The following is a 43,419-nucleotide window of genomic DNA, read 5'->3' as shown; positions in this document are numbered from 1 at the left end:
GAACACGATCGTGCCGTAGAGGACGTAGTGGAAGTGCGCCACCACGAAGTAGCTGTCCGACACGTGGAAGTCGATCGCCGGGGCGGCCAGCATGATGCCGGTCAGACCGCCGAAGAGGAACGTGACGATGAAGCCCATCGAGAAGATCATCGGCGTCTCGAAGGACAGCTGGCCCTTCCACATCGTGCCGATCCAGTTGAAGAACTTCACGCCGGTCGGGACCGCGATGAGGAACGTCATGAAGGAGAAGAACGGCAGCAGGACCGCGCCGGTCGCGTACATGTGGTGCGCCCACACCGCCACCGACAGCGCCGCGATCGACAGCGTCGCGAAGACCAGGCCCTTGTAGCCGAACACCGGCTTGCGGCTGAAGACCGGGAAGATCTCCGACACGATCCCGAAGAACGGCAGCGCGACGATGTACACCTCGGGGTGGCCGAAGAACCAGAACAGGTGCTGCCACAGGATCACCCCGCCGTTGGCCGGGTCGAACACGTGGGCGCCGAGGTGCCGGTCCGCCATCAGGCCGAACAGGGCCGCGGTGAGGATCGGGAACGCGAGCAGGATCAGGATGCTCGTGATCAGGATGTTCCAGGTGAAGATCGGCATCCGGTACATCGTCATGCCCGGTGCGCGCAGGCAGACCACCGTGGTGATCATGTTGACCGCGCCGAGGATGGTGCCGAGACCGGAAACCGCCAGGCCGGCGATCCACAGGTCGGCACCGACGCCGGGCGAGTGGATGGCGTCCGAGAGCGGCGTGTAGGCGAACCAGCCGAAGTCGGCGGCGCCGCCGGGCGTCAGGAAGCCGGACAGCACGATCAGGCTGCCGAACAGGAACAGCCAGTAGGAGAACGCGTTCAGCCGCGGGAACGCCACGTCGGGCGAGCCGATCTGCAGCGGCAGGACGAAGTTCGCGAACCCGAACAGGCTCGGCGTCGCGTACAGCAGCAGCATCACCGTGCCGTGCATGGTGAACAGCTGGTTGTACTGCTCCTGGGACAGGAACTGCTGGCCCGGCTGGGCGAGCTCCGTCCGGATGAGCATGGCCATCGCGCCGCCGATCATGAAGAAGGCGAACGACGAGACCAGATACATGATCCCGATCTGCTTGTGGTCCGTCGTGCGGAACAACCGCAGCAGGTACGAACCCTTTGCCGTCTCGCGCGCGGGATACGGGCGCGTTGCGATCGGCTTGGGGGCTACGGCCGTCACTCCTGCCTCCAACACTGCAGCCTGGTGGTGGTCAACTTCGGGGCGCTCGGGCTCAGGCGGGCCTGATCCGGGCGGTCAAGGGGATCGTAGCCCTCGCTACCGACAGTCGCGCGCACCGGCTGGTTAGATCACGGAATGACCGACCCGTACCGCGCCGCGGCGGTCTCCGCCGCGCTGGCCGTCGGCCGGCGGTTCGGCCTCCCGGCCGATGCCGCCGAGGTGCTGCACGAACGCTCGAACGTGCTGGTGAGGATGGGTCCGGTCGTGGCGAGGGTCCCGGCCACCACCCGGCTGCTGCGGCCGGACGCGACCGCGTGGCTCGAACGGGACGTCGCCCTTTCGGCGTACCTCACCGAACGTGGTGTGCGCGTCGTCTCACCGGCCGCGGATCCCCCGGCCGGACCCCATTTCGCCGAGGGATTGCCGGTCACGCTCTGGCACTGGACCCCGCACGATCCGGACCATCGGCACGGGCCGGACGAGACCGCCCGGTCGCTCGCCCGGGTCCACGCCGCGCTGCGCGACTATCCGGGCGACCTGCCCTCCCGCGGCCCGGTCGGCGAACTCCTGGACACCGTCGCCCGCAGCGGCCCGTTGCTGGACGGTTTCGCCGACCGGATCCGCGCGGAGACCGAACGGCTCGCCGCGCTGCTGCCGTCCGGCCCGGTTCAGGTTCTGCATGGCGACGCCCACCCCGGCAATCTCATCGAGACCGCAGACGGCCCGTGCTGGCTCGATTTCGAGGACACCTGGCGCGGGCCGCTCGAATGGGACCTGGCGATCCTCGCGCGACAGGGCGGGCCGGAGTTCCTCGCCGCTTACCCGGGCGAAGCGGACGAAGCCGTCCTCGAGACGTGTACGCAGCTTCGCTCGCTCTTCGCGGTCGCGTGGCGGTTCCTGCTCGCGCAGCGTTTCCCGCACCGGCTAGGCGAAGCGCGCGCCGCGGCGGCCGAATATTTCAGCTGACCCAGCCGAAGATGGCTTCGACCACGCCAGCCGGGTCCTCCAGCGGCGTCAGGTGCCCGACGTCCGGGAGGACCGCGAGGGTCGCGTTAGGCAGCGCATCGACCATGGTGTTGGCCGCGTCGAGCGGAGTGAGCGCGTCGCGGTCCCCCACGATGACGAGCGCCGGGACGTCGATCTCGCGCAGCAGATCAACGGAATCAGGCCGGTTGCGGATCGCCCGCGCGGCCCAGGCGACCCCGGACGGCGGCTGCGCGTCGATCAGTACGCGCACGCGCGCGCGAACGTCGTCAGACGCGGTGTCGGCCAGCAGTTTCGGCAGGTTCGCGTCGGCGAGCCAGCCTTGGACGCCCTCGGCCTCGGCGCGGTTCGCGACGTCGAGCCGGGTCTGCGCGACTTCGGGGGTGTCCGCGGTGGCCTTGGTGTCGATGAGCACCAGTCCCCCGACGCGCTCGGGTGCCTGTCGCAGCAGCGCCATCGCGAGGTAGCCGCCCATCGAGCAGCCGCCGAGAACCACCTGATCGAGTTCGAGCTTGTCGAGGAGCGCGACGACGTCCCGCGCGGCGTCAGCCAGATCCGGCTCGGCTTCGGTCTCCGGCAGCGGGCTCCGGCCGAGACCCCGCTGGTCGGGCGTAATGACCCGGAAACGTTCCGCGAGCGGCGCGCGGACCAGGTCCCACATGCGGGCGTCGAGCGGGAAGGCGTGCAGGAGCACCAACGGCAGTTCGGTCATGGCGGAGATTGTCTCTGGTTTTTTGCCGCGATATTTGTCGGACCCCGTCGTTATGGTCGGGGGCGTGACAGAGATCGTGACGGAAAGGCTGGTGCTGCGGCGCTTCGTGGAGACCGACCGGCAGGCGGTGGTGGAGATCGAGACCGACCCGGAGACGAACCGGCACAACCCGTTTCCGTCGGACACCGCGACCGTCCAGGTGACGTTCGACAGCTGGCTCGAGCACTGGGCGGAGTTCGGCTACGGGTACCTGGCGGTCCGGGAGCGAGGCAGGCCGGAAGCCGCCGACGGTTCGGACGTGATCGGCATGACCGGAGTGCGCAACCGGGAGTTCCGGGGCGAGACGGTGCTGAACCTGGCGTACCGCTTCCGCCCGTCGGCGTGGGGAAAGGGCTACGCGGCGGAGGCGGCGCGGGCGGCGCTGGAGTGGGCGGAACGGGAGATCCCGGCGATTCCGGTGCTGATCACGGTGACGGCGACGAACACGCCTTCGTTGCGGGTGGTGGAGAAGCTGGGGTTCGCGGAGTACGTGGAGGAGGAGCGAGACGGGGTGGTGGCGCGGCATTTTCGGCGGTGAGGCGGGGGCGCGGGCATGCGTGAGGAAGGGGCCCAGGCTCCGCGTGCGAGAGGAGGGATGGGCCAGGGGGGTGATGACCGTAGTGGGGGAGTGATGTTGTGGTGGGTTGATTTGGATTGGTGAGGAGGGGCTCGCGGCGGAGGGTTGACTGGGCCTGCCCCGTAGCGGGCGGTCGGCCTGGACCGGCCTGGTGCGCGGGAATTGGCAGTGTCGCGAGCGGCTAGGTCTGCTGCGATGGCACAGGCTCGCGATGCCACGCGGGCGCCTGCGGCTGCTCTCCCCTGCCGCGCGGAAGCTGACGGCGTCGCGAACAGTTACGTCCGCTGCGCTGGCAGAGGCTCGTGATGCCACGGCGGGCACCTGCGGCCGCTCTCCCCTGGCACGGGAAAGCCGACCGCGCCGCGAACGGCTACGTCCGCCGCGCAGGCATGCCCGCGAAGCCACGGCGGGTGCCTGCGACTGCCCTACCCTGGCGCGGGAAAGCTGACGACGCCGCGAACAGCCGTATTCGCTGCTCTGCCAACGGATTGCCGCGACGATGTGGGCCAGTCCGTGTTCCCGGCGCGTTTCGCGGCCGTCGGGAGGCCGCTGCGCTGGTCCGTTCGACGAGCCGCCCAGGGTGCAGTCCTTGGTGTGGCGCGGGTCCGCCGGGAGTCCAAACCGGTCGGGTGAACTCCAGTTGCAGGCGACTCCGGCGAGACGAAGTTCCATTGTGGACAGATCCGTCGGCGAGGCCGAACAACAGCAGTCACCGCAATTCCAGCCCGGTCAGCCGGCGAAACCGCGGTCATTCCTGAACATTGCCCCCGGTCTTGTCCCGCAACAGCCAGCCGGCCGCAAGACCGCTCACCACAGCGAGCACGCCGCACAGCAGCAACACGAGCAACACCCCCTGCGTCGCTCCCTCGCTGCCCTCGCCGCGGGTCGCGTAGACCGCGCCGGTCACCGCGATTCCGAGCGCCAGGCCGAGTTGCCGCGAGCTGTTCGCGGCGGCGCCGGCTGTACCGCCGTATTCCGAGGGCACCGAGGCGATCGCGACCGCTGGGAAGACCGGCGACACGATGCCCGCGCCGATTCCGGTCAGGACCAGCGCCGGCAGCAGGGCGGGCCAGGTCGGGCTGGCCAGCACCGCGACCGCGGTCAGGCAGCCGAGGCCGAGCAGCATCGTCGCGCCGCCCAGTACCCGGCCCGGCGATCTCGCGTGCAGCCGGCCGCTGATCAGCGCCGACACCACCACTAACACCACCAGCTGCGACGCCAGCACCGCCGACGTCGCCGCCGAGCTGAGTCCGGTGGCGTTCTGCAGCCAGAGCGAAATCACTGGCAGCGCACCGAATCCGGCGAAGTAGTAGCTGAACGCGACGAGCAGCACGCCGAGGAACCGGCGCGTGCCGAACAAGCTGGGCGGCACCATCGGCGCGCTGCTGCGGCGTTCCACCACCACGAACGCCGCGACGGCGACCGCCGTGACGAGATAGCCGAGCACCGCGCCGGTCGAAGTCCATCCGCGATCGCCGCCGGTGATGACGGAATAGGTGAGTCCGGTCGCGGCCAGCGAGAACGTGCCGATGCCCGGGTAGTCGACACGGCGGCCGCGCGCTCGCGGGCTCTCCTTCAACGAAGTCGCCGCCATGACGATCGCGGCCACGCACATGGGCAGGGAGGCGAAGAAAATCCACCGCCAACCGAGCAACTGGGCGACCACCCCGCCGGAGAAGGTGCCGACCGCGCTGGCCACTCCGGCGACCGTCCCCCAAATCGCGAACGCCCGGGCCCGGTCGCGACCCTCGTAGGTCAGCCCGACCAGCGGCAGGATCGTCGCGAACATCGCCGCACCCGCGACCCCCTGCACAACCCGCGCGGCGATCAGCTCGCCGGGTGTCGCGGACAAGCCGCAGACGAGCGTGGCGAGGGAGAACAGGACCAAGCCGGCGAGGTAGACGCGCTTGCGGCCGAGCAGGTCGCTCAGCGAGCCGAAACCCAGCAGGAGCCCGGCGAGCGCCACGGTGAAGACGTCGACGATCCATTGCAGCTGGCCGTATCCCGCGCCGAGTCCGGCCCCGATCGCGGGCAGCGCGACGGTGACGATGCTGGTGTAGACCAGCAGCAGGAACGTGCCGACGCACGCGGCGACCAGCGGAACCCAGGACGGCGCGGCGACCGCGGGCTCGGCGCGGCTCGTCAAGTGAGGCATGCCTAAGATCGTGCTGTAATAGGCTTATGCCGCATAACTCTTACCATCGGAGTTTCCTCAAGTTTGTGACCGGCCTCACCAACGACCGGCCGAAGGACCTCGCTGACCTGCTCGGACGGTGGGACGAGCCGGAGATGGGCCCGGTCCCGCCGGTCGCCGACGAGGATTTCGCCGAGGTGTGCGAGTTCCTGGACCGCTGGGTCGAGGTCGTCGACACGACCGGCGAGGCGGACCGCGTCCGGCTGCTGAACGCTTTGCTGGCCGAGGCCGCCGCCTACCCGAGGATCACCCAGCACGACGGGTACAGCTGGCACCTGCACTACCGGGACGACGGAATTCGCCTCCCCGAGATGCTGCGCGCGGTCACCTCGGTGGCGGCGGCGCAGTACCTGACCTCGACCAGCCTGCACCGCCTCGGCCGCTGCGCCGCGACGGAATGCCGCCGCGCGTTCGTCGACTTCACCCGCAGCGGCACGCAGCGCTACTGCACCCACGCCTGCGTCAACCGCGACGCGGTCCGGCGGCACCGCGCCCGGAAGAAAGAACTCCAGGAGCGATAACGGCTTTCCGGCGCACAGTGGTCGGCGTGCCGGGAATTCCGCTGCGCCACAACGGTCCCGAGCCGGGCGACCGCAGCACCGTCGATCAACAGGTCCACCGGAGAAGGCATCCAGAGCAGCTCACAATCACCCGTGGCGGCACTGGCAATGCGAGCACCTAGACCAGGGCCGCGGGTTACGGACGGGCCAGCAGAGGCATTCATGCACGATCCGCGGCCGCCACTGCCGGAGGCGGTGGACACAGAACCCGCCGGACTGTTCGCTTTCCGGAACGAGCACGCGACCTTTCGGTGCGCCTACTAGGTCTCGGGCTCGCCGGGCCGCGCGAGCGCGACCAAAGCGACGGCCGCCACGAGTGCGAACCCCAGCACCGCTACGGCGGTGGACAGTGCCGTGGGGGCCGCCGGATCGACGGGCCCGCCCGCAGCCGACCGCACCGCTTCCACCTCGCGCTACACGACCTGCCGGAAAACCCGGACGACCAGATCAGCCTTGGCAGGGAAGTGCCGGTACACCGCGCCGACTGCGACCCCCGCCCGCTACGGCAACGGCGGCACCGGCCGCGCCGGGCAGCGGCTCCGAGCACGAACTGCGCCGCCGATCAGACCGGACGCCGCGCCCGGGGCGTCACCGATCGCGAGGATGATCGTCATCGAGGCAGGGGGCACGAGACCGAAGGGCTGAACAGGGCGAGCCTTACCTGCGGGCCGGTGTCGCTGCTCCGTTCACCGGCGCCGCTGCGGACGCCGCCGGGCCCGTGCCTCCCAGCAGGGCCGATGCCAGTGCCTGCGGTCGGCGACGCCGCCGGTCTCGTCGGCGGGCCAGACGACCACGTGCGGCACGCCGGGCCGGATCTCGTGGTCGCAGCCGGGACAGCGGTAGGTCTTGGCCGCGTGCGCGCCAGGCACGGTGCGCACCAGCCAGTCCCCGTCCGGGCCGGATTCGGCGCTCGCCCATCCGCTGACCGCGCCGGCGTCCGCGCGCACCGCCGGACCGGGACGGCCTTTGCCGGGTCGATTGCGTCGAGGCACGCAGCCACCGTAACCGGAGCCGGTTCGGGCGGCTCGACCGTGCCGCGAAGCCGACGGGGACCCGAGCCGCCAGCCTGAACCGGTCTCCGGCGATCAGGCAGCTCTCCCCAACCGGGTCGCAGCCCACGGCCAAGCGGCCTCAGGCCGGTCAAGCAGGCCAGCCCCAACAGCCGTTCCAGGACCCGGGCACCAACCCAGCTTCCGGATCAGCCTCGCGCGATCGCCAGCGGAACCAGCTGTTCGGCCGACGTCAGCGAACCGTGCTGGCCCACCAGGTTCGTCTCCACCGCCTCGGCGAGTTCGCGCACCATGCCGAACGTCCCGGTCGCCGCGGCGACCACGTCGCCGATGCGCGGCCGCACCCGGTCGCTGACCGAGGCACCGAACCAGCCCGCCTCGATGGCCTCCTCGCGCGGCAGCACCCAAGCCCGCGAACCGAGCACCGACCGCCACGCGGCCACCACGTCCTCCGTCGCGCCGGGCTCCGTGTAGACGTGCCGCGCGCGGACCTCGCCGCCGAACGCGCGCACGCCGGCCAGCAGCTCCGGCGAGTCCTCCAGGTTCAGCTTCTCCTCGACGGTCACCATCCCGTGGTCCGCCACCACCGCCAGCACCGCTCCCGCGGGCAATCCGTCCACAATGGACTCCACCAGCCGGTCGACGTGCCGCAGCTGCATCCGCCACGCGGTCGAGCCGGGGCCGTACACGTGGCCCAGCAGGTCCAGTTCGCTGTGGTAGGCGTAGCAAAACGCGCGCGAAGACAGGACTTCCAGCGTCCGCGCGGCGAGGTCGCCCAGCGCGTGCACCCCGGCGTAGCGGGCACCGCTTTGCGTCGCTTGGGTCAAGGCCGTGTTGGCGAAATGCGCCGAAGACACCACTGCCGCCTCGATGCCCGCGGCAGCGGCGCGTTCGAAGGTCGTCGGAAGGGGCTGGACTTCGCGGGGCGGCAGCGCACCCCGCAGGTCGCTGCCGTCGTCGTGGGAACGCCAGCGCAGCGCGTTGAGCACGCCGTTTCCCGGTACCTCGAAGGTGTAGCCGACCATGCCGTGCTCGCCGGACGCCAGACCGGTGCCGATCGCGGCGACGCCCGCCGCGGTGGTCGACGGGAAGCCGACTCGCAGGGGGCTGCTGGCGAGTTCGGTGAGGACCGGGGCGTCGGACGCGTGCTGAGCGAGCAATTCCCAGCCGAGACCGTCGATGAGGAGCACGCACGCGCTGCGGGCTTCGGGCAGGGCAAGGCCGCCGTCCTCGCCCGGCACGCCCAGCGCGCCGAGCAGGGCGGGAACGACCTGGCCGAGGTGCGGAACATCCGCGTACTGAGGCACATCCACCCGGACAGCTTCCCACTGCCGCGGCCCGCCAGCGATAATCACGGCATGCCCACCTACGCCTACCGCTGCCGCGACTGCACCGAGACGTTCGAACTCCAGCGCCCGATGGCCGAGTCCAGCGCGCCCGCCCCGTGCCCGGAGGGACACACGGACACGGTCAAGCTGCTCACGACGGTCGCGCTCACCGGTTCGGCCTCCGCGCCCGCGCCGTCCGGCGGCGGGTGCTGCGGCGGCGGTTGCTGCAGTTGACCGGCGGGCGGGGCCGGGCCCTTCGCCCAGCCCCGCCCGGCGCGCCCGATCAGCAGGACTTCAGTGCCTGATCCAGGTCGAGCCACAGGTCCTCGACGTCCTCCAGCCCGGCCGAGAGCCGCAGCAGGCCGTGCGTGATGCCGGAGCCGGTGCGGTCGTCCTCGGCGACGATCCGGTGCGTCAGCGACGCCGGGTGCTGGATCAGGGTGTCGACGCTGCCGAGGCTCACCGCGGGCGTGATCAGCCGGACCGCGCCGACCACCGCGTGCGGGTCACCGGTCACCTCGAAGGCCACCAGCGGGCCGCCCAGCTTCGGGTAGTGCACGGTGCGCACGGACGGGTGCGAAGCGAGCCGCTCAGCCAAGACTGCCGCGGTCTCCGACGCAGCCTTCACCCGCAGCGGGAGCGTCGACAGACCGCGCAGCAGCAGGTATCCGGCGAGCGGGTGCAGCACGCCGCCGGTCGCGAAGCGCAGGGAGCGCAGACGCGCGGCTTCTTCGGCGTCACAGGCCACGATGCCGCCCATGACGTCGCCATGCCCGCCGAGGAACTTCGTCGCGCTGTGCAGCACCATTCGGGCGCCGAGGCGGCCGGGACGCTGCAGCACGGGCGTCGCGAAGGTGTTGTCGACCAGCACCGGTACGTCGCCGCACGCGGCGGTCAGGGCGGCGATGTCCAGTTCGCTCAAGGTCGGGTTCGCGGGCGTCTCCACGAACACCAGGCCGGTGTCCGGACGCAGGGCGTCGGCGACGTTCTCCGGCGCGGTCCAGGTGACCTCGGTGCCCAGGAGGCCGGTGGTCAGCAGGTGGTCGGTGCAGCCGTACAGCGGCCGGACGCCGACGATGTGCCGTTTTCCTTGCGACACCGCGGAAAGCAGACAGGCCGAAACCGCCGCCATCCCGCTCGCGAAGGCCACGGCGTGGTCGAAGCCTTCGAGTTCCGCCAGTGCCTGCTCGAACCGTTCGACGGTCGGATTGCCGATCCGGCCGTAGATGCCAGTGACGTTCCCGCCCGCGGCGAACTCGTCGATCCGGCGGGCCTCCTCCGCGCTGTCGCGCGCGGGATAGGTCGTGGAGAAGTCGAGCGGGGCGGCGTGCAGGCCGAGGTCGGCGAGATCGTCGCGACCGGCGTGGACGGCTCGGGTGCGCAAGGCGGAAGTCATGTCTGTCACGTTCGGACACACCACGGACTCGATGCAACAATCTCGGATAAGATTCATCGATGAGCGGTCCAGTCGAATTGAGTCCGGTTGATCTTGAGATTCTGCGAGTGCTGCAGAACGATGCCCGGACGTCGAACAAGGAACTCGCGGCGGCGGTCGGGCTCGCGCCCTCGACCTGTCTGGACCGGGTGGCACGGCTCCGGGAAACCGGCGTGATCACCGGCCAGCACGCCAAGGTCGACGCGGCGAAGCTGGGCCGCCCGCTGGAAGCGTTCCTCTTCGTGCAGGTCCGGCCGCATCGGCGCCCGCTGGTCGAGCAGTTCGTGGAACACCTGCTGGCACTGCCGGAAATCCGCGCGGTCTACCACCTGACCGGCCCGGACGACTTCCTCGCGCACGTCGCCACCACCTCGGCCGCCGAGCTGCAGCGGCTGGTGCTGGACGAACTCACCTCCCGCGACGAGGTCGCCCGGGTGCACACCAACCTCGTGTTCCAGCAGTGGCAAGGCGGCCCGCTGCTGCCGCCGGACGGCGAACCCGCCGAGGGCGCGCGCATCCGGCGGCGCGGCCGGTGATCAGCGCAAGATGGACCGGTGGAGATCAGCGAGCTGGACGGATCCGCGGCATCGCCGCCCGAATCGACGGCACGATGGTCGGCATCGCGCATTACCTGTTCCACGCCAGCATCTGGTATTCCGGGAATTGCTGCCTCGCCGATCTGTACGTGGCCGAGAACGTCCGGCGAAAGGGCGTCGCGACGGCACTGATCGGCACCACGACGGCTTTATTCTCTACCCGTACAAGCGTCAGTAGTCCTTGAACCCCTTGCCGGTCTTGCGCCCCAGCCGTCCCGCTGTCACCAGGTGTTCCAGCAACGGCGCTGGGGCGAAGCCTTCTTCGCGGAACTCGTTGAACAGCGTCCGCTCGATCGCCAGCGACACGTCCAGCCCGACCACGTCCAGCAATTCGAACGGCCCCATCGGCAGACCGCAGCCGACCTTCATCGCGGTGTCGATGTCGTCCGCCGACGCGTAATGCGCCTCCAGCATTTTCACCGCGTCGTTGAGGTACGGGAACAGCAACGCGTTCACGATGAACCCGGCTCGGTCGCCGCACTGGACCGGATGTTTGCCGACCGCCGCGCACACTGCCGTCGCGGTCGCGGTAACGTCCGGCGCGGTCGCGATCGTCGACACCACTTCCACCAGTTTCATCACCGGCGCCGGGTTGAAGAAGTGCAGACCGACCACGTCGCCCGGCCGCGAGGTCGCCGCCGCGCATTCGATGACCGGCAGCGAGGACGTCGTGGTCGCTAGCACCGCGCCGGGCCGGACGACCTCGTCCAAAGCCGAAAACACCGCCTGCTTAACGGAAAGCTCTTCCGCCACGGCCTCGACCACCAGGTCGACGTCGGCCAGTTCCTCGAACTCCGTCACGGGCCGGATCCGGCCGAGCGCGGCCGCGGCGTCCTCTTCGGACAGTTTGCCCTTCACCACGGCCTTGTCGAGCGACTTCTTCACCTTCGCCACCGACGCTTCGGCCTTGTCCAGGCTGCGCGCCCGCAACACGACGTCGAACCCGCGTTTGGCGAACACTTCCGCGATGCCAGTCGCCATTGTTCCGGTGCCGATCACGCCCACGGAACGCACTTCGCGAGCCACCGACGAGTCCACAGCAGACGAGGCGACCGAATCCACCACCACCGGCGAATCCGGTGCGTCGTAAGCGTAAAAACCGCGTCCGCTCTTGCGTCCCAGCTGCCCGGCGGTGATCATCTGCTTCAGCAGCGGCGCGGGCGCGTGCAGCCGGTTGCGGGATTGGTGGTACATCGTGTCGAGGATTTCGTACGCGGTGTCCAGGCCGATCAGGTCGAGCAATGCGAGCGGACCCATCGGATAGCCGCAGCCGAATCGCATTGCCGCGTCGAGATCTTCGCGAGTGGCATAGCGCTGCTCATACATCCGCACCGCGTGGTTGAGGTAGCCGAACAGCAGCGCGTTCGCGATGAACCCGGCCCGGTCGCCGATCACCACCGGCGATTTGCCCAGCCGTTGCGCGAATTCCACGACGTCGGTCACCACGTCGGGCTCGGTGACCACTGTGCGCACGACCTCGACCAGCTTCAGCACCGGCGCCGGGTTGAAGAAATGCATCCCGACGACCTTGCCCGGCCGAGCGGTGTGCACACCGATCTCGGTAATGGACAACGACGACGTATTGGACGCGAACACCACGTCCGGCCGCGTCACCTTGTCCAACTGGGCGAACACCTCGGCCTTCGCCGCGAGGTTCTCCGGAATCGCCTCGATCACCAAGTCCACTTCGGACAGCTCGGCGAGCGAGGTCGTGGCGCGGATCCGCCCCAGCAGCGCTTCGCGGCCGGCCTCGTCGAGCTTCCCGCCGGCGAGCGCCCGTTCGGTGGAATGCCGCACGTGGCCGAGTCCGCGTTCGACCCCGGCCTCGTCGAGTTCCACCGCGACCACGTCGAGCCCGCTGCGGGCGAGCACCTCGGCGATGCCCGCGCCCATCGTGCCCAGTCCGACCACACCGACCGTCGAGATTTCCCGTGCCACAGGGCCTCCAGAGGTTACCCGCTGGTAATTGCCGCTCACTGTGCCACGCGGGCCTCTCGAAAGCACATCGGAATCGAGTCAGTCCCGGCGAAGTCACCCGGACGGAAAAGCCGGCGTCACTCCCCGAAGTTCGACTCCACCAGCTCGGCCACCTTCGCCACCGCCTCGGACGCCTGCGGCCCGCGAGCCCGCACCACGATCCGGTCGCCCTGCCGCGCGCCGAGCGACATCAGCGCCAGCACGCTGTGCGCGTCCGCCTCCTGCTCGCCCAGCCGGATCGACACCTCGGCCTCGAATTCCGCCAGGCTGCGCACCACGACCGCGGCCGGGCGCGCGTGCAGGCCGACGTCGTTGGTCAGCGTGAACTCCTTCTCCACCACGCCTTCCTCGCCCGCCGCCGGAGGCTCGACCGCGGCCAGGTCGGGGGCGACCCCGGCGCTCGCCGCCGCCTCGCCCACCGCCTTGGTGTTCGCGCCGCCCTGCGCCGCGACGGCCGCCGCCACCGCGCCCTCCACCAGCGGCGCGTCGACCACCACCGCGGCGGCCGGGTCCGCGAGCGATTCCACCGCCAGTTCGGCGGTCATCTGCGCGCTGCCGAGGTCGTACAGCAGCACCACGCCGTCGCCGGAGTCCGCGCGCTGGGTGGCGGCCACGACCTCGTCGTAGTCGGTGCCGATGCCGCCGCCGTCGGGCAGGCCGCCCGCCGGGACGATCCGGACGTCCGGGGCCATCTGGGCGGCCAGTTCGGCCAGCCCCTCGGCCAGCTTCGCGCTGTGCGAGACAAGAACGATTCCGACGGTCACCGGGCCGCCTCCGCGAACGCTCGCAGCAGCAGCGCCGTCGAACGGGCACCCGGGTCCAGGTGCCCGACCGCGCGTTCCCCGAGGTAGGAGGCGCGGCCCTTGCGCGGGATCAGGTCCACAGTGGACTCCGCGCCGCGGTCGGCCCCGTCGGCCGCCGCGGTGAGCACGTCCGCGATCGTCCCGTCCGCCGCGCCTTCGGCCGCGGAGACGGCCGGGAGCAGCGCGTCGACCATCGTCGCGTCGCCGCCCACCGCCTTGCCCCGCGCCTGCACGCCCTCCAGGGCCGCCCGCAGTGCGTCCAGCAGCAGCGGCACGTCGAGCTCCGCCGCGTCGCCGAGCTTCGCCGACGCCCGCAGGAAAGCCGTGCCGTACAGCGGGCCGGCCGCGCCGCCCACCTTGGAAATCAGCGTGGTGGCGGCGAGTTTCAGCACCCCGGCGGGGGTTTCCGGCACCGCGGTCTCCAATGCGGAGACGATCGCGGTGAAGCCCCGGCTCAGGTTCTCGCCGTGGTCGGCGTCGCCGATCGCGCGGTCCAGCTCCACCAGTTCGGTGCGGTGCTCGGCGATCACTTCGGCGGCGGCGCGCAACGCGGCCGCGACCCCTTCGGCAGTGCAGGCCATCAGATCCCCCACCGCAGCGCGGGCGTGCGCACCGGCGCGTCCCACAGCTGCGTAAGCTCGTCGTCCAATTTCAGCAGGGTCAGGCTGATGCCCTGCATTTCCAGGCTGGTGATGTACGGGCCGACCAGCCTGCGCTCGACCAGGATGCCGCGCTCGGCCAGCAGCCGCTCGGCGATGCCGTGCGCGAGGTACAGCTCGATCTGCGGCGTGCCGCCCATCGAGTTGGTGAACAGCAGCACCTTGTCGCCGGCGGAGAACGGCAGGTCGGACACCACCGCGTCGACCATGCGGGCGACCAGCGCGTCGGCCGGTTCGGCCGGGATCCGCTCGCGGCCGGGTTCGCCGTGGATGCCGATGCCGAACTCGATCTCGTCCGGGCCGAGGTCGAAACTCGGCTCGCCGGCGTGTGGCACGGTCGGCGCGGACAGCGCGACCCCGATCGAGCGGACCTGCCCGATCACCTTGCGCGCCAACGCTTCCACCGCGTCCAGCGAATCGCCGCGCTCGGCCGCCGCGCCGGCGATCTTCTCCAGCAGCACGGTGCCGCCGACGCCGCGCCGCCCGGCGGTGAACGTGGAGTCCTTGACCGCCACGTCGTCGTCGATGACCACGCTGCGCACGTCCAGGTCCTCGGCCGCGGCCAGTTCGGCGGCGGTCTCGAAGTTCAGCACGTCGCCGGTGTAGTTCTTCACGATCAGCAGCGCCCCGGCCGGACCGGTGGCGGCCGCGATCGCGCCCTGCACCGCGTCCGGGGTCGGCGAGGTGAACACCGGCCCGGGCACCGCGGCGTCGAGCATCCCGGGGCCGACGAACCCGCCGTGCAGCGGTTCGTGGCCGGACCCGCCGCCGGACACCACCGCGACCTTGCCCGCCACCGGCGCGTCCGCGCGCACGACCAGCGCCGGATCGTCGCGCACGCGCAGCAGGTCCGCGTGCGCGACCGCGAGCCCTCTCAGCGATTCGGCGACCACGGCCGCCGGATCGTTGATGATCTTCTTCATGGCGGACCTCCGGCACCTCGGCGTCGTGGACGGACCCAACCTATGAGGTCGCCGGGCGCGCCGCAAAGCGCCCCACGGGTCACGCCGCGGGCAGTTTCCCGGCCAGCTGTTTGGCGAGCCCGACGGTCTTGCCGCAGGGGTCGTCCTTGTCCGGCTGCGCGTCGGAGTTCGAGTACTCCAGCTGGACCACCTCGACGTGGTCTTCCTTCCACTGCCGGTGCTGCCATTTGACCTGGCAGCTCGATCCGGAGGTGCCCTGCTTCGCATACGCCTGGTTCGGCGTGCCGACGTCGGCCTTCAGCCAGCCGTCGCCCTCGGTCGGCGCGATGCTCGGGAACATCGTCACCCGGACACTCGGGATCAGGCCCCATTCGCAGGAGTGCAGTCCGGACACGCGCGGCTTCCCGCCCTTCACGACGCCGTCCACCGCGGCCTGGTCGAGGACCGTGCACGGGTCGACGGCGAGCAGCGAGCCCGGACCGGGGGTGTACTTCTGCGGGTTGTCGTGCAGCTTCTCGACCGCGGTCGCGACCAGCTTGCGGCCCGCGGCGCAGGCGTCGCCGCCGGTGTAGTCGACCCGGAAGGACACGCCGAGGTCCGGGTTCCGCGCGGTGAGCGCACTGACCACGCAGCCGGACCCGCCGCCGAGGTCGGGCACCTCGACCTGCGGCAGCCCGCCGACCGCGCCGGTCGTCTTGTCCGACGCGAACGTCACGAGCCCGCCCACCTCGACGCTCGCCCGGATCTCCTTGCCGCCCGGGTCGGTCGCCTTCGCGACGCAGGAGTCGAACTGCGTGCTCGACGCGGTCGCCTCGCCCTGCATCGTGCCGAGCGGGCTCATCGCGGTCTTGTCCACGAACTGGCACGGCAGCAGGTCGCGCAGGACGGCGGGCGCGACCGCGGGATCGGTGATCGGGCCGGACGTCGCGGCGCCGTCCCCGGCGGCGGGAACGGTCGTCCGGGCGAAGTTCTCCTTGCCCAGATCCGGGCCGCCGCACGCGGACAGCGCGATCGCGCCCGCGGCGACCAGTGCGGACAACGTGAGGAACCGGCCGGACCGGAGATCGTGCACCACGTCCGGCAACCTAGCGGGCCAGGCTGCCGGGCGTGGGGACATTGAATATTTCCGTGTGGCGAAGCCACTCCGTTAAGGGCGGCGGCGGGGCGGGGCCCGGGTTATTCGGAGGGTGACTCTTCCGCCAGTTCAGTGCTCGGCGGCACGACCAGCGGCCGCAGCACCGCCCACAGCACGAACAACGCGGCGACCACCAGCAGGCCGATGCCCGACCAGAGGTTGATGTTCACGTCGGCGGCCTTCTTGAGGTCGTCGTCGCTGGTGAACCCGGCGCCCATGATCGTGAGGATCACGCCGTAGACGCCGAGCAGCAACGCGATGATCCGCCGGATGTCGAAGGCGCCCGCCTTGTGCGGCCGCGAGGTTTTCTCGGTCATGCGGGCCTCCTCAGAAGATGATGTTGAGTGCGATCGTGAGCACGAGGACGATGCCGGCCAGCAGGCCCGGCTTGCGGTACCAGCCCGCGTTCTCGCCGGTGTTGTCGTGCTTGAGCGCGTCGCGCGGGGTGAGCGAGTAGACCAGGCCGACCAGCTGCGAGTCCGGCTTCGGCTGGGTGGCCAGCGAAACCCCGACGCTCACCACGATGTCGATGACGAACGCGGTGCCCGCGGCCACGAAGCTGGTGCCCTGCCCGGCGAGCGAGAGCACGCCCACCTTCGACAGCGCCCAGATGGTGATCGCGGACGCGGTGCCCGCCACCAGGCCGATCCACCCGGCCGCCGCGGTCATCCGCTTCCAGAACATGCCGAGGATGAACGTCGCGAACAGCGGCGCGTTGAAGAACGAGAACAGGTCCTGCAGATAGGTCAGGATGTTCGCGGACTGCGACGCGACGAACGCGGTGCCGATGGCCAGCACGGTCGCGGCGACCGTGGTCTTGCGGCCGAGGCTCAGGTAGTAGCCGTCCGGCTTGTCCTTCTTCACGTACGTCTGCCAGATGTCGTACGTGAACACGGTGTTGAACGAGCTGAGGTTGGCCGCCATGCCCGCCATGAACGACGCGAGCAGACCGGCGATCGCGATGCCGAGGATGCCGTTGGGCAGCAGGTCGCGCATCAGCAGCAGGAGCGCGTTGTTCGCGGTGACCCCGGTCGTGGCCGGCTTGTCCGCCAGCAGAAGTCCCTTGTCCTTCAAGTACTCCGGCACCACGACCCCCGCGATCATGCCGGGGATGATCACGATGAACGGCACCAGCATCTTCGGGAACGCGCCGATGATCGGCGTCCGCCGCGCGGCCGACATGCTCTTCGACGCCATCGCGCGCTGGACCTCGACGAAGTTCGTCGTCCAGTACCCGAAGGACAGCACGAAGCCGAGGCCGAACACGATGCCCAGCACGGACAGGAAGTTGTTGCCGAAGCCGGTCAGGTTGTCGCCGGGCCAGGAGTGCAGCTGCGCGGTGCCGCCGGGGCTGTGCGTGACCTTGTCGACCAGGCCCTGCCAGCCGCCGACCTTGACCAGGCCGACGATGGTGAGCGGCAGCAGCGCCACGACGATCACGAAGAACTGCAGCACCTCGTTGTAGATCGCGGCGGACAGGCCGCCCAGCGCGGTGTACGCGAGCACGATGGCGGCCGCGACGACGATCGACACCCACAGCGGCCAGCCCAGCAGCAGGTTCACGACGCTGGCCAGCAGGAACAGGTTCGCGCCGGCGATGAGGATCTGCGCCGCGGCGAAGCTGATGCCGTTGACCAGGTGCGCGGCCGGCCCGAACCGGCGGCGCATGAACTCGGGCACGCTGCGGACCTTGGAGCCGTAGTAGAACGGCATCATCACCAGGCCGAGGAACAGCATCGCCGGGATGGCGCCGATCCAGAAGTAGTGGACGGTCGGCAGGCCGTAGAGGACGCCGTTGGCGGACATGCCCATGACCTCGACCGCGCCGAGGTTCGCGGAAATGAACGCCAGACCGGTGACCCACGCGGGCAGCGACCGGCCCGACAGCAGGAAGTCGAGACTGCTCGACACCTGCCTTCGCGCGAGATAGCCGATGCCGAGCACCAGGACGAAATAGAACGCCAACTCGATGTAGTCGATCGGACTCGCGTCGAGCCGCAAGTTCGCGTCGGCGAGGAACGGCACCCCTGCCACCTCCGAATCAAACATTCTCGCACAGGAAACACCATCGTTCCTGTCAGACCGGCACAGTACTGCATGGATTCCGAAGAGGCACCCCGACACCTCGGTTTTTCACCAACCTGCCGCTGACCTGTGCATTCCGCGTGCCCGGAAGCCCCGTTGTTGAGTCCTGTCGCTTCCCCCGGCAACTTCTCGCCTTGGTCACAGATTCACCCGATTCGGGAAGGTTCCCCCGCGCCGCCCATAAGATCCCCGCACCTTTGCCGACCTTGAGAAAGGACTTCCCCGAGATGACCGCTCCCACGCCTGGCCTCCGCATGCCCGGACGGCTGCGTGCCGCGCTGGCGTTCGTGTTCGTGCAAGCGCTCCTGAACGGCGTATTCGGCATCTTCGCCCGGCTGGAGATCGCGAGATGGACGGACCACGGCCAAGATCCGGCCGGGGTCCTGTACGTGATCGAATTCCTGTCCTACCTCTTCGCCGTCGGGCTGCTGGCGTCCGGCATCGCGATCCTGCTCGGCTACGACTGGGGCCGGTGGCTGCTGCTGGCGTTCGAGGCGCTGTCCGCGATCGGCGGGCTGATCAACCTGGTGTCCGGCAGCCCGCAGGCGCTCGTGGGCCTGGTGCTGGCCGGCCTGGTGGTGACGACCCTGTTCCAGGAACAGGTGAAGGCGTGGTTCGAGGCGAAGGCGGCGCAGCGCCGGGGCGCGGCGGGACCGGCTGCGCCGCAACCGGGGACGACGCTCTGACGCGACGCTGGATGTGCTGAGGAGGGCGCGGGCCTACGACCTGGTCGTGGGCCCGTCTTTACGCAGTCGGCGTTACCGGCCGCAACGACCGACGCGAGTCTCTCGACGCCAAGTGACGCGATCTCGGGCAGGCGAACCTGGAACGATGAAGGCCCGGACGCCGTCCACGCCGCGGACGTCACCACAGGACGCCACCTCGGAGCACGAGGAGCCGCGTCGGTGAGCCCGGGTGAGTTGGTGGGCGCTCTCGGCTCGGCAACCACGCGCTGCTGCCAGCCCCTCGCTTTGTAACGCCAACGAAGATCGATGCGACCATCCGCCACCGCCATCGAGCCTTCTCGGTAACCCTGGTCAGTCCCGGGAACAAGAAAATCCAGGTCATCAAGGTCGTCCGCGAGATTGTGCCGGGACTGATGCTGAAAGAGGCCATGGACTTGGTAGAGCATTCACCGTTCGTGATCGAGGCTGCGACAAGCGCCGAGCGGGCCGAGCAGATCCGGGCGATGCTGGCTGCCGTTGGAGCCGGGGTTCACGTAGCTCCCTACGCAGCTTGAGCTGAACGCCCTTTCCCGGCGGGGACCGGGACGAGAGACGACATCAGTGGGGATTGGGCCCGGCCGCAAAAAGGATCTAGCTCGTCGTCGCCATCTTGAAGCCCCCTCACCGCGGCGACCCGGGGCACGCCCTGGCCAGCGGATACGCTCAGAACAGCCGGAACTCGTCCGAATCCGTGCCGCGCAACGCGTCGTAGTCCAGGACTACGCAGCGGATCCCTCGGTCCTCGGCCAGCACGCGCGCCTGCGGTTTGATCACCTGCGCCGCGAACACTCCCTGCACCGGGGCCAGCAGCGGGTCTCGGTTGAGGAGTTCGAGGTAGCGGGTCAGCTGCTCGACCCCGTCGATCTCGCCGCGGCGTTTGATTTCCACCGCGACCGAACCGCCGTCGGCGTCACGGGCCATGATGTCCACCGGGCCGATCGCGGTCGGGTATTCGCGGCGGACCAGGGTGTAGCCGTCGCCGAGGGTTTTGATGTGCTCGGCGAGCAGTTCCTGCAGGTGCGCTTCCACGCCGTCCTTCTGCAGGCCCGGGTCGACGCCGAGGTCGTGCTTCGAATCGTGCATGACCTCGTCGATCGTGATGACGAGTTTCTCGCCCGCCTTGTTCTGGACCGTCCAGATGTCCGGGTCCTCGATCAGCCAGCACGGCGGCGACATCCAGTTCAGCGGCTTGTACGAACCGCCGTCGGAGTGCACGAGCACCGAACCGTCGGCCTTCACCATCAGGACGCGGTTGGCCATCGGGAGGTGCGCGGTCAGCCTGCCGACGTAGTCGACCTGGCACCGGGCGACGACGAGCCTCATCGGACCCGCCCCGCACGGAGCGGGCTGGCGAAACCGGCTTGCTGGGAAGGGAGCACGAGACGCACCCGCCGAGGGTAGGACAGGCTCGGCGATACTGGCGAGGTGGACCCCATTCAGCGTGTCGCGACCCGCGAGGTGTATCGGAACAACTGGATGACGGTGCGCGAGGACGCCGTCCGCCGCGCCGACGGCAGCGACGGCATCTACGGCGTCGTCGACAAACCGACCTACGCCCTGGTCATCCCCCTCGACGGCGACCGGCTGCACCTGGTCGAGCAGTTCCGGTACCCGCTCGGGATGCGGCGCTGGGAATTCCCGCAGGGAACCGCGCGCGACCTCGCCGAGACCCCGCCCGCCGACCTCGCCCGGCGGGAGCTGCGCGAGGAAACCGGCTTGCGGGCGGCGGAGTTCACCGAACTCGGGATGCTCGACGTCGCGCCCGGGATGGCCAGCCAGCGCGGCCACGTGTACCTCGCGACCGGGCTCACCGAAGGCGAACCGGAGCGGGAGCTGGAGGAACAGGACATGCGCACGGCGTGGTTCAGCCGGGCGGAGGTGGAGAAGATGATCTCCACCGGAGAGATCTCGGACGCGCAATCGGTGGCGGCGTACACGTTGCTGCTGCTGCACGAACGCCGCTGAACGTCCTTACGTCACCGCGGAAAAGCCGCCGCCGCAGAAGGTCCGTGAAGGGCTCCTTGAGGGAATCTGATTCCCTCAAGGAGCCCTTCACGGACCACCGCACGAGGCCAGGTCGAGCGGTCAATCCGTCCACTCGGGCTTGCGCTTCTCCAAGAACGCCGCCATCCCCTCCCGCGCGCCGGGCAGCTGCGAAGCCGACGCCATCACCTCGACCGCGATCGCGTACGCGTCCGCTTCCGGACGGTCCAGCTGGGCGTACAGCGTCTGCTTCCCCATCGCCTTGCTCGCCCGGCTGCCCCGGGTCGCGCGGGCGAGCAGGTCGGCGACCGCCTCGTCCAGGGAATCGTCCGGGACGACCCGGTTGACCAGGCCCCAGTCCAGTGCGGTCGCCGCGTCGATCACGTCGCCGGTCAAGGCCAGTTCCATCAGGCGTTTCCGGCCGATCGCGCGCGCCACCGGCACCGCGGGCGTGTGGCAGAACCAGCCGCCCTTGCCGCCGGGCAGCGCAAAACCCGCCGACTCCGCCGCGACCGCCAGGTCGCACGACGCCACCAGCTGACATCCGGCCGCGGTCGCCAGGCCGTGCACCCGCGCGAGCACCACCTGCGGCACCGATTCCATGGTGCGCATCAGCGTCGTGCACAGGGTGAGCAGTTCGCGCACCCCCATCAGGTCCCGGGACGCGACGTCGCCGAAGTCGTGCCCGGCGGAGAACACCGGCCCCGCGCCGGCCAGCACGATGCCGGTCGCGTCGGACTCGCCTGCCTCGCGGAACGCGGCCAGCAGCTCGCCGAGGTGGTCGGCGGACAGCGAATTGCGCCGCGCCGCGCGGTTCATCGTGATGGTGACCGTGTCCCCGTCCCGCTTCACGAGGAGGTGCTCGTACTCGCCCATGCCCCGACCGTAACCCCGACCGGCGGCACGCGGAAAGTGCGCCGATACGAATCCGGGCCGACCCCGACCTCCGCCCGCAGCCGGCGCCGCAGGTTGGCGGCACTGCCGAGCCCCGCGCGTTCGGCCACCCGGGCGACCGGCAGGTCCGTGGTCTCCAGCAGCCGCCGCGCGTGCTGGACCCGCTGGACGAGCAGCCACCGCCCCGGCGTGCTGCCCGTCGCCGCGGCGAACTCCCGGTGGAAAGTCCGGGGGCTCATCCCGGCGTGCGCGACCAGGTCCGGCACGCCGATCTCGTCCGCGAGACGGGTCATCGCCCAGTCCATTGTGGACGCTATTCCGGGACGGGCGGCATTGGCGGGCAAGGGGGATTCCGCGTACTGCCGTTGCCCGCCTTCCCGCACCGGCGGCATGACCAGACGGCGGGCAAGACGCGCGGCGACCTCCGCCCCGTGCGCGCGCCGCACCAGATGCAGGCAGAGGTCAAGGCCCCCGACGACGCCCGCTGATGTCAGCACCCGGTCCTGCTCGGTGTACAACACGTCGCGCCGGAGGTCGGCGGCCGGCGCGGCCGTCGCGAGCGCGTCCAGGTCCCGCCAATGCGTGGTCGCGGGCCGCCCGTCCAGCAAGCCGGCAGCGGCGAGCGTGAAGGCTCCCGAGCACAGCCCGGCCACCGTCGCCCCGGCCCGATGCGCCCGCCGCAGCGCGGCCCGGGCCGCGGCAGGCACTTCCGCCAGCGGATCGTCCCGCCCCGGAGCAAGCACCAGGTCGCAGCCGTCCAATCCGGAAAGGCCATGCGTCGCAACGACTTCCCCGAACGGAGACACGCGCGTGCGGCCGCGGCCGGGCGCGCAGACCCGCACGGTGAACGGGCCGATTCCGCTGTCGGTGCGGTCTTGCGCCCACACCTCCGCGATCACCGCGAGGTCGAACATCCGGCTGCCGGGCAGGAGCAGCACCCCGATCGTGCGCATGGCAGGAAAGTACCGCATCGCGCCTCTTCTGCCACTCCCCGGCGGCCGCTCGACCGGACAGAATCGAGCCATGACCACCGCATTGCTGCTGATCGACGTTCAACGAGGCTTCGACGACGCCGCGTTCTGGGGCCCGCGCAACAACCCCGACGCGGAAGCGAACATCAAAGCCCTCGTGCAAGCTTGGCAGGACCGCCGGGACCCCGTCGTGCTCGTGCACCACGACTCCGGCAAACCCGATTCGCCGCTGCGCCCGGGCCAGCCAGGCAACGACTTCAAACCCGAGCTGGACGGCGTCCGCGCGGACCTGGTCTTCGGCAAGAAGGTCAACTCGGCCTTCCTCGGCGACATCGATCTGGACGCCTGGTTCAAGACCCGCGGCATCACCAGCTTCGTCCTGGCCGGAATCCAAACCAACTTCTGCTGCGAAACCACCGCACGCATGGGCGGAAACCTCGGCTACGACGTCACCTTCGCCCTGGACGCCACCTTCACCTTCGACCTGCAGGGCCCGGACGGCACCACCCTCACCGCCGAAGAACTCTCCCGAGCCACCGCCACGAACCTGCACGGCGGCGGGTTCGCGACAGTCAAGTCCACCCGGGAAATCCTCACTCCCGGTCGATGACCGCGCGCAGGAATTCCTTCGTGCGCTCGTGCTCCGGCGCGGTGAACAGCCGGTCCGGCGGCGCGTCCTCCAGCACCTGACCGCGGTCGAACATCATCACGCGATCCGACACCTCGCGCGCGAACTGCATCTCGTGCGTCACGCACAGGATCGTGATGTCCGTGGTGGTCGCGATCTCGCGGAGCACCCGCAGCACCTCGGCGACCAGCTCCGGGTCCAGTGCTGAGGTGATCTCGTCCAGCAGCAGCACCTCGGGCCGCATCGCCAGCGCGCGGGCGATCGCGACGCGCTGCTGCTGGCCGCCGGACAGTTCCGCCGGATGCGCGTCCGCCTTGTCCGCGAGGCCGACCAGTTCGAGCAGTTCGATCGCGCGCGCCTCGGCCTCGGAGGCGGACAGCCCGAGCACGCGGATCGGGGCCTCGGTGATGTTCTGCCGCACCCGCATGTTCGGGAAGAGGTTGAACTGCTGGAACACCATCCCGATCCGGCGGCGCATGCCGCGCAGGTATTTCTCGTCCGCTGGCACGAGCCTGCCGCGGCGCGGCATGTGGCTCAGCGGCCGGCCGCCGACCTCGATCATGCCGCCGTCGACTTTCTCCAGCGTCATGAGCAGGCGCAGGATGGTCGTCTTGCCGGAACCGCTCGGCCCGATCAGCGAGACGAATTCCCCTGGCGCGACGGTGAAATCCAGTTCGCGCAGGACGGTGTTGCCGCCGAATTTCTTCACGACCCGGTCGAACCGGATCATCGGTTCATCTGCTGAGGCCAAAACGACGCTCCAGGAATCGCACGAGCAGGGAAGCCGGATAGCTCAGCACCAAGAAAAGCACGCCCGCCAAGGTGAGCGGTTCGACGTAGCGGAAGTTCAGGGACCCGACCTCGAACGCGGCCCCGGCGAGATCGAGCACACCGATCGCCAGCAGCAGCGGGGTTTCCTTGAACATCGAGATCGTGTAGTTGCCGAGCGCGGGCAGCACCCGGGGAATCGCCTGCGGCAGGATCACCCGCAGCCAGGTGCGCGCCCGAGGCAGGCTGAGCGCCACCGCCGCCTCCCACTGTCCTTTCGGGACGGCTTCGATCCCGGCGCGGTACACCTCCGAGGTGTAGGTCGCGTAGTGCAGGCCAAGGCCGAGCACGCCGGCCGTCAGCGGCGAAAGCGTGATCCCGAACTGCGGCAGCACGAAGAACAGGAAGAACAGCTGCACCAGCAACGGAGTGCTGCGCACGAACTCCACGATCAGCCAGATCACCCAGCTGACCACGCGGATCGGCGAGCGGCGCAGGATCGCGAAAACCAAACCCAGCACGTACGCGAGAAGCGCGCCGAGGACAGTGGCCTCGAACGTCACCAGGAGCCCCTTCAGCACCGAAGGGAGCACCGTCCACAGATAAGCCCAGTCCCAGGTCATGTGCCCGCCCCGCTGAGCACTGCCCGCCGCCGCGCCGGGGCCCGGCCCACTCGCGCGGCCGCCCGCCGTTCCAGCACCTTCATCCCGCTGGTGATCACGATCGAGAGGACCAGGTAGAACACCAGCACGATGGTCCAGATCAACGCGGCCTGCCCGGTGTAGCGCGTCACCAGCACCTGGCTCGCCTGATAGGTCATCTCGAGCACCGTGATGAAGGTGAGCAGCGCGGTGCCCTTGAGCAGCTGGATGAACAGATTCGTGAACGGCGGCACCATGTCGACCAGCGCCTGCGGCAGGATGACCCGCCGCATCCGCTGTGCCGGCGTGAAGTTCAGCGCGATGCAGCCTTCCCGCTGTTCCCGCGGCACCGACTGCACCGCACCGCGCACGATCTCCGCGCCGTACGCGCCGAAGTTCAAGCCCAGCACCAGAATGCCCGACCACAGCGGCAGGATCTGGAAGCCGGTGAGCACCGGCAGCGCGAAGTAGATCCAGAAGAGCTGGACCACCTCCGAGGTCCCGCGCCACACCTCGACGTAGATCCGCGTGATCGCGCGCAGCCAGGCGAACCGCGACAGCATCGCCAGCCCGGCCAGGAACGACAGGACGCTGGCGACCAGGATGCCGCCGACCGTCGCCTCGACCGTCAGCAGCAGTCCGTTCGCGATCGTGGAGACGAACAGTCCGAAGTGGTCGAACATCAGCCGTCCACCGCCGTCAGGAAGCCGAACAGAGCTGTTCGGTCGTGACGTCGGCGGGCGGCAGGTTGTCCTTGGTGAAGCCGAACGGCTTGACGATCTCGAGCCATTGGCCGTTCTGGTGCAGCTTCGCCAGCTCGGTGTTGAACGCGGACACGAGATCGCTGTCGCTCTTGCGGAACACGAATCCGCCGGCCTGGATCTGCTTCTTGCCCTGCACCACCGGCACGAAGCCGTTGGTGACTTCCAGCGCGGCGCCCGGATTCTGCTTGAGCAGCGCCTTGAGCGAGATGTCGGTGAGCGCGCCCGCGTAGGCGCGGTTCGCCTGCAACGCCTGCAGCATCTGCGGTTGGCCGTCGTAGGTTTGCAGCTGGCTGTCCGGAATTCCGGTCGCCTTGGCCACCTGCTGCTCGACCGTCCCGGAGAGCACCGCGAGGTTCACGCCCTTCGCCTTGACGTCCTCGAAGCTCAGCACTTGCTTCGGATTGCCTTTGGGCACCAGGAAAGCCGTCGGGGTCACGTAGTCCACCGCGGAGAACGCGGCCTGTTTGCAGCGGCTGGGCAGGATCGCCATCCCGGCCGCGACCATGTCGTACTGCTCGGCGGCGAGAGCCGGGATCAGCTGCTTGAACTCGACCTGGGTCGCTTCGACCTTCGCGATGCCGATGTTCTTGAACACCGCCTTGGCGACTTCCGGCGATTCGCCGGTCACGTTGCCGCCCTCGGTGTAGCCGTAAGGAATCTCGCCGGCGATGCCGACCTTGATCGTGCCCGCCTTTTTCGCCCGCTCCAGCGCGCTGCCGCCGCCCTGCCCGCCCGACTGGGGCGCCTGGGTGCACGCGGCCGCGAACGCGGTCCCGCCCAGCACCATCGCTCCGGACGCCGCCAGCCGGAAGAAGTCCCGGCGCTTCCATTCGTCGTGAACCATGTCTGCGGCCCCTTTGCCCTGATCGGGTCACGCATCGGTGACCTGCGATTTCCGGTCACAACCGGCCAGGGACCCCACCCCGCGAAGCTGGCGGCAGTGACGCCGACAAGGATCGAACGTAGGTCGCGGCCGCGGCATGGTCAAAGAATCTCTTGTGCCCGGTCGGTTCTGTTATCGATTAGAAACGCTCAACCGTGCGCTTCTTCCCGCGAAACGCGCAAATGATCATTCGGGAAGACCCTCCAGACCAGGGAATCTTGCCGTGCGCTATGGTCCACAAAGGACAACGAAGCGGCATTCCGCGGACTTCACGGTCCGGTAACGATGACTGGCTCGCCGTGCGGAAACGAGCAATTCGGGATCGGCGGGAAATGCGGCATGGTTAGTCAATTTCCAGCGCCTTCGCCCGCCGAGCGCCCGTCGCCGACCACCGTGACCTGCGTCACAGTGGTCGGCGACCCCTGGCGATCGCGGCATCGCCGCCTCACCGCGAGGAGGTGGGTTACTCACCATCAATCAGGCAAAGTGAGTCAAGCTCCGACGGGGACCTATCCTTTGGCCAGCCCGTGCCGTTCGCGAATCAGTTCCACGATCCCGGCCATGATGTCGGTCAGCTCGTAGTCCTTGGGCGTGAACACGCGCGCGATGCCGCGTTCGGTCAGCAGCGCCGCGTCGTCCGGCGGGATGATCCCGCCCACGATCACCGGGATGTCCCCGGCCCCGGCCGCGCGCAGCCCGTCGACCACCAGCGGCACGACCTCCAGATGCGAGCCGGACAGCACCGACAGCCCGACCACGTGCACGCCTTCCTGCACCGCCGCCGCGACAATCTGGTCCGGGGTCAGCCGGATCCCCTGGTAGATCACTTCGAACCCGACGTCCCGGGCCCGCACCGCGACCTGCTCGGCCCCGTTGGAATGCCCGTCGAGCCCGGGCTTGCCGACGAGAATCCGCAGCCGCTCGCCCAGTTCGGACTCGGTCCGGCGGACCAGTTCGCGCACGCGCTCCAGTTCCGGATCGCCCTTCCCGGCCGCCGCCGCGGCGGAAACCCCGGTGGGCGCGCGGTATTCGCCGAACACCTCGCGCAGCGCGCCGGACCATTCGCCGGTCGTCACGCCCGCCCGCGCACAGTCCACAGTGGGCTCGAACAGATTGTCCGAAGTGGACGCTTTGGCCTTCAGCGCGGCGAGCGCCTCGGCCACCGCGGCGTTGTCCCGCTCTTCCCGCCATTTCTCCACCGCGGCGACCGCGGCCTTCTCCACCGCCGGGTCGATCGTCTCGATCGCCTTGGCGCCTTCGGCCTGCAACGGCGACGGCTCGGTGGTCTCGAACTTGTTGACCCCCACCAGAATCCGCTCGCCGCTCTCCATCGCCCGGCGGTACTCCGCGAGCGACGCGACCAGCTGCGACTTCATGTACCCGCTCTCGACCGCGGCCACCGCCCCGCCGAGTTCCTGCACCCGCGCGATCTCCTCGCGCGCCCCGCCGACGATTTCGTCGACCTTGGCCTGCACGACGTGCGACCCGTCGAAAATGTCCTCGTACTCCAGCAGATCCGTCTCGAACGCGAGCACCTGCTGCATCCGCAACGCCCACTGCTGGTCCCACGGCCGCGGCAGCCCGAGCGCCTCGTTCCACGCCGGCAGCTGGATCGCGCGCGCCCGCGAACCGCGAGACAGCGACACCGCCAGCATTTCCAGCACGATCCGCTGGACGTTGTTCTCCGGCTGCGCCTCGGTCAGGCCGAGCGAGTTCACCTGCACGCCGTACCGCAGCCGCCGCGCCTTCGGGTTCTCCACGCCGTAGCGCTCGCGCGTCAGCTCGTCCCACAACTGGGTGAACGCGCGCATCTTGCACATCTCTTCGACGAACCGGACGCCCGCGTTGACGAAGAACGAGATCCGCGCGACGACCTTCTCCATGTCGGCCTGGTCGACCTGGCCGGAGTCGCGCACCGCGTCCAGCACGGCGATCGCGGTGCACAGCGCGTAGGCGACCTCGTGCGTCGGCGTCGCGCCCGCTTCCTGCAGGTGGTAGCTGCAGATGTTGATCGGGTTCCACTTCGGCACGTGGTGCACGGTCCACGCGATCATGTCGGTGATCAGCCGGAGGCTCGGCCCGGGCGGGAAGATGTAGGTGCCGCGGGAGAGGTATTCCTTGATGATGTCGTTCTGCGTGGTGCCGGTGAGCTTGGCCAGCACCTCGTCGACGTCGCGGCCCTCGGCTTCGGCCTGCTCGCGGGCCACCGAGACGTAGAGCGCGAGCAGCCACATCGCGGGCGCGTTGATGGTCATCGAGGTGTTCGCCTCGGCGAGCGGGATGCCGTCGAACAGCCGCCGCATGTCGCCGATGTGCGAGACCGGCACGCCGACCTTCCCGACCTCGCCGCGCGCGAGCACGTGGTCCGGGTCGTAGCCGGTCTGCGTCGGAAGGTCGAAGGCGACCGACAGCCCGGTCTGCCCCTTGGCGAGATTCCGCCGGTACAGCTCGTTGGAAGCGGCGGCGGACGAATGCCCCGCGTAGGTGCGCATCACCCAGGGGCGGTCGCGCTCGTGGTCGGTGGGGTACGGCACGGTGCACCTCTCTTCGCCGAGACGACCGCCCGAGTGTACCCGCCGGTAACTTAATCGGCGGAGTGGATTCGGCCACGCCCGGGTGACGCGCCGGGCCGGACGACCACTACCCCGCGGTCCAGGTCGACGGTACCCAGCGGCGGCGCGCCCTGCGCGTCCTGTTCGAGGGTCATCTCGACCGAATCCCGGTGGTCCAGCTCGTTGCGCTTGGTGCCGTAGAGGAACGTGGTGACCTCGTCGAGGTAGGTCGAGGACAACCGCGCCTTGAGGCGGGACGGTTTCTTCTTCCGGCGCAGCTCCCAGCCGCCGACGATCAGCAGCACGATGGTGGCGACCGGCACCGAAAGACCCAGCAAGGTCAGCAGCATGTGCTACCCAACGACCCGGCAGCGCTCCGCGTTCCGCGCGATCAGCTCGGCGACCTGGGCGGCGTCCCGGACGGCCATCAGCTCCGGCAGGATCGGAAACCAGGCGGGCCGCGAGCGGAAGCCCTGGTCGCGCAGCCACTCGCGGACCGTGGGACGGAAGTCGATCGTCCCGGTGCCGTCGCCGTGGTCGCGCACCCGCGGCGGGCGGAGATCGGCGAGCTGGACCCAGCGGAATTCGGCCCCAGGCGGCCACTGCGAAACGAAAATCAGCCTGCGGTCGGTGACCAGGTACGTGGTCCCGGCGATGAAGCCGCGCCGCTCGCGGTTGCGCTCGAACCCGCTGGCGGCGAACAGGCTGAGCACGACGAGCCAGCCGAGCATGACCTCGTAACCCAGGTCCTGGCCCACGGACAGCGCCGCGACGACGACGAGCAGGATCCCTACCGCGAGGTAGTAGTGGTAGTCGCGGTAGCGCCGCACGTACCGCTGCGGCCGCCCCGACCAGAGCAGTTGTTCGTCTTCCGCCAGTGGATACATCGCGCCCTCCTCGCTCCCGAAGAGTGCACGCCGTCCGGTTCGCCCGGGTTGCCCGCTCGGCCGGAATTATTCGGCGCCGCAGGCGCTTCCCGCCGCCGAGGCGCGTTGAGCATTCCGGGCGATCAACTCGGCGACGTGCTGCGGATCCTCGATGGCGACCAGCTCCGGCACCATCGCCACGAGCGGCGACTCCGCCCGGAACTGCAGGTCGCGCATCCGAACGTGCAGCGGAGCCCCGAAACCGACGGTGCCGGTGCCGTCGCCGTGGTCGCGCACCCGCGGCTCGCCCAGCTCGGGAAGCCACACCCAGCGGAACTCGGCGCCGCCCGGACGGTCGGCGCCGAAGACGACGCGGCGGTCAGTCACCTGGTAAGTCAAGCCCCGCAGCAACGCCTTCCGCCGCCGGTTCCGTTCGGAAGCCAGCCCGATCACCAGGCCGAGGAAGCCTGGCCACGCCGCGAAGATGGCGACACCCACGTCGAACTGCACGACAGCGATGACGCCGTACCCGGCCATTGCTCCGAAGCCCACCGCCGCGAGTACGTAAAGGTAGTAGTCCGCGTATCGGCGCGGGTACCGCTGCGGCCGCCCGGACCAGAGCAGGTGTTCGTCTTCCGCCAGTGGATACACAGCGCCCTCCTCGCTCCCGAAGAGTGCACGCCGCCCGGTTCGCCCGGGTTGCCCAGCCAGAACTATTCGGTGCCGCAGGTGCTCCCCACGGCCGGACTGCGCGGCGCGTTCCGGGTGATCAACTCGGCCACGTGCTCCGGGCCTTCGATCGCGATCAGTTCAGGCACCATCGTCGTGAGCGACGACTGCGCCCAGAACTTCTGGTAGCGCAGCCGGCCCCACGAATGCCCCCGGAAGCCGACCGTGCCGGTGCCGTCGCCGTGGTCGCGCACCCGCGGCTCGCCCAGGTCGGGAAGCCACACCCAGCGGAACTCGACGCCGCCCGGACGGTCGGCGACGAAGACGAGCCTGCGGTCGGTCACCAGGTAGGTCAGCACCCCGAGCAGCAGCTTCCGCTGCCGGTTCCGTTCGGAGGTCTGCACGAGCGCCATGCTGAAGAAGCCCATCCATACCCCGACGACAGCGAGCTCCACGTCGAACTTGACGGCGGCGAGGGAGCTGAGCACGACGAGCGCGACGAAGACCAACGTCACTACGACGTAACCGTGATAGTCCGCGAACCGCCGCGGGAACCGCTGCGGTCGCCCCGACCAGAGCAATTGTTCGTCTTCCGCCAGTGGATACATCGCGCCCTCCTCGCTCCCGACGAGTGCACGCCGTCCGGTTCGCCCGGGTTGCCCCTCGGCCGGAACCGTTGTGACGGAAATCCGCGAGACGCCGGCCGCGCCAGGATCTACCGTGGTCAGACGTGACGTGGAGCGGGTACGGCAGTTATCTGGTGATCGTGGTCCTCATCGTGCTCGCGCCGGGGCCGGACACGATGGTGATGCTGAAGAACGCGCTGTCCGGCGGGGCGCGCGGCGGCTTGCTGGCCACGGCGGGCATCTTCGCCGGCAACGCGGTGCAGGGCACTGCCGCGGCGCTCGGGCTGGGTGTCGTCATCGCCCGTTCGCAGCCGGTGTTCCTCACGCTCAAGTGGCTGGGTGCGGCATACCTGCTGTACCTCGGTTTCCAGGCGCTGCGGGGCGCCTGGCGCGGCAACTACGACGCCGTCGCCGACACCCAGCGCAAGCGCGCCAGCGGCTTCCGGCGGTGGCGCGAAGGGTTCCTGTCGAACATCACGAATCCCAAGGTGCTGGTGCTCTACCTGTCGGTGCTCCCGCAGTTCCTCGACCCCGTGCGCACGACGACCTGGGACGCGCTGGTGCTCGCGTACACGGTCGCCGTGCTGGGCACGATCTGGCTGCTGGCGTTGCTGTTCTTCGTGCACCGGGTCCGCGAGTGGCTCAACCGCCGCAAGGTCCGCCGCGCGCTGGACGGGGTGACCGGCACCGCGCTGGTCGGGTTCGGCGCGGCGCTGGCCCTGGAATCCTGACCCCGGCTCAGAGAACGTCGTCCAGCCAGTCGTAGATGCGGCCGTTCGCGAGCCGCATCGCGCCGACGTGGCAGTGCGCGTCCGCGCCCTCCTCCGCGGTGAAGTTCAGGAGCTTCTTCGGGCCGCTGACCCGGTCGTACAGCTGCCGCGGCTGGCCGGTGAAGAACAGATCCTCCGGAGCGTCGCAGATCAGCGCCGGGCAGGTGATTCGCTCGGCCACGCCGTCGTACAGGTGGTACTCGAGGTATTTCGCCAGGAACTCGCGGTCGGTCGAGCCGCCCATCACGTAACGGCCGTGGGCCAGTGCCCAGCGGACGGTCGGGCTCTGCTCCTTCGCGGCGGCTAGAAGGGCGTCCAGCTCCGGGTCCTCCGGTGCGTTCGCCCGGCGGACGAGTTCGGCGCGGTCCCACGGCAGTTGCTGCACGAAGGCCTCGCCGGCGTCGAGGAGCCCGTCCACCGCGACGACGGCCGACAGCCGCGGCTCGAACGCGGCGGCGCGCGGCGCGAGCATCCCGCCGAGGCTCCAGCCGATCAGCGCGACCTTCTCCGAAAGCACCTCCGGGCGCGCGAGGGCGTAGTCGAGCACCTGGCTGACGACGTGCTCCCAGTCCGGGCGGAAGAGCAATCCGTCGCGGTGGACGGCGCTGGGCTGGCCGGGGCCGTCGAAGGTCAGCACGTGGTAGTCGCGTTCTTGACCCGCCGTCGCGCCCATGAAGTGCAGGTCCTCGGCGCTGCCGTCGAAACCGTTGTGCACCACCAGAAGCGGCTTCGGACCGTCGCCGGAAGCGCGATAGAAGTAGCCGCGCAGGACGTGGCCGTCGTAGGGGATTTCGATCCGGTCGACGTGGTCGATCGTCTCCACCGCGCGCTGGAAACACTCGACATTGCGCTCGTAGGCGTAGGTGATTCGCGGGTCGTCGGCGTTGCCGTGCAAGAAAAACTCGGCACGGCGGTAGTACGTCGAGGCGCGCAGGTACGCGTCGCGCGCGCTGACCGGGTGCATCGTGGCGGCTTCGGCGTAGAGCCGCTCGGCGGTGGCGAGCCAGGCGTCGTGCCAGCTGTCGTAGTCGCCGGACTTGATGGTCGACGCGATCGCGGCGATCTCCCCGAAATCCGCGCCCCCGTAGGCGATCTGGCCCAGCGCGACCAGGGTTTCGAACCAGAACTGCGGGTCGTCCTCGAACAGCAGCGGCTTCATCGGATCTCCTCTTTCGCGAAGGTGCGGAAGTCACGGGCGGGTCGTCCGGTGACCCGCTCGACGGTGTCGGTCACGCGGTCCTCGGCGCCGCCGCGAATCGCCTCGTCCAGCGAGGCGAGCATTCCGGCGTACGACTCGGGGAGGCCGTCGCGGACCAGGAACCGCTGGTACTCCTCAGGCGAAACCGGCACGTGCACGACCGGATGGCCGAGCTGTTCCCCGACGATCTCGGCTGCCTCCGCGTAGTTCAGCGCGCGCGGGCCGGTGATCAGGTGGTCGGTGTTGTGCGGTTCCGGGTCGAGCAGCGCGCGGACGGCCACCGCGGCGATGTCGCCGGCGTCGGCGAACGCCACCCGGGCGTCGCCGGTCGCGGTCACGATCCGGCCCCTGCGGGCGCTGTCGCCGACCAGGTGGCCGGGCAGAAAGTTCTGCATGAACCAGGACGGCCGCAGCACCGCCCAGCCCGGCGGACGGCGGACGAGGCCGGGCAGCCCGCCCACCACCGGGGTGTGTTCGTCTACCGCGGACGAGCTGAGCAAAACCACGCGGGCGTCCGGCGCGTGCTGGAGAAACTCCTCGACGAGCGGCTGCGGATCGGCCGCGACCGGGGCGATCAGATAGACCGCCGAGACCCCGTCGAGCGCCGGGCCGTACGTCGCGGGGTCGTCCCAGTCGAACCGGATCTGGCCCGGCTTGACCGGATTCCGGGTCGCCGCCTGAGCACGCACCCCGGCGTCGTGCAGGCCGCGCAGCACGCGGCTGCCGGTGGTGCCGGTCGAGCCGAGCACGAGGACGTCAGACACCGGGCACCCCGAGCACCTCGGTCACGGCGAGCGGGCTCCAGTAATCGCGGTAGCGGCGGATCAGGCCGTCGCGGACGGTCAGCACCACGACGTAGCGCAGGCGGTACGGCTTCTGGGTGGCGACCGCGACTCCGGCCAGCTCGAACTCCGCGATCGAGACCTCCGGGTCGGTCGTCTGGTGCACGGTCTTCGCGACGACCTCGCGGATGTCGAGCAGGTTCGGATAGTCGCGCAGGTACTCGGCGAGGGCGGCGCGGCCCTCGACGCGCTCGGTCTGCTCGGGCGCGGCGAACGGGAATTCGGCGACAGCGTCCTCGGCGAACAACTGCACGAAACCTGCCATGTCGTGCTGGACCAGCAGGTCGAGCGCGCGATCGAGGATTGTCATGGTCCCCTCCTCAGGAATGGACGAGACGGTACCGTCTCGTCGTCAACGTACACGGGACGGTACCGTCCCGTCCACACGCTATGCTGAGCGGCATGACGCCCCGCCGGACGCCGACCGGAGCTGCCGTGCTGCAGCCCGAGGTCACGCACGCCATCACCGAAGCCGTGCTCGACGAACTCGCCGAGGTCGGCTTCGGCAGGCTGTCGATGGAAGCGGTCGCGAAACGCGCGGGAGTCGGGAAGAGCGCGCTCTACCGGCGCTGGCCGTCGAAAGACGAAATGATCGGCGCGGTCATCGCGGAATTCAGCGTGGCGCGCGCGGTGGACCCGGACACCGGCAGCCTGCGCGGCGATATCCGGGCCACCCTCGAAGCGCTCTGCGAATGGATCACGCACCCGCGGTTTTCGCGGATCTTCCCCGGCCTGATCGCGGAAGCCCGCCGAAACCCGGCCATGGCCGAATTCGCCCGCGAAACCATCGGCGGCCCGCGCCGGGCGATCAACCGGGCAGTGTTCACCAGGGCGATCGAGCGCGGGGAAATCCCGGCGGACACCGATGTCGAACTGGCCTTAGACATGGGCGCGGGGATTGTCTACTGGCGGCTGATCGTGCGCGGGGTTCCGGCGGAGGACGGGTACCTGGATCAGGTGACGGATGTGGTGGTGCGGGCACTGAAAAGCTCGTGAGTGTCCATTCCGGTCAGAACCGGCGCAAACGCTCACGAGCCGCCGCTCAAGCCCGCTCCGGCTCCCCCGTCACGCGCTCGATCCGCGCGCCCAGCCGATTCAGGTTCTCCACGAAATGCGGATACCCGCGGTCGATGTGGAAGACGTCCCACACCTCGGTCACGCCGTCCGCGCACAACCCGGCCAGCACCAGCCCGGCGCCGGCGCGGATGTCCGACGCCCACACCGGCGCGCTCGACAGCTTCTCCACGCCTCGGACCACCGCGTGGTGGCCGTCCGTGCGGGCATCGCCGGACAGCCGGATCATCTCCTCGATGAACCGGAACCTCGCCTCGTACACGTTTTCGGTGATCATCGACGTGCCCTCGGACACCGCCGACAGCGCGACCGCGAACGGCTGCAGGTCGGTGGCGAAACCCGGATAGGGCAGCGTCACCCAGTCGACCGCCTTCGGGCGTTCCGGCTGGACGACGCGGAAACCCTTGTCGTCGTAGGTGGTCACGTCCGCGCCGGCCAGGCGCAGTTTGTCCAGGACCAGGTCGAGGTGGTGCGGGTTCACGCCGCGCACGGTCAGGTCGCCGCGGGTCATCGCGGCGGCGAAGGCCCAGGTCGCGCCGACGATGCGGTCGCCGATCACGCGGTGTTCGGTCGGGTTCAGCTGCTCGACGCCGTGCACGGTGAGCGTCGAGGTCCCCGCGCCCTCGATCTTCGCGCCCATCTCGGTCAGCATCGTGCAGATGTCGGCGATTTCCGGTTCGCGGGCGGCGTTGTCGATCACCGTCGTGCCCTCGGCCAGCACGGCCGCCATCAGGATGTTCTCGGTCGCGCCGACGCTCGGGAAGTCCAGCCAGATCTGGGTGCCGACCAGCGTTTCGGCCTTCGCGACGACACAGCCGTGCTCGATGGTGCTCGTCGCGCCGAGCTTGCGCAGGCCGTTCTGGTGCATGTCCAGCGGACGCTGGCCGATCGCGTCGCCGCCGGGCAGCGCCACGACCGCCTGCTTCAACCTGCCGACCAGCGGGCCCAGCACGCACACCGAGGCGCGCAGCTTGCCCATCGCCGGCGAATCGGCGCGGTGCGACAGCTCGGCAGGCGTGGTGATGCGCGCCGTGTCGCCCTCGATCTCCACCTCGCAGCCGACACTGCGCAGAACGTCGGCCATCAGCGGGACGTCCAGGATCTGCGGGCAGTTCGTGATGGTCGTGGTGCCTTCGGCCAGCAATGCCGCGGCCATCAGTTTCAGCACGCTGTTCTTGGCGCCGACCACGTCGACCTCGCCGACCAGCCGGGCTCCGCCATGCACGTCGAAGTGCTCGCTCATGGCCGCCAATCATGCCCTCTCGCCCAGTTTTGCCCGAACCCGGGCCGGTAGAGTCGAGCACATGGTGGTTCGCATCAACCGGGTCTACACGAAGGTCGGCGACAACGGCACGACCGCGCTCGGCGACGGCTCCCGGGTGCCCAAGACCTCGGCCCGGCTGTCCGCCTACGCCGACACCGACGAGGCCAATTCCGTGCTCGGCCTGGCGATCGCGCTCGGCGGGCTGCCCGACGAGCTCACCGCGGTGCTGCGCCGCGTCCAGAACGACCTGTTCGACGTCGGCGCGGACCTGTGCCTGCCGATCCAGGAAGACCCGCCGTACGAGCCGCTGCGCATCACCGAGGCGTACCTGGAACGGCTCGAGGGCTGGTGCGACGAGTTCAACGAGCGCCTGCCGAAGCTCACGTCGTTCATCCTCCCGGGCGGCACCCCGGGCGCGGCGTTCCTGCACCAGGCCCGCACAGTCTCCCGCCGCGCGGAGCGGTCCGCGTGGGCGCTGATGGAGGCCGAACCGGACACGACGAACCCGATCGCGGCCAAGTACCTGAACCGGCTCTCGGACCTGCTGTTCATCCTCGCCCGGCTGGCGAACCCGGAGGGCGACGTCCTGTGGCAGCCGGGTGCCTCGTGAGCGGCAATGCCGGTTCTAACCGGCGCGAACACTCACGACGCCGGAGTGCGAGAAGCACCAAGCCCGCCACCACGTTTCCACAGTGACGGGCTAGGCGAAACTCATGAGGCGCGCGGCAGCCTTCGCCCCGGCGGAGCCGACTCCAGCCACGACAGGAACCCGGTCAGCGCACCCGGCCCCATCGCGATCTCGATCGCTTCCTGATCAGAGGACTCGCAGCGCAGCACGGTCGAGCCCTCCGGCACCGCGTACGCCTCGGAACCGGACGGATCCCGCCGGTCCGCGATCTGCATGCTGTCCCGCTGGAAGACGCGATCCGGGCCGGTGCGCAGGCTCCACACGCGGTACCAGACGAACTTCTCGCCCTCGTACCTGCCGAGGCCGAGGTGCCAGCTCGAACGCGGGCTGTCCGGACGCCACCGCAGCGCCACGCTGACGCCGCCGCCGCGGCGCATCCGGATCCATCGCTGGGCGTACCAGCCGACCACGACGACGAGCACGATCAGGAGCACTAGCACCACGACAGCGATCTGCACGGCCCGGCTCCTGCCCGTCTAGTCCGCTCAGACCGACTGTCCAGCCGCGCGGAGCTGGGCCGTGGCCCTCGTCCGCTCGGCCTCGTCACCGGTGCTGAGGGCTGCCTTCGCGGCCGCCACGTCGATTTCGTCGGACAGTTCGGCGCTCTCCGCGAGCACGCTCACCCCGGTCGCGGTCACCGACAGGAAGCCGCCGTGCACCGCGGCGGTCAGCACGTCGCCGTCCGTCGTGTTCACCTTGACCACGCCACCCTCGACGAGCTGGCCCAGCACCGGCTCGTGTCCGGGCATGATGCCGATCTCGCCCTCGGTGGTCTGCGCCACCACGAAGGTGGCGGTACCCGACCAGAGCCGGCGCTCGACGGCAACCAGCTCCACGGACATCTCAGCCACGTAGCACTCCTTCGCTCGGGGTGTCACCACCGAGTGTAATAGGTCTTGCTTCGGTTACGAGAACGGCGGGGGCCGATGTCCATTGTGGACAGTGCCCCCGCCGGTCTCACGCACTCACTTGCCGGTGATCTCGTGGTACTTCTTCTCGAGGTCCTCGAGACCGCCGATGCCCAGGAACGCCTGCTCCGGGTAGTGGTCGAAGTCGCCCTTGGTGATCCGGTCGAACGACTCGATGGTCTCGGCCAGCGGCACCGTGGAGCCCGGGATCTGCGTGAAGGCCTCGGCCACCAGCATGTTCTGGGACAGGAACCGCTCGATCCGGCGCGCCCGCTGCACGGTCAGCTTGTCCTCTTCGGAAAGCTCGTCCATGCCGAGGATCGCGATGATGTCCTGCAGCTCCTTGTACTTCTGCAGGATCCGGATGACCTCGGAGGCCACGCGGTAGTGGTCCTCGCCGACGATCGCCGGGTCGAGGATCGTCGACGTCGACGCCAGCGGGTCCACCGCCGGGAAGATGCCCTTCTGGAACACCGACCGGGAAAGCTCGGTGGTGGCGTCCAGGTGGGCGAACGTCGTCGCCGGGGCCGGGTCGGTGTAGTCGTCCGCGGGCACGTAGATCGCCTGCATCGAGGTGATCGAACGGCCTCGGGTCGAGGTGATCCGCTCCTGCAGCTGACCCATCTCGTCGGCCAGCGTCGGCTGGTAGCCCACCGCCGAAGGCATGCGGCCCAGCAGGGTCGACACCTCGGAACCGGCCTGGGTGAACCGGAAGATGTTGTCGATGAACAGCAGCACGTCCTGGTTCTGGACGTCGCGGAAGTACTCCGCCATGGTCAGCGCGGACAGCGCGACGCGCATACGCGTGCCCGGCGGCTCGTCCATCTGGCCGAACACGAGGGCGGTGTCGTTGATGACGCCGTCCTCGGACATCTCCAGGAAGAGGTCGTTGCCCTCACGGGTGCGCTCGCCGACGCCGGCGAACACCGACGTACCGCCGAAGTTCCGGGCGACGCGGGTGATCATTTCCTTGATCAGCACCGTCTTGCCCACGCCGGCACCGCCGAACAGGCCGATCTTGCCGCCCTGCACGTACGGGGTCAGCAGGTCGACGACCTTGAGGCCGGTCTCCAGCATCTCCGTCTTGCCCTCGAGCTGGTCGAAGGCCGGCGGGTTGCGGTGGATGCCCCAGCGCTCGAGGTCCTCGCCGTAGCCGGGCTCGTCCAGGCACTCGCCGAGCGCGTTGTAGACGTGGCCCTTGACCTTGTCGCCCACCGGGACGGTGATCGGGCCGCCGGTGTCGGTGACCTCCGCGCCGCGGACGAGGCCGTCCTGCGGCTGCAGCGAAATCGTGCGCACGAGGTTGTCGCCGAGGTGCGCGGCGACCTCGAGGGTCACCGTCTTGCGCAGCTGCTCGAACTCGATGTCGACCTTGAGCGCGTTGAACTGGTCGGGAACGGAACCGCGCGGGAACTCGACGTCGACGACCGGCCCGGTCACCGAGACGATGCGCCCCTTGGCGCGCGGGGCTTCAGTACTGGTCATCAGTCATCACTTCCTGCTGCGGTGAGCGCGTTCGCGCCACCGACGATTTCGGAGATCTCCTGGGTGATCTGCGCCTGCCGGGCCTGGTTCGCCTCCCGCGTCAGCGTGTTCACCAGTTCGTTCGCGTTGTCCGACGCGGCCTTCATCGCCGTGCGGCGGGCGGCCAGCTCGGACGCCGCGGACTCGAGCAGCGCCGCGTACAGCCGGGTGTTGATGTACTTCGGCAGCAGCGCGGCGAGCAGCTTGTCGGCACTCGGCTCGAACTCGTAGCTCGGCAGCAGACCGGCCGGCTTCTCGTCCTCGCCCTCGGAGTACTCGACCTCGAGCGGCGCGACGCGCTTGGCGACCGGGCGCTGCGTCAGCATCGACACGAACTCGGTGTAGACGACGTGAATCTCGTCCACCCCGGTGATGCCGTCCGCGTTGCCCGCCGCGTCGTCGACACCCGCGTTGAAGGACTGCACCAGCGTCTCGGCCGCCGCGACCGCGTCCGGGTAGGCCGGCTGGTCGGAGAAGCCCGTCCAGCTGCCGGCCACCGGGCGGTTGCGGAACCGGTAGTAGTTCAGGCCCTTGCTGCCGGTGGTGTAGACGTCGACCTCCTTGCCCTCGGACTTGAGGAGGGCAAGCAGCTCTTCGGTCGCCTTCAGCACATTGGAGTTGTAACCGCCGCACTGGCCCTTGTCACTGGTGACGACCAGGACGGCGGCGCGCTTCGGGTTCGGGCGCTCGACCAGGAGCGGGTGGTCGAGGTTGGCCGCCGCGCCGGCCAGCGCCGAGAGCACCTTGGTGATCTCGTCCGCGTACGGCCGGGAAGCGGCGACCTTCGCGCGCGCCTTGGTGATGCGCGCGGTGGCGATGAGTTCCATCGCCTTGGTGATCTTGCCGATCGACTTCGTCGCCTTGATGCGCGAGCGAAGCTCCCGGAGTTGTGCGGCCATGGGCTACCAGCTCACTTCTTCGGGGCGGGCTTGTTGACCTTGACGGTCTCCTGCCCGACCTTCTCGGCGGCCATCGCGTCGGCGTTCGACTCGAGCGGCTTGCCCTCGGAGGTGGTGAACTCCTTCTTGAACTCGTTCACCGCCGCGATCAGCGCGTCGCGGGTGTCGTCCTCGAACTTGCCGGTGTCGCGGATCGCGCCGAGCACCTCGGCGTGCTTGCGCCGCGCCGACTCGAGGAACTCCTGGTTGAAGCGGCGCACGTCCTCGGTCGGGACCGAGTCGAAGTAGCCGTTCGTGCCCAGGTACACCGTGGCGACCTGCTCCTCGACCGGAACCGGGGAGTACTGCGGCTGCTTGAGCACCTCGTACAGCCGGGCGCCGCGCTCCAGCTGCGCCTTCGACGCGTCGTCCAGGTCCGAGGCGAAGGCGGCGAACGCCTCCAGCTCGCGGTACTGGGACAGGTCGATGCGCAGCGAACCCGCGACGTTCTTCATCGCCTTGACCTGCGCGGCGCCACCCACGCGGGAGACCGAGATACCCACGTCGATGGCCGGGCGCTGGCCGGCGTTGAAGAGGTCGGACTGGAAGAAGCACTGGCCGTCGGTGATCGAGATGACGTTCGTCGGGATGTAGGCCGACACGTCGTTGGCCTTGGTCTCGATGATCGGCAGCCCGGTCAGCGAGCCCGCGCCCAGCTCGTCCGAGAGCTTCGCGCAGCGCTCGAGGAGACGGGAGTGCAAGTAGAAGACGTCGCCGGGGAACGCCTCGCGGCCCGGCGGGCGGCGCAGCAGCAGCGAGATCGCGCGGTAGGCGTCGGCCTGCTTGGACAGGTCGTCGAACACGATCAGGACGTGCTTGCCCTCGTACATCCAGTGCTGGCCGATGGCCGAGCCGGTGTAGGGGGCGATCCACTTGAAGCCCGCCGAGTCGGACGCCGGGGCCGCGACGATGGTGGTGTACTCCATCGCGCCGGCCTCTTCGAGCGCCGACTTCACCGAGGCGATCGTGGAGCCCTTCTGGCCGACCGCGACGTAGATGCAGCGGACCTGCTTCTTCGGGTCGCCGGTCTCCCAGTTGGCCTTCTGGTTGATGATCGTGTCCACCGCGACCGCGGTCTTGCCGGTCTTGCGGTCGCCGATGATCAGCTGGCGCTGGCCGCGGCCGATCGGGGTCATCGCGTCGATCGCGGTGATGCCCGTCTGCAGCGGCTCGGACACCGGCTGGCGCTCGACCACCGAGGCGGCCTTGAGCTCCAGCGCGCGGCGGCCGGTGGTCTCGATCTCGCCGAGGCCGTCGATGGCCTGGCCGAGCGGGTTGACGACCCGGCCGAGGTAGCCGTCGCCGACCGGCACCGAGAGGACCTGGCCGGTCCGCTTGACCTGCTGGCCTTCTTCGATGCTCTCGAAGTCGCCGAGGATCGCCGCGCCGATGGAGCGCGCGTCCAGGTTCAGCGCCACGCCAAGGACGCCGCCCGGGAACTCGAGCAGCTCGTTGGCCATGGCCGAGGGCAGCCCCTCGACGTGGGCGATGCCGTCACCGGCGTCGGCGACGACGCCGACCTCTTCCCGCTCCACCGAAGGGGCGTAACTCGAGACGTAATTCTCGATCGCGTGGGCGATCTCGTCCGAGGAGATCGTCAGCTCCGCCATTTCGTTCCCGCTCTCGCTTCTGTTCTGTCCAGTGTGCAAAGTCTGTTGTGCCGCTCAGGCCCGGCTCAGCGTGCGGCGCACCGCCGCCAGCTGCCCGGAGGTGCTGCCGTCGATGACCTCGTCCCCGACGCGGACGACGAGGCCGCCGCCGAGTGCCGGGTCGATCTCGACGTGCAGCGCGATCGGCCGCCCGTAGATGCCGTCGAGCTTGGTCCCGAGAAGGGCCCGCTGCTCGTCGGTGAGCGCGTTCGCCGAGGTCACGTACGCGACCGAGCGCTCGCGCCGCTCGGCGGCCAGCGCGACCAGCTTGTCGAGCGCGTTGCCGATGCCGCGCCCCTTGGCGCGTTGCACGGCCTGCTCGACCAGGGTCTCGACGACCGCGTCGACCTTGCCCGCGAACAGCTCGCGGACCAGGGTCCGCTTCGCTTCCGCGGGAGCGGTCAGGTCGGACAGCGCCGCCTCGAGTTCCGGGGCGCCCGCGACGATCCGCGCGACCTGGAACAGCTGAGACTCGACGGTCTCGACGTTCCCGGCCTTTTCGGCGGCGGTGAGCAGCGCCGAACGGCCGATCGACTCGAGCCCGTCCACCAGCTCGCGGGGACTGGACCAGCGGCTGCCCGCCACGGTGTCGAGCACCTTCAGGGCCTGCTCGCTCAGCTTCCCGTCGAACAGGCGGCGGACCAGGCCCTGGCGGCTCTCCGGGGCGACCGAAGAATCGCCGACCGCACGGCGCAGGCCGATTTCGCGGTCGAGGAGGTCGACGACCGAGAGCAGCTCGTCCCCGACCTTCGCGGGTTCGGCGCCCGCTCCGGCCAGCACCTCGCCGAGCGTGCGCTCGGCGAGGTCGAGCGCTTCACGGCTCGCAGCATGCAGCGTCATCTCTGGTTACTTCCCCGCTCCGTTAGTGGCCCCGGCGGTGTCCAGCTCCGCGAGGAACCGGTCGACGGTGCCGCGGCGGCGCGCCTCGTCCTCGAGCGACTCGCCGACGATGCGGCCGGCCAGCTCGACCGCGTTGCGGCCCATTTCGGCCCGCAGCTCGGCGACGATCTGCGCCTTCTGCGCCTGCAGCTGGGCGTGGCCCTGCGCCACGATCCGCCGGGATTCGGCCTCGGCCTGCTCCCGCAGCTCCGCCTTGATCTGCTCGGCTTCGAGCCGGGCGTCGTCGCGGATCTTCGCGGCCTCGGAACGGGCGTCCGCCAGCTGCGCCTTGTACTCCGACAGCGCCTTCTCGGCCTCCGCCTGAGCCTTCTCGGCCTTCTCGATCCCGCCTTCGATCTTCTGCGCCCGCTCCTCGTACGCCTTCTCGAAACGAGGGACCACGTACTTCTTGAGGATGAACAGCAGGATCAGGAAGGCGACGATGCCGAGGATCAGTTCCGAGATGTTCGGGACGATCGGGTT

50 protein-coding genes and 1 pseudogene (1 of these 51 cut by a window edge) are annotated in these 43,419 nt (G+C 69.5%); 13 read left to right on the top strand and 38 right to left on the bottom strand.

All coding sequences use genetic code 11. The annotated features are described in order from the left end of the window. Positions 1 to 1,215, bottom strand: a 1,215-nt coding sequence (locus L942_RS25135; RefSeq protein WP_037364905.1) for a cbb3-type cytochrome c oxidase subunit I, incomplete at its 3' end; no start/stop codon positions are given. Positions 1,216 to 1,350: 135 nt separating this feature from the next. Here L942_RS25135 and L942_RS25130 point away from each other — a divergent pair. Then, the gene (locus L942_RS25130) at positions 1,351 to 2,181 is read left to right on the top strand and encodes a phosphotransferase enzyme family protein (protein WP_037364903.1); all 831 of its coding nucleotides are present in this window, start codon (positions 1,351 to 1,353) and stop codon (positions 2,179 to 2,181) included. Here L942_RS25130 and L942_RS25125 read toward each other — a convergent pair. Then, positions 2,174 to 2,911 carry an alpha/beta fold hydrolase gene (locus L942_RS25125; RefSeq protein ID WP_037364900.1) on the bottom strand — a complete coding sequence of 246 codons (738 nt, stop codon included), beginning with the start codon at positions 2,909 to 2,911 and terminating at the stop codon, positions 2,174 to 2,176. The two genes, L942_RS25130 and L942_RS25125, sit on opposite strands and share 8 nt — an antisense overlap. A gap of 64 nt (positions 2,912 to 2,975) precedes the next feature. On the opposite strand from L942_RS25125, the gene L942_RS25120 reads away from it, so the two are divergent. Further along, positions 2,976 to 3,488: a GNAT family N-acetyltransferase gene (locus L942_RS25120; RefSeq protein ID WP_440201340.1), complete on the top strand. Its 513-nt coding sequence runs from the start codon at positions 2,976 to 2,978 to the stop codon at positions 3,486 to 3,488. A 787-nt stretch (positions 3,489 to 4,275) separates the two neighbouring features. On the opposite strand, the gene L942_RS25115 is transcribed toward L942_RS25120, so the two are convergent. Next, positions 4,276 to 5,682, bottom strand: coding sequence for an MFS transporter (locus tag L942_RS25115; RefSeq protein ID WP_037364893.1), 1,407 nt, complete (start codon positions 5,680 to 5,682; stop codon positions 4,276 to 4,278). Positions 5,683 to 5,747: 65 nt separating this feature from the next. Here L942_RS25115 and L942_RS25110 point away from each other — a divergent pair, with 65 nt between their 5' ends. Continuing rightward, positions 5,748 to 6,242 (top strand): CGNR zinc finger domain-containing protein, encoded by a 495-nt coding sequence (locus L942_RS25110; RefSeq protein ID WP_081655219.1) that lies wholly within the window; start codon positions 5,748 to 5,750, stop codon positions 6,240 to 6,242. Between the two features lie 299 nt (positions 6,243 to 6,541). Here the strand turns inward: L942_RS25110 and L942_RS44445 are convergent, their stop codons facing one another. The 4 genes and pseudogenes from L942_RS44445 to L942_RS25100 form a co-directional block, all read right to left on the bottom strand. Continuing rightward, positions 6,542 to 6,679: a hypothetical protein gene (locus L942_RS44445; protein WP_158684537.1), complete on the bottom strand. Its 138-nt coding sequence runs from the start codon at positions 6,677 to 6,679 to the stop codon at positions 6,542 to 6,544. An 18-nt stretch (positions 6,680 to 6,697) separates the two neighbouring features. Further along, positions 6,698 to 6,781, bottom strand: a pseudogene (locus tag L942_RS43170) (TetR family transcriptional regulator); the annotation flags it as partial. A gap of 186 nt (positions 6,782 to 6,967) precedes the next feature. Next, a complete protein-coding gene (locus L942_RS25105) occupies positions 6,968 to 7,273 on the bottom strand; it encodes a hypothetical protein (protein WP_037364887.1) in 306 nt (101 codons plus the stop codon). Positions 7,274 to 7,479: 206 nt separating this feature from the next. Further along, positions 7,480 to 8,604, bottom strand: coding sequence for an alkaline phosphatase family protein (locus L942_RS25100; protein WP_037364884.1), 1,125 nt, complete (start codon positions 8,602 to 8,604; stop codon positions 7,480 to 7,482). Positions 8,605 to 8,649: 45 nt separating this feature from the next. Here L942_RS25100 and L942_RS25095 point away from each other — a divergent pair, with 45 nt between their 5' ends. Next, the gene (locus L942_RS25095) at positions 8,650 to 8,853 is read left to right on the top strand and encodes an FmdB family zinc ribbon protein (RefSeq protein WP_037364882.1); all 204 of its coding nucleotides are present in this window, start codon (positions 8,650 to 8,652) and stop codon (positions 8,851 to 8,853) included. A gap of 49 nt (positions 8,854 to 8,902) precedes the next feature. Here the strand turns inward: L942_RS25095 and L942_RS25090 are convergent, their stop codons facing one another. Continuing rightward, complete coding sequence (locus tag L942_RS25090) at positions 8,903 to 10,015, bottom strand: trans-sulfuration enzyme family protein (RefSeq protein ID WP_037364879.1); 1,113 nt, start codon at positions 10,013 to 10,015, stop codon at positions 8,903 to 8,905. A 59-nt stretch (positions 10,016 to 10,074) separates the two neighbouring features. On the opposite strand from L942_RS25090, the gene L942_RS25085 reads away from it, so the two are divergent. Beyond that, the gene (locus tag L942_RS25085; protein WP_037364876.1) at positions 10,075 to 10,590 is read left to right on the top strand and encodes an Lrp/AsnC family transcriptional regulator; all 516 of its coding nucleotides are present in this window, start codon (positions 10,075 to 10,077) and stop codon (positions 10,588 to 10,590) included. Then, positions 10,515 to 10,835 carry a GNAT family N-acetyltransferase gene (locus tag L942_RS46030; RefSeq protein ID WP_326929357.1) on the top strand — a complete coding sequence of 107 codons (321 nt, stop codon included), beginning with the start codon at positions 10,515 to 10,517 and terminating at the stop codon, positions 10,833 to 10,835. The genes L942_RS25085 and L942_RS46030 overlap by 76 nt, the downstream gene beginning before the upstream one ends. Here L942_RS46030 and L942_RS25080 read toward each other — a convergent pair. The 7 genes from L942_RS25080 to L942_RS25050 form a co-directional block, all read right to left on the bottom strand. Further along, complete coding sequence (locus L942_RS25080; protein ID WP_037364874.1) at positions 10,822 to 12,588, bottom strand: 3-hydroxyacyl-CoA dehydrogenase family protein; 1,767 nt, start codon at positions 12,586 to 12,588, stop codon at positions 10,822 to 10,824. The two genes, L942_RS46030 and L942_RS25080, sit on opposite strands and share 14 nt — an antisense overlap. Before the next feature lie 116 nt (positions 12,589 to 12,704). After that, positions 12,705 to 13,391: a dihydroxyacetone kinase phosphoryl donor subunit DhaM gene (gene dhaM / locus L942_RS25075; RefSeq protein ID WP_037364872.1), complete on the bottom strand. Its 687-nt coding sequence runs from the start codon at positions 13,389 to 13,391 to the stop codon at positions 12,705 to 12,707. Then, positions 13,388 to 14,011, bottom strand: a complete 624-nt coding sequence (dhaL, locus tag L942_RS25070; protein WP_037364991.1) for a dihydroxyacetone kinase subunit DhaL — start codon at positions 14,009 to 14,011, stop codon at positions 13,388 to 13,390. The genes dhaM and dhaL overlap by 4 nt, the downstream gene beginning before the upstream one ends. Beyond that, entirely contained in the window at positions 14,011 to 15,012 is a 1,002-nt protein-coding gene (gene dhaK / locus L942_RS25065; RefSeq protein ID WP_037364869.1) for a dihydroxyacetone kinase subunit DhaK, read from the bottom strand. The genes dhaL and dhaK overlap by 1 nt, the downstream gene beginning before the upstream one ends. 79 nt (positions 15,013 to 15,091) lie before the next feature. Beyond that, positions 15,092 to 16,087 carry a hypothetical protein gene (locus tag L942_RS25060; RefSeq protein WP_200862909.1) on the bottom strand — a complete coding sequence of 332 codons (996 nt, stop codon included), beginning with the start codon at positions 16,085 to 16,087 and terminating at the stop codon, positions 15,092 to 15,094. 101 nt (positions 16,088 to 16,188) lie between these two features. Then, positions 16,189 to 16,464, bottom strand: a complete 276-nt coding sequence (locus L942_RS25055; protein WP_037364864.1) for a hypothetical protein — start codon at positions 16,462 to 16,464, stop codon at positions 16,189 to 16,191. A 10-nt stretch (positions 16,465 to 16,474) separates the two neighbouring features. Beyond that, positions 16,475 to 18,172, bottom strand: coding sequence for a sodium:solute symporter family protein (locus L942_RS25050; RefSeq protein WP_106965013.1), 1,698 nt, complete (start codon positions 18,170 to 18,172; stop codon positions 16,475 to 16,477). 287 nt (positions 18,173 to 18,459) lie between these two features. Here L942_RS25050 and L942_RS25045 point away from each other — a divergent pair, with 287 nt between their 5' ends. Together L942_RS25045 and L942_RS43160 are read left to right on the top strand one after the other, a co-directional pair. Further along, on the top strand, positions 18,460 to 18,918 hold the full coding sequence (locus tag L942_RS25045) for a hypothetical protein (protein WP_200862908.1): 459 nt from the start codon (positions 18,460 to 18,462) through the stop codon (positions 18,916 to 18,918). Positions 18,919 to 19,184: 266 nt separating this feature from the next. Then, positions 19,185 to 19,472, top strand: coding sequence for a ribosomal protein L7/L12 (locus L942_RS43160; protein ID WP_081655218.1), 288 nt, complete (start codon positions 19,185 to 19,187; stop codon positions 19,470 to 19,472). A 148-nt stretch (positions 19,473 to 19,620) separates the two neighbouring features. Here the strand turns inward: L942_RS43160 and nucS are convergent, their stop codons facing one another. Continuing rightward, entirely contained in the window at positions 19,621 to 20,280 is a 660-nt protein-coding gene (gene nucS, locus L942_RS25040) for an endonuclease NucS (protein WP_009082552.1), read from the bottom strand. Positions 20,281 to 20,382: 102 nt separating this feature from the next. Between nucS and L942_RS25035 the strand changes: the two genes are divergently transcribed. Further along, positions 20,383 to 20,922: an NUDIX domain-containing protein gene (locus tag L942_RS25035; RefSeq protein WP_037364855.1), complete on the top strand. Its 540-nt coding sequence runs from the start codon at positions 20,383 to 20,385 to the stop codon at positions 20,920 to 20,922. 120 nt (positions 20,923 to 21,042) lie between these two features. Here the strand turns inward: L942_RS25035 and L942_RS25030 are convergent, their stop codons facing one another. Beyond that, positions 21,043 to 21,816, bottom strand: a complete 774-nt coding sequence (locus L942_RS25030; RefSeq protein WP_037364853.1) for an enoyl-CoA hydratase-related protein — start codon at positions 21,814 to 21,816, stop codon at positions 21,043 to 21,045. After that, on the bottom strand, positions 21,789 to 22,787 hold the full coding sequence (locus L942_RS25025) for a GlxA family transcriptional regulator (RefSeq protein ID WP_037364851.1): 999 nt from the start codon (positions 22,785 to 22,787) through the stop codon (positions 21,789 to 21,791). The genes L942_RS25030 and L942_RS25025 overlap by 28 nt, the downstream gene beginning before the upstream one ends. Before the next feature lie 70 nt (positions 22,788 to 22,857). Between L942_RS25025 and L942_RS25020 the strand changes: the two genes are divergently transcribed. Next, entirely contained in the window at positions 22,858 to 23,415 is a 558-nt protein-coding gene (locus L942_RS25020) for a cysteine hydrolase family protein (protein ID WP_037364849.1), read from the top strand. Here L942_RS25020 and ehuA read toward each other — a convergent pair. The 9 genes from ehuA to L942_RS24975 all read right to left on the bottom strand — a co-directional run bounded on the left by ehuA (position 23,399) and on the right by L942_RS24975 (position 31,184). Continuing rightward, positions 23,399 to 24,163: an ectoine/hydroxyectoine ABC transporter ATP-binding protein EhuA gene (gene ehuA / locus L942_RS25015; protein WP_037364847.1), complete on the bottom strand. Its 765-nt coding sequence runs from the start codon at positions 24,161 to 24,163 to the stop codon at positions 23,399 to 23,401. The genes L942_RS25020 and ehuA overlap by 17 nt on opposite strands. Before the next feature lie 4 nt (positions 24,164 to 24,167). Continuing rightward, positions 24,168 to 24,824: an ectoine/hydroxyectoine ABC transporter permease subunit EhuD gene (gene ehuD / locus L942_RS25010; RefSeq protein WP_037364845.1), complete on the bottom strand. Its 657-nt coding sequence runs from the start codon at positions 24,822 to 24,824 to the stop codon at positions 24,168 to 24,170. After that, entirely contained in the window at positions 24,821 to 25,525 is a 705-nt protein-coding gene (gene ehuC, locus L942_RS25005; RefSeq protein ID WP_037364843.1) for an ectoine/hydroxyectoine ABC transporter permease subunit EhuC, read from the bottom strand. The genes ehuD and ehuC overlap by 4 nt, the downstream gene beginning before the upstream one ends. 16 nt (positions 25,526 to 25,541) lie before the next feature. After that, positions 25,542 to 26,450, bottom strand: coding sequence for an ectoine/hydroxyectoine ABC transporter substrate-binding protein EhuB (gene ehuB / locus L942_RS25000; protein WP_051166221.1), 909 nt, complete (start codon positions 26,448 to 26,450; stop codon positions 25,542 to 25,544). Between the two features lie 548 nt (positions 26,451 to 26,998). After that, a complete protein-coding gene (locus tag L942_RS24995; protein ID WP_081655217.1) occupies positions 26,999 to 29,023 on the bottom strand; it encodes a protein meaA in 2,025 nt (674 codons plus the stop codon). Positions 29,024 to 29,073: 50 nt separating this feature from the next. Then, on the bottom strand, positions 29,074 to 29,391 hold the full coding sequence (locus tag L942_RS24990) for a DUF6191 domain-containing protein (protein WP_235079388.1): 318 nt from the start codon (positions 29,389 to 29,391) through the stop codon (positions 29,074 to 29,076). 3 nt (positions 29,392 to 29,394) lie between these two features. Beyond that, positions 29,395 to 29,928, bottom strand: a complete 534-nt coding sequence (locus L942_RS42160) for a hypothetical protein (RefSeq protein WP_051166220.1) — start codon at positions 29,926 to 29,928, stop codon at positions 29,395 to 29,397. 66 nt (positions 29,929 to 29,994) lie between these two features. Next, positions 29,995 to 30,558, bottom strand: coding sequence for a hypothetical protein (locus L942_RS42155; protein WP_051166219.1), 564 nt, complete (start codon positions 30,556 to 30,558; stop codon positions 29,995 to 29,997). 62 nt (positions 30,559 to 30,620) lie between these two features. Continuing rightward, positions 30,621 to 31,184 (bottom strand): hypothetical protein, encoded by a 564-nt coding sequence (locus tag L942_RS24975; protein ID WP_037364842.1) that lies wholly within the window; start codon positions 31,182 to 31,184, stop codon positions 30,621 to 30,623. Positions 31,185 to 31,306: 122 nt separating this feature from the next. Here L942_RS24975 and L942_RS24970 point away from each other — a divergent pair, with 122 nt between their 5' ends. Beyond that, on the top strand, positions 31,307 to 31,933 hold the full coding sequence (locus L942_RS24970) for a LysE family translocator (protein WP_037364840.1): 627 nt from the start codon (positions 31,307 to 31,309) through the stop codon (positions 31,931 to 31,933). A gap of 7 nt (positions 31,934 to 31,940) precedes the next feature. Here the strand turns inward: L942_RS24970 and L942_RS24965 are convergent, their stop codons facing one another. From L942_RS24965 to L942_RS24955, 3 genes are read right to left on the bottom strand one after another with little or no spacing between them, the layout of a single operon-like run. Beyond that, the gene (locus L942_RS24965; protein ID WP_037364838.1) at positions 31,941 to 33,131 is read right to left on the bottom strand and encodes an alpha/beta hydrolase family protein; all 1,191 of its coding nucleotides are present in this window, start codon (positions 33,129 to 33,131) and stop codon (positions 31,941 to 31,943) included. After that, positions 33,128 to 33,934: an oxidoreductase gene (locus L942_RS24960; RefSeq protein WP_037364835.1), complete on the bottom strand. Its 807-nt coding sequence runs from the start codon at positions 33,932 to 33,934 to the stop codon at positions 33,128 to 33,130. The genes L942_RS24965 and L942_RS24960 overlap by 4 nt, the downstream gene beginning before the upstream one ends. After that, positions 33,927 to 34,322: a nuclear transport factor 2 family protein gene (locus L942_RS24955; RefSeq protein WP_037364833.1), complete on the bottom strand. Its 396-nt coding sequence runs from the start codon at positions 34,320 to 34,322 to the stop codon at positions 33,927 to 33,929. The genes L942_RS24960 and L942_RS24955 overlap by 8 nt, the downstream gene beginning before the upstream one ends. A 92-nt stretch (positions 34,323 to 34,414) precedes the next feature. Here L942_RS24955 and L942_RS24950 point away from each other — a divergent pair, with 92 nt between their 5' ends. Beyond that, positions 34,415 to 35,008 (top strand): TetR/AcrR family transcriptional regulator, encoded by a 594-nt coding sequence (locus L942_RS24950; protein ID WP_037364979.1) that lies wholly within the window; start codon positions 34,415 to 34,417, stop codon positions 35,006 to 35,008. A 46-nt stretch (positions 35,009 to 35,054) separates the two neighbouring features. Here L942_RS24950 and murA read toward each other — a convergent pair whose 3' ends face one another. Next, entirely contained in the window at positions 35,055 to 36,329 is a 1,275-nt protein-coding gene (gene murA, locus L942_RS24945) for a UDP-N-acetylglucosamine 1-carboxyvinyltransferase (protein ID WP_037364832.1), read from the bottom strand. A gap of 61 nt (positions 36,330 to 36,390) precedes the next feature. Between murA and L942_RS24940 the strand changes: the two genes are divergently transcribed. Beyond that, the gene (locus tag L942_RS24940; protein ID WP_037364830.1) at positions 36,391 to 36,960 is read left to right on the top strand and encodes a cob(I)yrinic acid a,c-diamide adenosyltransferase; all 570 of its coding nucleotides are present in this window, start codon (positions 36,391 to 36,393) and stop codon (positions 36,958 to 36,960) included. Between the two features lie 101 nt (positions 36,961 to 37,061). Here the strand turns inward: L942_RS24940 and L942_RS24935 are convergent, their stop codons facing one another. The 7 genes from L942_RS24935 to L942_RS24905 form a co-directional block, all read right to left on the bottom strand. Continuing rightward, on the bottom strand, positions 37,062 to 37,496 hold the full coding sequence (locus tag L942_RS24935) for a DUF2550 domain-containing protein (RefSeq protein WP_037364828.1): 435 nt from the start codon (positions 37,494 to 37,496) through the stop codon (positions 37,062 to 37,064). A 27-nt stretch (positions 37,497 to 37,523) separates the two neighbouring features. After that, positions 37,524 to 37,889 carry a F0F1 ATP synthase subunit epsilon gene (locus L942_RS24930; protein WP_009082582.1) on the bottom strand — a complete coding sequence of 122 codons (366 nt, stop codon included), beginning with the start codon at positions 37,887 to 37,889 and terminating at the stop codon, positions 37,524 to 37,526. A 114-nt stretch (positions 37,890 to 38,003) separates the two neighbouring features. Further along, entirely contained in the window at positions 38,004 to 39,431 is a 1,428-nt protein-coding gene (gene atpD, locus L942_RS24925; protein WP_037364826.1) for a F0F1 ATP synthase subunit beta, read from the bottom strand. After that, entirely contained in the window at positions 39,431 to 40,369 is a 939-nt protein-coding gene (locus L942_RS24920; protein WP_037364824.1) for a F0F1 ATP synthase subunit gamma, read from the bottom strand. Before L942_RS24920 ends, atpD begins: the two co-directional genes overlap by 1 nt. Before the next feature lie 11 nt (positions 40,370 to 40,380). Then, positions 40,381 to 42,018, bottom strand: a complete 1,638-nt coding sequence (gene atpA / locus L942_RS24915; protein WP_037364822.1) for a F0F1 ATP synthase subunit alpha — start codon at positions 42,016 to 42,018, stop codon at positions 40,381 to 40,383. 54 nt (positions 42,019 to 42,072) lie between these two features. Continuing rightward, a complete protein-coding gene (locus L942_RS24910) occupies positions 42,073 to 42,897 on the bottom strand; it encodes a F0F1 ATP synthase subunit delta (protein WP_037364820.1) in 825 nt (274 codons plus the stop codon). A gap of 6 nt (positions 42,898 to 42,903) precedes the next feature. Then, positions 42,904 to 43,419: the 3' portion of a F0F1 ATP synthase subunit B gene (locus L942_RS24905; protein WP_037364817.1), read on the bottom strand. Its footprint extends 33 nt past the window's final position; only the last 516 of its 549 coding nucleotides appear in the window; its start codon lies off the right edge, out of view; it ends in the stop codon at positions 42,904 to 42,906.

Origin of the sequence: Amycolatopsis orientalis DSM 43388, assembly GCF_000411975.1 — a bacterium.
Taxonomy (GTDB): domain Bacteria; phylum Actinomycetota; class Actinomycetes; order Mycobacteriales; family Pseudonocardiaceae; genus Amycolatopsis; species Amycolatopsis orientalis_D.
The sequence above is the reverse complement of the archived record's forward strand: the minus strand, read 5'-3'. Positions and strand labels throughout refer to the sequence as shown.

Excerpts from the sequence above, each read along its gene's own strand:
- L942_RS25130 (WP_037364903.1), top strand. The coding sequence starts at position 1,351 with ATGACCGACCCGTACCGCGCCGCGGCGGTCTCCGCCGCGCTGGCCGTC.
- L942_RS25125 (WP_037364900.1), bottom strand. The coding sequence starts at position 2,911 with ATGACCGAACTGCCGTTGGTGCTCCTGCACGCCTTCCCGCTCGACGCC.
- L942_RS25115 (WP_037364893.1), bottom strand. The coding sequence starts at position 5,682 with ATGCCTCACTTGACGAGCCGCGCCGAGCCCGCGGTCGCCGCGCCGTCC.
- L942_RS25095 (WP_037364882.1), top strand. The coding sequence starts at position 8,650 with ATGCCCACCTACGCCTACCGCTGCCGCGACTGCACCGAGACGTTCGAA.
- L942_RS25090 (WP_037364879.1), bottom strand. The coding sequence starts at position 10,015 with ATGACTTCCGCCTTGCGCACCCGAGCCGTCCACGCCGGTCGCGACGAT.
- L942_RS25085 (WP_037364876.1), top strand. The coding sequence starts at position 10,075 with ATGAGCGGTCCAGTCGAATTGAGTCCGGTTGATCTTGAGATTCTGCGA.
- dhaL (WP_037364991.1), bottom strand. The coding sequence starts at position 14,011 with ATGGCCTGCACTGCCGAAGGGGTCGCGGCCGCGTTGCGCGCCGCCGCC.
- dhaK (WP_037364869.1), bottom strand. The coding sequence starts at position 15,012 with ATGAAGAAGATCATCAACGATCCGGCGGCCGTGGTCGCCGAATCGCTG.
- L942_RS25055 (WP_037364864.1), bottom strand. The coding sequence starts at position 16,464 with ATGACCGAGAAAACCTCGCGGCCGCACAAGGCGGGCGCCTTCGACATC.
- L942_RS25045 (WP_200862908.1), top strand. The coding sequence starts at position 18,460 with ATGACCGCTCCCACGCCTGGCCTCCGCATGCCCGGACGGCTGCGTGCC.
- nucS (WP_009082552.1), bottom strand. The coding sequence starts at position 20,280 with ATGAGGCTCGTCGTCGCCCGGTGCCAGGTCGACTACGTCGGCAGGCTG.
- L942_RS25030 (WP_037364853.1), bottom strand. The coding sequence starts at position 21,816 with ATGGGCGAGTACGAGCACCTCCTCGTGAAGCGGGACGGGGACACGGTC.
- L942_RS25025 (WP_037364851.1), bottom strand. The coding sequence starts at position 22,787 with ATGCGCACGATCGGGGTGCTGCTCCTGCCCGGCAGCCGGATGTTCGAC.
- L942_RS25020 (WP_037364849.1), top strand. The coding sequence starts at position 22,858 with ATGACCACCGCATTGCTGCTGATCGACGTTCAACGAGGCTTCGACGAC.
- ehuA (WP_037364847.1), bottom strand. The coding sequence starts at position 24,163 with ATGATCCGGTTCGACCGGGTCGTGAAGAAATTCGGCGGCAACACCGTC.
- ehuD (WP_037364845.1), bottom strand. The coding sequence starts at position 24,824 with ATGACCTGGGACTGGGCTTATCTGTGGACGGTGCTCCCTTCGGTGCTG.
- ehuC (WP_037364843.1), bottom strand. The coding sequence starts at position 25,525 with ATGTTCGACCACTTCGGACTGTTCGTCTCCACGATCGCGAACGGACTG.
- ehuB (WP_051166221.1), bottom strand. The coding sequence starts at position 26,450 with ATGGTTCACGACGAATGGAAGCGCCGGGACTTCTTCCGGCTGGCGGCG.
- L942_RS24990 (WP_235079388.1), bottom strand. The coding sequence starts at position 29,391 with ATGCTGCTGACCTTGCTGGGTCTTTCGGTGCCGGTCGCCACCATCGTG.
- L942_RS42160 (WP_051166220.1), bottom strand. The coding sequence starts at position 29,928 with ATGTATCCACTGGCGGAAGACGAACAACTGCTCTGGTCGGGGCGGCCG.
- L942_RS24975 (WP_037364842.1), bottom strand. The coding sequence starts at position 31,184 with ATGTATCCACTGGCGGAAGACGAACAATTGCTCTGGTCGGGGCGACCG.
- L942_RS24965 (WP_037364838.1), bottom strand. The coding sequence starts at position 33,131 with ATGAAGCCGCTGCTGTTCGAGGACGACCCGCAGTTCTGGTTCGAAACC.
- L942_RS24955 (WP_037364833.1), bottom strand. The coding sequence starts at position 34,322 with ATGACAATCCTCGATCGCGCGCTCGACCTGCTGGTCCAGCACGACATG.
- L942_RS24950 (WP_037364979.1), top strand. The coding sequence starts at position 34,415 with ATGACGCCCCGCCGGACGCCGACCGGAGCTGCCGTGCTGCAGCCCGAG.
- murA (WP_037364832.1), bottom strand. The coding sequence starts at position 36,329 with ATGAGCGAGCACTTCGACGTGCATGGCGGAGCCCGGCTGGTCGGCGAG.
- L942_RS24940 (WP_037364830.1), top strand. The coding sequence starts at position 36,391 with ATGGTGGTTCGCATCAACCGGGTCTACACGAAGGTCGGCGACAACGGC.
- atpD (WP_037364826.1), bottom strand. The coding sequence starts at position 39,431 with ATGACCAGTACTGAAGCCCCGCGCGCCAAGGGGCGCATCGTCTCGGTG.
- L942_RS24920 (WP_037364824.1), bottom strand. The coding sequence starts at position 40,369 with ATGGCCGCACAACTCCGGGAGCTTCGCTCGCGCATCAAGGCGACGAAG.
- atpA (WP_037364822.1), bottom strand. The coding sequence starts at position 42,018 with ATGGCGGAGCTGACGATCTCCTCGGACGAGATCGCCCACGCGATCGAG.
- L942_RS24910 (WP_037364820.1), bottom strand. The coding sequence starts at position 42,897 with ATGACGCTGCATGCTGCGAGCCGTGAAGCGCTCGACCTCGCCGAGCGC.